This window comes from Bacillus sp. N13C7, assembly GCF_026790065.1.
Taxonomy (GTDB): Bacteria; Bacillota; Bacilli; order Bacillales; family Bacillaceae; genus Bacillus.
The window spans coordinates 388,367-444,155 of record NZ_JALAMO010000001.1 but is presented as its reverse complement, the minus strand read 5'-3'; the positions used below and the strand labels follow the sequence as shown (position 1 = coordinate 444,155).

The 55,789-nt window shown below is 44.5% G+C and carries 55 protein-coding genes, 14 tRNA genes, 1 pseudogene and 1 riboswitch (1 of these 71 only partly in view); of the genes and pseudogenes, 56 read left to right on the top strand and 14 right to left on the bottom strand.

What is annotated here, in order from left to right; all coding sequences use genetic code 11:
- Positions 1-35 precede the first annotated feature (35 nt).
- The 19 genes from MOB98_RS02295 to glgP all read left to right on the top strand — a co-directional run bounded on the left by MOB98_RS02295 (position 36) and on the right by glgP (position 9,480).
- Positions 36-112: transfer RNA gene (locus MOB98_RS02295), tRNA-Pro, on the top strand.
- Between the two features lie 5 nt (positions 113-117).
- Positions 118-190, top strand: a tRNA-Ala gene (locus MOB98_RS02290).
- A gap of 20 nt (positions 191-210) precedes the next feature.
- Positions 211-287, top strand: a tRNA-Met gene (locus MOB98_RS02285).
- Between the two features lie 2 nt (positions 288-289).
- Positions 290-366 (top strand) — tRNA-Ile (locus MOB98_RS02280).
- 6 nt (positions 367-372) lie between these two features.
- Positions 373-465, top strand: a tRNA-Ser gene (locus MOB98_RS02275).
- A 16-nt stretch (positions 466-481) separates the two neighbouring features.
- Positions 482-558: transfer RNA gene (locus MOB98_RS02270), tRNA-Met, on the top strand.
- Between the two features lie 56 nt (positions 559-614).
- Positions 615-691: transfer RNA gene (locus MOB98_RS02265), tRNA-Asp, on the top strand.
- A gap of 12 nt (positions 692-703) precedes the next feature.
- A tRNA-Phe gene (locus tag MOB98_RS02260) sits at positions 704-779 on the top strand.
- Between the two features lie 19 nt (positions 780-798).
- Positions 799-874 (top strand) — tRNA-His (locus MOB98_RS02255).
- 10 nt (positions 875-884) lie between these two features.
- Positions 885-958: transfer RNA gene (locus MOB98_RS02250), tRNA-Gly, on the top strand.
- A 15-nt stretch (positions 959-973) separates the two neighbouring features.
- Positions 974-1,050: transfer RNA gene (locus tag MOB98_RS02245), tRNA-Ile, on the top strand.
- 12 nt (positions 1,051-1,062) lie between these two features.
- Positions 1,063-1,137 (top strand) — tRNA-Asn (locus MOB98_RS02240).
- A gap of 4 nt (positions 1,138-1,141) precedes the next feature.
- Positions 1,142-1,232, top strand: a tRNA-Ser gene (locus MOB98_RS02235).
- Between the two features lie 32 nt (positions 1,233-1,264).
- Positions 1,265-1,336 (top strand) — tRNA-Glu (locus MOB98_RS02230).
- A 233-nt stretch (positions 1,337-1,569) separates the two neighbouring features.
- Entirely contained in the window at positions 1,570-3,450 is a 1,881-nt protein-coding gene (gene glgB / locus MOB98_RS02225) for a 1,4-alpha-glucan branching enzyme (RefSeq protein ID WP_268362955.1), read from the top strand.
- On the top strand, positions 3,450-4,592 hold the full coding sequence (locus MOB98_RS02220; protein ID WP_268362959.1) for a glucose-1-phosphate adenylyltransferase: 1,143 nt from the start codon (positions 3,450-3,452) through the stop codon (positions 4,590-4,592). Before glgB ends, MOB98_RS02220 begins: the two co-directional genes overlap by 1 nt.
- 22 nt (positions 4,593-4,614) lie before the next feature.
- Complete coding sequence (glgD, locus tag MOB98_RS02215; RefSeq protein ID WP_268362957.1) at positions 4,615-5,646, top strand: glucose-1-phosphate adenylyltransferase subunit GlgD; 1,032 nt, start codon at positions 4,615-4,617, stop codon at positions 5,644-5,646.
- Positions 5,643-7,097, top strand: a complete 1,455-nt coding sequence (glgA, locus tag MOB98_RS02210) for a glycogen synthase GlgA (protein ID WP_268367246.1) — start codon at positions 5,643-5,645, stop codon at positions 7,095-7,097. Before glgD ends, glgA begins: the two co-directional genes overlap by 4 nt.
- Entirely contained in the window at positions 7,084-9,480 is a 2,397-nt protein-coding gene (gene glgP, locus MOB98_RS02205) for a glycogen phosphorylase GlgP (RefSeq protein WP_268367247.1), read from the top strand. Before glgA ends, glgP begins: the two co-directional genes overlap by 14 nt.
- A 30-nt stretch (positions 9,481-9,510) precedes the next feature.
- Here glgP and MOB98_RS02200 read toward each other — a convergent pair whose 3' ends face one another.
- Together MOB98_RS02200 and MOB98_RS02195 are read right to left on the bottom strand one after the other, a co-directional pair.
- Positions 9,511-9,978, bottom strand: a complete 468-nt coding sequence (locus tag MOB98_RS02200; protein WP_268362839.1) for a TspO/MBR family protein — start codon at positions 9,976-9,978, stop codon at positions 9,511-9,513.
- A gap of 108 nt (positions 9,979-10,086) precedes the next feature.
- The gene (locus MOB98_RS02195) at positions 10,087-10,806 is read right to left on the bottom strand and encodes a yteA family sporulation protein (RefSeq protein ID WP_268362838.1); all 720 of its coding nucleotides are present in this window, start codon (positions 10,804-10,806) and stop codon (positions 10,087-10,089) included.
- A 293-nt stretch (positions 10,807-11,099) separates the two neighbouring features.
- Here MOB98_RS02195 and MOB98_RS02190 point away from each other — a divergent pair, with 293 nt between their 5' ends.
- The 10 genes and pseudogenes from MOB98_RS02190 to MOB98_RS02145 all read left to right on the top strand — a co-directional run bounded on the left by MOB98_RS02190 (position 11,100) and on the right by MOB98_RS02145 (position 22,745).
- The gene (locus MOB98_RS02190) at positions 11,100-12,515 is read left to right on the top strand and encodes an isochorismate synthase (protein WP_268367248.1); all 1,416 of its coding nucleotides are present in this window, start codon (positions 11,100-11,102) and stop codon (positions 12,513-12,515) included.
- Entirely contained in the window at positions 12,512-14,254 is a 1,743-nt protein-coding gene (gene menD, locus MOB98_RS02185) for a 2-succinyl-5-enolpyruvyl-6-hydroxy-3-cyclohexene-1-carboxylic-acid synthase (RefSeq protein WP_268360301.1), read from the top strand. The genes MOB98_RS02190 and menD overlap by 4 nt, the downstream gene beginning before the upstream one ends.
- Complete coding sequence (gene menH / locus MOB98_RS02180) at positions 14,242-15,066, top strand: 2-succinyl-6-hydroxy-2,4-cyclohexadiene-1-carboxylate synthase (RefSeq protein ID WP_268360300.1); 825 nt, start codon at positions 14,242-14,244, stop codon at positions 15,064-15,066. Before menD ends, menH begins: the two co-directional genes overlap by 13 nt.
- Before the next feature lie 34 nt (positions 15,067-15,100).
- Complete coding sequence (gene menB, locus MOB98_RS02175; protein WP_268360299.1) at positions 15,101-15,919, top strand: 1,4-dihydroxy-2-naphthoyl-CoA synthase; 819 nt, start codon at positions 15,101-15,103, stop codon at positions 15,917-15,919.
- Between the two features lie 90 nt (positions 15,920-16,009).
- Complete coding sequence (locus tag MOB98_RS02170; protein ID WP_268360298.1) at positions 16,010-17,470, top strand: o-succinylbenzoate--CoA ligase; 1,461 nt, start codon at positions 16,010-16,012, stop codon at positions 17,468-17,470.
- Entirely contained in the window at positions 17,467-18,582 is a 1,116-nt protein-coding gene (menC, locus tag MOB98_RS02165; RefSeq protein ID WP_268360297.1) for an o-succinylbenzoate synthase, read from the top strand. The genes MOB98_RS02170 and menC overlap by 4 nt, the downstream gene beginning before the upstream one ends.
- Positions 18,583-18,865: 283 nt before the next feature.
- The gene (locus MOB98_RS02160; protein WP_268360296.1) at positions 18,866-19,786 is read left to right on the top strand and encodes a metal ABC transporter solute-binding protein, Zn/Mn family; all 921 of its coding nucleotides are present in this window, start codon (positions 18,866-18,868) and stop codon (positions 19,784-19,786) included.
- A gap of 18 nt (positions 19,787-19,804) precedes the next feature.
- Positions 19,805-20,557 carry a manganese ABC transporter ATP-binding protein MntB gene (mntB, locus tag MOB98_RS02155; RefSeq protein ID WP_268360295.1) on the top strand — a complete coding sequence of 251 codons (753 nt, stop codon included), beginning with the start codon at positions 19,805-19,807 and terminating at the stop codon, positions 20,555-20,557.
- A gap of 5 nt (positions 20,558-20,562) precedes the next feature.
- Complete coding sequence (locus MOB98_RS02150; RefSeq protein WP_268360294.1) at positions 20,563-21,870, top strand: metal ABC transporter permease; 1,308 nt, start codon at positions 20,563-20,565, stop codon at positions 21,868-21,870.
- Positions 21,860-22,745 (top strand): annotated as a pseudogene (locus tag MOB98_RS02145) (metal ABC transporter permease). The gene MOB98_RS02150 and the pseudogene MOB98_RS02145 overlap by 11 nt, the downstream one beginning before the upstream one ends.
- Positions 22,746-22,763: 18 nt before the next feature.
- On the opposite strand, the gene MOB98_RS02140 reads toward MOB98_RS02145, so the two are convergent.
- From MOB98_RS02140 to MOB98_RS02130, 3 genes are read right to left on the bottom strand one after another with little or no spacing between them, the layout of a single operon-like run.
- Entirely contained in the window at positions 22,764-22,922 is a 159-nt protein-coding gene (locus MOB98_RS02140; protein ID WP_003229069.1) for a DUF1540 domain-containing protein, read from the bottom strand.
- Between the two features lie 53 nt (positions 22,923-22,975).
- A complete protein-coding gene (locus MOB98_RS02135; protein WP_268360293.1) occupies positions 22,976-24,016 on the bottom strand; it encodes a cytochrome d ubiquinol oxidase subunit II in 1,041 nt (346 codons plus the stop codon).
- Positions 24,017-24,058: 42 nt separating this feature from the next.
- Complete coding sequence (locus tag MOB98_RS02130) at positions 24,059-25,390, bottom strand: cytochrome ubiquinol oxidase subunit I (RefSeq protein WP_268360292.1); 1,332 nt, start codon at positions 25,388-25,390, stop codon at positions 24,059-24,061.
- 201 nt (positions 25,391-25,591) lie between these two features.
- Here MOB98_RS02130 and MOB98_RS02125 point away from each other — a divergent pair, with 201 nt between their 5' ends.
- Together MOB98_RS02125 and MOB98_RS02120 are read left to right on the top strand one after the other, a co-directional pair.
- Complete coding sequence (locus MOB98_RS02125; protein ID WP_003219346.1) at positions 25,592-25,840, top strand: type B 50S ribosomal protein L31; 249 nt, start codon at positions 25,592-25,594, stop codon at positions 25,838-25,840.
- A gap of 113 nt (positions 25,841-25,953) precedes the next feature.
- Complete coding sequence (locus MOB98_RS02120) at positions 25,954-26,517, top strand: beta-class carbonic anhydrase (RefSeq protein WP_268360291.1); 564 nt, start codon at positions 25,954-25,956, stop codon at positions 26,515-26,517.
- On the opposite strand, the gene yidD is transcribed toward MOB98_RS02120, so the two are convergent.
- Positions 26,514-26,741, bottom strand: coding sequence for a membrane protein insertion efficiency factor YidD (gene yidD, locus MOB98_RS02115; protein ID WP_003229076.1), 228 nt, complete (start codon positions 26,739-26,741; stop codon positions 26,514-26,516). The genes MOB98_RS02120 and yidD overlap by 4 nt on opposite strands.
- 127 nt (positions 26,742-26,868) lie before the next feature.
- On the opposite strand from yidD, the gene MOB98_RS02110 reads away from it, so the two are divergent.
- Entirely contained in the window at positions 26,869-27,342 is a 474-nt protein-coding gene (locus tag MOB98_RS02110; protein ID WP_268360290.1) for an S-ribosylhomocysteine lyase, read from the top strand.
- Between the two features lie 119 nt (positions 27,343-27,461).
- On the top strand, positions 27,462-27,899 hold the full coding sequence (locus MOB98_RS02105) for a FixH family protein (RefSeq protein WP_268360289.1): 438 nt from the start codon (positions 27,462-27,464) through the stop codon (positions 27,897-27,899).
- On the opposite strand, the gene ytzI is transcribed toward MOB98_RS02105, so the two are convergent.
- Positions 27,893-28,033, bottom strand: coding sequence for a YtzI protein (gene ytzI / locus MOB98_RS02100; protein ID WP_268360288.1), 141 nt, complete (start codon positions 28,031-28,033; stop codon positions 27,893-27,895). The two genes, MOB98_RS02105 and ytzI, sit on opposite strands and share 7 nt — an antisense overlap.
- A 130-nt stretch (positions 28,034-28,163) precedes the next feature.
- Here ytzI and MOB98_RS02095 point away from each other — a divergent pair, with 130 nt between their 5' ends.
- The 3 genes from MOB98_RS02095 to ytkD all read left to right on the top strand — a co-directional run bounded on the left by MOB98_RS02095 (position 28,164) and on the right by ytkD (position 29,858).
- Positions 28,164-28,601 carry a Dps family protein gene (locus MOB98_RS02095; RefSeq protein WP_003238042.1) on the top strand — a complete coding sequence of 146 codons (438 nt, stop codon included), beginning with the start codon at positions 28,164-28,166 and terminating at the stop codon, positions 28,599-28,601.
- A 165-nt stretch (positions 28,602-28,766) separates the two neighbouring features.
- Positions 28,767-29,171 carry a phage holin family protein gene (locus MOB98_RS02090; protein ID WP_268360286.1) on the top strand — a complete coding sequence of 135 codons (405 nt, stop codon included), beginning with the start codon at positions 28,767-28,769 and terminating at the stop codon, positions 29,169-29,171.
- Between the two features lie 210 nt (positions 29,172-29,381).
- Positions 29,382-29,858, top strand: coding sequence for an RNA deprotection pyrophosphohydrolase (gene ytkD, locus MOB98_RS02085; protein ID WP_268360285.1), 477 nt, complete (start codon positions 29,382-29,384; stop codon positions 29,856-29,858).
- Positions 29,859-29,884: 26 nt separating this feature from the next.
- On the opposite strand, the gene MOB98_RS02080 is transcribed toward ytkD, so the two are convergent.
- From MOB98_RS02080 to MOB98_RS02070, 3 genes are read right to left on the bottom strand one after another with little or no spacing between them, the layout of a single operon-like run.
- Complete coding sequence (locus MOB98_RS02080) at positions 29,885-30,697, bottom strand: ABC transporter permease (protein ID WP_268360284.1); 813 nt, start codon at positions 30,695-30,697, stop codon at positions 29,885-29,887.
- Positions 30,672-31,454 carry an ABC transporter ATP-binding protein gene (locus MOB98_RS02075; protein ID WP_268425295.1) on the bottom strand — a complete coding sequence of 261 codons (783 nt, stop codon included), beginning with the start codon at positions 31,452-31,454 and terminating at the stop codon, positions 30,672-30,674. The genes MOB98_RS02080 and MOB98_RS02075 overlap by 26 nt, the downstream gene beginning before the upstream one ends.
- Before the next feature lie 12 nt (positions 31,455-31,466).
- Positions 31,467-32,471 (bottom strand): ABC transporter substrate-binding protein, encoded by a 1,005-nt coding sequence (locus tag MOB98_RS02070; protein ID WP_268367250.1) that lies wholly within the window; start codon positions 32,469-32,471, stop codon positions 31,467-31,469.
- A 150-nt stretch (positions 32,472-32,621) separates the two neighbouring features.
- Between MOB98_RS02070 and MOB98_RS02065 the strand changes: the two genes are divergently transcribed.
- Both MOB98_RS02065 and MOB98_RS02060 read left to right on the top strand, forming a co-directional pair.
- Positions 32,622-33,395: a prolyl oligopeptidase family serine peptidase gene (locus MOB98_RS02065; RefSeq protein ID WP_268367251.1), complete on the top strand. Its 774-nt coding sequence runs from the start codon at positions 32,622-32,624 to the stop codon at positions 33,393-33,395.
- Positions 33,396-33,446: 51 nt separating this feature from the next.
- Positions 33,447-33,689 carry a DUF2584 domain-containing protein gene (locus MOB98_RS02060; RefSeq protein ID WP_268289626.1) on the top strand — a complete coding sequence of 81 codons (243 nt, stop codon included), beginning with the start codon at positions 33,447-33,449 and terminating at the stop codon, positions 33,687-33,689.
- Positions 33,690-33,727: 38 nt separating this feature from the next.
- Here MOB98_RS02060 and pckA read toward each other — a convergent pair whose 3' ends face one another.
- On the bottom strand, positions 33,728-35,311 hold the full coding sequence (gene pckA, locus MOB98_RS02055; protein WP_268289625.1) for a phosphoenolpyruvate carboxykinase (ATP): 1,584 nt from the start codon (positions 35,309-35,311) through the stop codon (positions 33,728-33,730).
- A 197-nt stretch (positions 35,312-35,508) separates the two neighbouring features.
- A riboswitch (SAM riboswitch) is annotated at positions 35,509-35,647 on the top strand.
- A gap of 167 nt (positions 35,648-35,814) precedes the next feature.
- Here pckA and metK point away from each other — a divergent pair.
- From metK to alaP, 3 genes are all read left to right on the top strand, one after another.
- A complete protein-coding gene (gene metK / locus MOB98_RS02050) occupies positions 35,815-37,017 on the top strand; it encodes a methionine adenosyltransferase (protein ID WP_003229102.1) in 1,203 nt (400 codons plus the stop codon).
- 148 nt (positions 37,018-37,165) lie between these two features.
- On the top strand, positions 37,166-39,064 hold the full coding sequence (asnB, locus tag MOB98_RS02045; RefSeq protein ID WP_268359903.1) for an asparagine synthase (glutamine-hydrolyzing): 1,899 nt from the start codon (positions 37,166-37,168) through the stop codon (positions 39,062-39,064).
- A gap of 132 nt (positions 39,065-39,196) precedes the next feature.
- Complete coding sequence (alaP, locus tag MOB98_RS02040; protein ID WP_268359904.1) at positions 39,197-40,588, top strand: alanine permease AlaP; 1,392 nt, start codon at positions 39,197-39,199, stop codon at positions 40,586-40,588.
- A gap of 260 nt (positions 40,589-40,848) precedes the next feature.
- Here alaP and MOB98_RS02035 read toward each other — a convergent pair whose 3' ends face one another.
- Positions 40,849-41,364, bottom strand: coding sequence for a gamma carbonic anhydrase family protein (locus tag MOB98_RS02035; protein ID WP_268359906.1), 516 nt, complete (start codon positions 41,362-41,364; stop codon positions 40,849-40,851).
- Positions 41,365-41,415: 51 nt separating this feature from the next.
- Between MOB98_RS02035 and ytpA the strand changes: the two genes are divergently transcribed.
- Both ytpA and tbcS read left to right on the top strand, forming a co-directional pair.
- Positions 41,416-42,195 (top strand): phospholipase YtpA, encoded by a 780-nt coding sequence (ytpA, locus tag MOB98_RS02030; RefSeq protein WP_268359908.1) that lies wholly within the window; start codon positions 41,416-41,418, stop codon positions 42,193-42,195.
- 20 nt (positions 42,196-42,215) lie between these two features.
- On the top strand, positions 42,216-43,319 hold the full coding sequence (gene tbcS, locus MOB98_RS02025) for a tetraprenyl-beta-curcumene synthase (protein ID WP_268359910.1): 1,104 nt from the start codon (positions 42,216-42,218) through the stop codon (positions 43,317-43,319).
- On the opposite strand, the gene MOB98_RS02020 is transcribed toward tbcS, so the two are convergent.
- Positions 43,309-43,893 (bottom strand): tRNA (mnm(5)s(2)U34)-methyltransferase, encoded by a 585-nt coding sequence (locus MOB98_RS02020; RefSeq protein ID WP_268359912.1) that lies wholly within the window; start codon positions 43,891-43,893, stop codon positions 43,309-43,311. The genes tbcS and MOB98_RS02020 overlap by 11 nt on opposite strands.
- A complete protein-coding gene (locus tag MOB98_RS02015; protein WP_268359914.1) occupies positions 43,890-44,858 on the bottom strand; it encodes a TIGR01212 family radical SAM protein in 969 nt (322 codons plus the stop codon). Before MOB98_RS02015 ends, MOB98_RS02020 begins: the two co-directional genes overlap by 4 nt.
- Positions 44,859-45,019: 161 nt before the next feature.
- Between MOB98_RS02015 and MOB98_RS02010 the strand changes: the two genes are divergently transcribed.
- The 13 genes from MOB98_RS02010 to MOB98_RS01950 all read left to right on the top strand — a co-directional run.
- The gene (locus MOB98_RS02010) at positions 45,020-45,292 is read left to right on the top strand and encodes a YtzC family protein (protein ID WP_268359915.1); all 273 of its coding nucleotides are present in this window, start codon (positions 45,020-45,022) and stop codon (positions 45,290-45,292) included.
- 158 nt (positions 45,293-45,450) lie between these two features.
- Positions 45,451-45,588, top strand: a complete 138-nt coding sequence (locus tag MOB98_RS02005) for a hypothetical protein (protein WP_268359917.1) — start codon at positions 45,451-45,453, stop codon at positions 45,586-45,588.
- A 33-nt stretch (positions 45,589-45,621) separates the two neighbouring features.
- A complete protein-coding gene (gene ytrA, locus MOB98_RS02000; RefSeq protein ID WP_003229121.1) occupies positions 45,622-46,014 on the top strand; it encodes a GntR family transcriptional regulator YtrA in 393 nt (130 codons plus the stop codon).
- Positions 46,007-46,885, top strand: coding sequence for an ABC transporter ATP-binding protein YtrB (ytrB, locus tag MOB98_RS01995; protein ID WP_268359918.1), 879 nt, complete (start codon positions 46,007-46,009; stop codon positions 46,883-46,885). The genes ytrA and ytrB overlap by 8 nt, the downstream gene beginning before the upstream one ends.
- Complete coding sequence (gene ytrC, locus MOB98_RS01990; protein ID WP_268359919.1) at positions 46,879-47,865, top strand: ABC transporter permease YtrC; 987 nt, start codon at positions 46,879-46,881, stop codon at positions 47,863-47,865. Before ytrB ends, ytrC begins: the two co-directional genes overlap by 7 nt.
- A 29-nt stretch (positions 47,866-47,894) precedes the next feature.
- Positions 47,895-48,872: an ABC transporter permease YtrD gene (ytrD, locus tag MOB98_RS01985; RefSeq protein ID WP_268359921.1), complete on the top strand. Its 978-nt coding sequence runs from the start codon at positions 47,895-47,897 to the stop codon at positions 48,870-48,872.
- A 14-nt stretch (positions 48,873-48,886) separates the two neighbouring features.
- Complete coding sequence (ytrE, locus tag MOB98_RS01980) at positions 48,887-49,582, top strand: ABC transporter ATP-binding protein YtrE (RefSeq protein ID WP_268359923.1); 696 nt, start codon at positions 48,887-48,889, stop codon at positions 49,580-49,582.
- Positions 49,572-50,882 carry an ABC transporter permease YtrF gene (gene ytrF, locus MOB98_RS01975; protein WP_268359925.1) on the top strand — a complete coding sequence of 437 codons (1,311 nt, stop codon included), beginning with the start codon at positions 49,572-49,574 and terminating at the stop codon, positions 50,880-50,882. Before ytrE ends, ytrF begins: the two co-directional genes overlap by 11 nt.
- 96 nt (positions 50,883-50,978) lie before the next feature.
- Positions 50,979-51,674 carry a two-component response regulator BceR gene (gene bceR, locus MOB98_RS01970; RefSeq protein ID WP_268359926.1) on the top strand — a complete coding sequence of 232 codons (696 nt, stop codon included), beginning with the start codon at positions 50,979-50,981 and terminating at the stop codon, positions 51,672-51,674.
- Entirely contained in the window at positions 51,667-52,671 is a 1,005-nt protein-coding gene (locus tag MOB98_RS01965) for a HAMP domain-containing histidine kinase (protein WP_268367252.1), read from the top strand. Before bceR ends, MOB98_RS01965 begins: the two co-directional genes overlap by 8 nt.
- A 101-nt stretch (positions 52,672-52,772) precedes the next feature.
- Complete coding sequence (bceA, locus tag MOB98_RS01960) at positions 52,773-53,534, top strand: bacitracin ABC transporter ATP-binding protein BceA (RefSeq protein WP_268359522.1); 762 nt, start codon at positions 52,773-52,775, stop codon at positions 53,532-53,534.
- Positions 53,524-55,464, top strand: coding sequence for an ABC transporter permease (locus tag MOB98_RS01955; RefSeq protein WP_268359519.1), 1,941 nt, complete (start codon positions 53,524-53,526; stop codon positions 55,462-55,464). The genes bceA and MOB98_RS01955 overlap by 11 nt, the downstream gene beginning before the upstream one ends.
- 111 nt (positions 55,465-55,575) lie before the next feature.
- Positions 55,576-55,789: the 5' portion of a PadR family transcriptional regulator gene (locus MOB98_RS01950; RefSeq protein ID WP_268359517.1), read on the top strand. The gene runs 128 nt beyond the window's last position; 214 of the gene's 342 nt are visible here — the first part of the coding sequence; it begins with the start codon at positions 55,576-55,578; the stop codon falls past the right edge of the window.

Here is a 55,789-nt window from a genome sequence, read left to right as displayed (position 1 = left end):
GACTCCTCTCGGGCGCGCCATGATCTACATGAAATCGGGAAGTAGCTCAGCTTGGTAGAGCACATGGTTTGGGACCATGGGGTCGCAGGTTCGAATCCTGTCTTCCCGACCATTCTTGGGGCCTTAGCTCAGCTGGGAGAGCGCCTGCTTTGCACGCAGGAGGTCAGCGGTTCGATCCCGCTAGGCTCCACTTGGTTTCAATAAATATTTGGCGGTGTAGCTCAGCTGGCTAGAGCGTACGGTTCATACCCGTGAGGTCGGGGGTTCGATCCCCTCCGCCGCTACCAATGGACCTTTAGCTCAGTTGGTTAGAGCAGACGGCTCATAACCGTCCGGTCGTAGGTTCGAGTCCTACAAGGTCCACCACTATACGGAGGAATACCCAAGTCTGGCTGAAGGGATCGGTCTTGAAAACCGACAGGGGTGTCAAAGCCCGCGGGGGTTCGAATCCCTCTTCCTCCGCCATATACAACTTAATCATCGCGGGGTGGAGCAGTTCGGTAGCTCGTCGGGCTCATAACCCGAAGGTCGCAGGTTCAAATCCTGCCCCCGCAACCAAATTTTATGAATGAAATAAGGAGTGCCTGAAGGGTACAACCAAAATAATTCAATATGGTCCGGTAGTTCAGTTGGTTAGAATGCCTGCCTGTCACGCAGGAGGTCGCGGGTTCGAGTCCCGTCCGGACCGCCATTTAAATACTTAGGCTCGGTAGCTCAGTTGGTAGAGCAACGGACTGAAAATCCGTGTGTCGGCGGTTCGATTCCGTCCCGAGCCACCATTTATCAATATATATTTTGGCGGTTGTGGCGAAGTGGTTAACGCACCAGATTGTGGCTCTGGCATTCGTGGGTTCGATTCCCATCAATCGCCCCAAATAAACATTGCGGGTGTAGTTTAGTGGTAAAACCTCAGCCTTCCAAGCTGATGTCGTGGGTTCGATTCCCATCACCCGCTCCATTTCCATATTGTCGTGGGCCTGTAGCTCAGCTGGTTAGAGCGCACGCCTGATAAGCGTGAGGTCGGTGGTTCGAGTCCACTCAGGCCCACCATGACTTTTACATTCCACAGTAGCTCAGTGGTAGAGCTATCGGCTGTTAACCGATCGGTCGCAGGTTCGAATCCTGCCTGTGGAGCCATATTGGAGAAGTACTCAAGTGGCTGAAGAGGCGCCCCTGCTAAGGGTGTAGGTCGTGTAAGCGGCGCGAGGGTTCAAATCCCTCCTTCTCCGCCATATGATTACAGATAGATAAGCTCTCAACTATCGGCCCGTTGGTCAAGCGGTTAAGACACCGCCCTTTCACGGCGGTAACACGGGTTCGAATCCCGTACGGGTCATCCAGAAACCTTGCAGAAAATGCAGGGTTTTTTTATTTTTTATAAATTATCATATGTCTTAGATTTCATCCATTATTCTATAAATAGACAACAAAAATCCCCATATATTTCGTTTTTCTTCGGAAAATGAAGGTAAATGTCAATAAGTATAAGCGCTTTCATGAAAGGGCTTTTTTTTATTTCTTCGAATAAATACTATAAATGAAAACTATGATGTCAGAAAGGATGATTACATGGCCGCTGCCAGCCCGACAGCACATGATGTTTATCTTTTTCACGAAGGCAGTCTGTTTAAAAGCTATCAGCTGTTTGGCTCGCATTTTCGCGAGCTGAATGGCCAAAGCGGATATGAATTTTGTGTGTGGGCGCCTCATGCGTCAGAAGTACGAGTGGCAGGGGATTTTAACAGCTGGGCAGGAGAACAGCATGTGATGCACAGAGTAAGCGATAGCGGCATCTGGACGTTATTTATTCCAGGTTTGGGAGAAAAGGAACGATATAAGTATGAAATCGTGACGAATAGCGGCGAGATCAGGCTGAAGGCAGATCCTTATGCTATTTATTCAGAAGTCAGGCCCAATACAGCGTCACTTACTTACGATCTGGGTGAGTACAGCTGGAAAGATCAATTATGGCAAAAGAAACAAAAGGCTAAGACGGTATATGAGAAGCCTGTTTTTATTTATGAGCTTCATCTCGGTTCGTGGAAGAAACATGCTGATGGCAGGCATTACTCCTATCAAGAATTAAGTCAGTCGCTTATCCCTTATATTAAAAAGCATGGGTTTACCCATGTTGAACTTCTTCCGATATATGAGCATCCTTATGACCGTTCTTGGGGGTACCAAGGTACGGGATATTACAGCCCCACAAGCAGGTTTGGCACGCCGCATGATTTGATGCAGTTTGTGGATGAATGCCATCAAGAAAACATCGGAGTCATTCTGGATTGGGTTCCCGGACATTTTTGTAAAGATGCACATGGCCTTTATATGTTTGATGGAGAGCCCCTTTATGAATATCAAGAAGAACGTGATCGGGAGAACTGGCTATGGGGCACAGCAAACTTTGACCTGGGAAAACCGGAAGTTCATAGTTTTTTAATTTCTAATGCGTTGTACTGGGCCGAAATCTATCATATAGATGGATTTAGGGTTGATGCAGTGGCTAATATCCTGTATTGGCCAAATCAGGATGAACGCCATACGAATCCATATGCTGTTGAATTTTTAAGAAAACTCAATCAAACCATGAGAGAGACTTTTCCGCATGTCATGATGATTGCGGAAGATTCTACAGAATGGCCTCAAGTGACGGGTGCCGTTGAGGAAGGGGGGCTCGGTTTTCATTTTAAATGGAATATGGGCTGGATGAATGACGTGCTGACATACATGGAGACGCCGCCGGAAGAAAGGCGTTATCGTCACGAGCTTATTTCTTTTTCATTGCTGTATGCGTTTAGCGAACATTTTGTATTGCCATTTTCTCATGATGAAGTTGTATACGGAAAAAAATCACTTCTTCATAAAATGCCTGGCGACTACTGGCAGAAATTTGCCCAGTATCGGCTTTTGCTCGGATATATGACAGCTCATCCCGGAAAGAAATTGATTTTTATGGGATCAGAATTTGCCCAATTTGATGAATGGAAAGACACAGAGCAGCTAGATTGGTTTTTGGACTCCTTCCCCATGCATCAGAAAGCCAGCGTTTTTACGCAAGATCTTCTCCGCTTTTATCAAAAAAGCAAAATCCTTTATGAACATGATCATCATGCCCAGTCGTTTGAATGGATTGATGTCCATAATGATGAACAATCGATCTTTTCTTTTATTCGTTATGGCAAAAGGCACGGTGAGGCACTGATCATCATTTGTAATTTTACACCCTCGGTCTATCATCAATATGATGTTGGTGTTCCTTTTCTAACCCAATACATCGAAGTGCTGAACAGCGATAGTGAAACATATGGAGGCTCAGGACAAATCAATAAGAAGCCGTTAACGGCTGAAAAGGGAGCGCTTCATCATAAACCGTTTTATATCACGATGACCATCCCCCCTTACGGCATTTCGATTTTACGGGCGGTTAAAAAAAGAGGAGAGATAAAATGATCAAAAAACAATGTGTAGCCATGCTCCTTGCCGGCGGAAAGGGCAGCCGTCTCAGCGGATTAACAAAACATATGGCCAAACCGGCTGTATCTTTCGGGGGAAAATACAGGATTATAGATTTTACGCTCAGCAACTGCTCCAACTCAGGTATAGATACAGTCGGGATTTTAACGCAATATCAGCCGCTTGAGCTGAATTCCTATATTGGAATCGGCAGTGCATGGGACCTTGACAGATATAATGGCGGCGTGACGGTGTTACCCCCTTATGCCGAGTCATCAGAAGTCAAATGGTATAAAGGGACGGCAAGCGCCATTTATGAAAATCTTAATTATTTGAATCAGTACGATCCTGAGTATGTGCTGATTTTATCAGGAGATCACATATACAAAATGGACTACGGCAAAATGCTTGATTTTCATATTGAAAAGAAAGCGGATGTAACGATCTCTGTCATCGAGGTGGGCTGGGAGGAAGCAAGCCGCTTTGGCATCATGAAGGCCGATGCAGATGGGACGATTACACATTTTGATGAAAAGCCCAAATTCCCTAAGAGCAATCTTGCCTCAATGGGCATTTATATGTTCAATTGGCCGCTTTTGAAACAGTACCTTGAGATAGATGACCGGAACCCTTATTCAAGCCACGACTTCGGCAAAGATATTATTCCTCTGCTTTTGGAGGAGAAAAAGAAGCTTTCCGCTTATCCGTTTAAAGGATATTGGAAGGATGTCGGAACTGTTCAGAGCTTATGGGAGGCCAATATGGATTTGTTAAAGGAAGACTCGGAGCTCAAGCTGTTTGAACGCAAATGGAAAATTTACTCCGTCAATCCAAATCAGCCACCGCAATTTATTTCATCTGACGCACAGGTTCATGATTCGCTTGTGAACGAAGGGTGTGTTGTGTATGGAAATGTGTCTCACTCTGTTCTTTTTCAAGGTGTGACTGTCGGTAAGCATGCGTCTGTCACATCATCGGTCATTATGCCGGATGTGACGATCGGCGAGCATGTAGTGATTGAAAATGCCATCGTTCCTAAGGGTCTTGTGCTTCCGGATGGCACAGTGATTCGATCCGAAAAAGACATTCAGGAGGTGCTGCTCGTTTCAGAGGATTTTGTAGAAAAAGAATTGATTTAATACTGAAGAGGGGGCAAAGCCATTGTTCAATAATCAAATGTTAGGTGTTATAGATGAAACCACATATAAGCATTCTCTTCAGGATTTAACGGCACAGCGGTCGCTTGGTGCCATCCCTTTTGCCGGAAGGTACCGTCTGATTGATTTTATGCTTTCCAACATGGTGAACGCAGATATTAGAAGTGTTGCCATTTTTCCGAAGTATCGCTATCGTTCGCTTATGGATCATCTTGGAGCGGGTAAGGAGTGGGATTTGCATCGAAAAAAAGACGGCCTCTTTTTTTTCCCGTCTCCGCATCTTCATCACGAATACGATGAATTCGGTTCCTTTCGCCAGTTTTCGGACCATCTAGACTACTTCCACAGAAGCACACAGCAATATGCTGTTATCACCAACAGCCATACCGTGTGCAACATCCAATTTCAATTTGTGCTGAAACGCCATCAAGAGGTTGGCTGTGACATTACCGAGGTATTTCAGGACGGCCAGTCGCTGCAAATCTATATCATGTCTACAGCGCTTTTGAAGGACCTGATCTACGGACATAGTGAGAAAGGCTATAAAACCATTCAGGAGGCTGTTGAAAAGGAATCAGCTTCCTTGACCATTTGTCCTTATGAATATACAGGTTATGCTGCTGTCATTGATTCGGTGGAAAAGTATTATACCCACAGTATGGAGCTTATTCAGCCTCGTTTTTGGCAGCAGGTGTTTTTGCCGCAGCAGCCGATCTATACAAAAGTAAAGGATGAGCCGCCGACGAAATACGGAAAACATAGCACTGTCAAAAATTCCTTGGTGGCAAACGGCTGTGTGCTTGAAGGAGAGGTTGAAAACTGCATTTTGTTCAGGGCGGTCCATGTCGGAAAGGGGACGAAGCTGAAAAACTGCATTGTTATGCAGAAAACGCAGATTGGCGAGGATTGTCTGCTTGAGCAGGTCATTTCTGATAAGGATGTTAAAATCGGAAATGCGACTGAGGCTGCGGGAACAGCTGACCATCCGCTTGTATTAAGAAAAGGTTTGGTGCAAGGAGAGCTGATGAATTCTTGAAGATATTATTTGCTGTGTCTGAATGCACCCCATTTGTTAAATCAGGAGGTCTTGCTGATGTAGCCGGCGCTCTGCCAAAGGCACTTGCGGAATTAGGCAATGAAGTTGCTGTGATGCTGCCGAAGTACAGCCAAATACCTGAGCTGTGGAAAAAGCGCATGAAAAAAAAGGCAGAGTGTACGGTTGCCGTCGGCTGGCGTCAGCAATATTGCGGAATTGAACATATGGCTGAAGATGATGTGAATTATTACTTCATTGACAATGAGTATTATTTCAGCAGGGATTCATTGTACGGGCATTATGATGACGGTGAGCGGTTTGCCTTTTTTTCAAGAGCTGTACTGGAGGCCGCCAAAGCTGTGAATGTTCAAGCCGATATTGTTCATACTCACGATTGGCATACAGCGATGGTCAACTATTTACTGAAAGAGGAGTACAGAAAACATCCTTTTTATGAACAGATGAAAAGCGTGCTCACGATCCACAACCTGCAGTTTCAAGGCATATTTCCTCCTGATGTCACCCATGACTTGCTTGGTCTTAAGATGGATCATTTTCATTATGAAAGGTTAGAATGCAACGGATTTGTTAATTTTATGAAGGCGGGCATCATTGCGGCAGATCATGTGACAACTGTAAGCCCTACTTACAGAAATGAAATATTGACGCCTTATTATGGTGAACAGCTGGAGCAGGTTCTGCGATATAGAGAAAATGACTTAACCGGCATTTTAAATGGCATTGATGATTCTTTCTACCAGCCGAAGAGCGATCCTTATATAGAGGCGCATTACGATTCGGATCATCTCACATGCAAGGAAGAAAATAAAACCAAGCTTCAGCAGAGGATGGGGCTTCCAGAGCGAAGCGATATTCCGCTGATCAGTATGGTGACAAGGCTCACTAAACAAAAGGGACTTGATCTTGTCCGCAGAATTATGCACGAACTTCTTGATGAGCAGGACATACAGCTGATTGTGCTGGGCACAGGGGAACGTGAATTTGAAGATTATTTCCGGTATGCAGAATTTGCTTTTCATGACAAATGCCGGGCGTATATTGGGTTTGATGAGCCGCTTGCCCATCAAATTTATGCGGGCTCTGATATGTTTCTGATGCCGTCAAAATTTGAGCCGTGCGGCTTAGGCCAGCTGATTGCTCTCCAATATGGCGCCATTCCGATTGTCAGAGAGACGGGCGGGCTTTATGACACTGTCCGTTCTTATCAGGAGAAGGAGGGAACGGGGAATGGATTTACGTTCTCTGCCTTCAATGCGCATGATCTGAAATTTACGATTGAGAGAGCGCTGTCGTTTTATCGCCAAAAGGATGTATGGAAGAGCATCATGAAGACCGCAATGAATGGAGATTACAGCTGGGAGCAGTCAGCGAAAGAGTATCAGCGCATTTTCGAGCATGTGACAAGGAGTGGACGGGATGTTCTCGAGTAAAGAACGCTTTGCAGCCTTATTTTTAAAGCGTCTGGAAATGACGTGCGGAAAAAGCTTTAAAGACTCTGCCAAGCTTGATCAATATAAAACGTTGGGCAATATGGTCAGAGAGTATATCAGCGCTGATTGGATCCAGACGAATGAAAAGAGCAGGTCCAATTCCGGGAAGCAGACGTATTATTTGTCGATCGAATTTCTTCTCGGTCAGCTCCTTGAACAAAATTTAATGAATCTTGGCGTTCGTGAGGTTGTAGAAGCAGGCTTGAAGGAAATTGGCATCAATTTAGAAGAGATCCTTCAGGTGGAGAGCGATGCAGGCCTTGGCAACGGCGGGCTTGGGCGCTTGGCTGCTTGCTTTTTAGATTCTTTGGCTTCGTTGAATTTGCCGGGGCACGGAATGGGGATTCGTTATAAGCATGGCTTATTTGAGCAAAAAATCGTTGACGGGCATCAAGTGGAGCTGCCTGAGCAATGGCTTAAAAACGGGAATGTGTGGGAAGTGAGAAATGCTGATCAGGCGGTTGACGTTCCGTTTTGGGGCGAGGTGCATATGACTGAAAAAAACGGGCATCTGCATTTTCGACACGAACAAGCAACAATCGTTACCGCCGTTCCTTATGACATTCCGATCATCGGCTATGAAACGGGCACCGTCAATACGTTGCGGCTTTGGAATGCCGAGCCTTATGCGCATTATCATGGCGGCAATATTTTGGCTTATAAGCGGGAAACAGAAGCTGTTTCTGAGTTTTTATACCCTGATGACACCCATGATGAGGGGAAAATTTTGCGGCTGAAGCAGCAGTATTTCTTAGTATGCGCAAGCTTAAAAAGCATTGTAAACAATTACCGAAAAACGAATAAATCTTTATCCGGCCTGCATAAAAAAATAAGCATTCATATTAATGACACCCATCCTGCGCTTGCGGTGCCTGAGCTGATGCGGATTTTGCTCGATGAAGAGAACATGAGCTGGGAAGAGGCCTGGCACATTACCGTACATACGATTTCTTATACAAATCATACGACATTGTCAGAAGCGCTTGAGAAATGGCCGATTCATTTGTTTAAGCCGCTGCTCCCGCGAATGTATATGATTATTGAAGAGATCAATGAAAGATTTTGCCGAGCGGTTTGGGAAAAATATCCTGGAGATTGGAAAAGAATAGAGGACATGGCGATTACGGCGCATGGTGTTGTCAAAATGGCTCATCTTGCCATCGTAGGCAGCTACAGTGTAAACGGCGTTGCCAAAATTCATTCTGATATTTTAAAGGAAAGGGAGATGCGCAACTTTCACTTACTGTTCCCGAATCGTTTTAACAATAAGACGAATGGAATTGCCCACAGGCGCTGGCTGTTAAAAGCGAATCCCGGCTTGTCTGCCATCATTACAGAGGCGATCGGCAATGAATGGGTGAAACAGCCGGAATCACTGATCAAATTAGAACCGTTTGCCTCTGATCCCGCTTTTATCGAGCAGTTTCAATACAACAAAAGCAGGAAAAAACAAGAGCTTGCCGATTTGATTTTTTGCACGGCTGGGGTGGTTGTGAATCCTGACAGCATATTCGACGTTCAGGTGAAACGGCTTCATGCATACAAACGGCAGCTGCTGAATGTTCTTCATATTATGTATTTGTATAACCGCCTCAAAGAGGACTCGGGATTTTCAATTTATCCGCAAACCTTTATTTTTGGGGCAAAGGCTTCACCAAGCTATCATTATGCCAAGAAAATCATTAAGCTGATCCATTCGGTCGCAGAAAAGGTCAACTATGATCCGGCAGTCAAACAGCTGATTAAGATTGTTTTTTTGGAAAACTACAGAGTTTCTATGGCTGAGCGGATTTTTCCGGCGTCCGATGTGAGTGAACAAATTTCAACCGCAAGCAAGGAAGCATCTGGTACAGGAAATATGAAGTTTATGATGAATGGCGCTTTGACGATCGGCACGCATGACGGTGCAAATATTGAAATTCTTGAGCGGGTGGGGCCTGATTGTATTTATACATTCGGTTTAAAGGCGGATGACGTATTATCGTATCAGGAAAACGGCGGTTATAGATCGAGGGAGTATTTTCAGCATGACCGCAGGATCAGACAGGTGGTGGAACAGCTGATCAACGGTTTTTTTGAAGGAGAAGCTGATGAATTTGAATCGATCTATGACTCGCTGCTTCCGCATAATGATGAGTATTTTGTACTGAAGGATTTCAGTTCGTATGCAGATGCCCATGAACGTATTCAAGCTGATTATCGTGATCGGCCGAAATGGTCTGAGCGCTCGATTTTAAACATTGCCCATTCGGGGTATTTTTCCAGCGACCGCACAATCCGGGAATATGCAAAAGACATTTGGGGAATCAAACCGATGATGTGAAAAAGCCGCTTTTACAGCGGCTTTTTGGTTTTACACATTCATTGAATAGATTGTAAAGGATAAGAACGTTGCAAATGAACTCCATAAGAAATAAGGCAACAGAAGATAGCTTGCGGCTCTGCTGTATTTGTTCGCTGCGATCATTAATAGGAGTGCAGTCATGGCGACAAGCAGGCAGTCAATCGAGGCAGCGAGCAAATTCTTTTGTGTAAACTGAAAAAAGCTGAATGCCTGATTAAGCACATAATTAATCAAAAGCGTAATCCAAAAGCTTTTCGCTTCTTTTACTGAAAACGCAGCAAACACAATGGCAGCTGAAAGAGAGATCAAGGCAAACAGGATGGCCCAAATAATGCCAATCACAGATCCGCTTGGCGTCCAGTCCGGTTTTTTCAATGAATTGTACCATTCTTGGTCAATCGGAAATAGGTAGTTTGCGGCTGAGAAAAGCGCGTATGTAATGATAAAAACCGCTATGGTGCCGACAATCTTCTTCATGTTTGAACCCTCCGTATGTATTTATTTTACAATTATACTTACCCTTTATCTTAAAAAAGATCAAACCCTCATATGCAGCAAACGTTAAAGAACCCCCAATACGGGGGTTCAATCAGCGTGGAGATCGCCGAATGTTGTCATGATTCCTTCTTCATCTAGTTCTTCCTCATAACGCTCATGAGCCCTGCTTTGATAGACAGTAATTTCTTTGCCTGTGATATCTGTAGCGATGAAATTTTCGTATGACTCTGTATTGCCGATATTTTCTTCGGCATTCATCGTCATATCATCATAGCTGAGCGGCGGGTTTTCCATATCCTGCGGAGTTTGCGAGTTTCCGTATTTTTCGACGTCCTGGTAGGAATCTTCACTGTCATAAGGGGCCCTGATTTCTTCATCATCGTCAAATTCAAATTGCCCGAAAGGTGTTTCTTCTTCGATCGGACGGTCTTTGGAAACGACATCCTGTGATGAATACTCTGCGAGCGTTGTAGCAGTCGGAAGCGCTTCAAGACGTTCGTAAGGGATTTCCTTTCCGCTGACCTCACAAATACCGTACGTACCGTTTTCTATCGCCTTCAATGAATGCTCAATGTCGCGGAGATGCTCACGCTCATGCAAGTCTAGAGCGATGTCTTTCTCACGCTCGTAAAGTTCTGTCGCCTGATCGCCGGGATGGTTGTCGTATGCCGAAAGCTCACCCCACGAATCATAAGGAAAGGCTGAGTTAAGCTGAAAATGGTCATTGTCTTTGAAACGGTTTAAGATATCTTTTTTCGTTTGTTCCAATTCATTTTTTAAATGCTGCAGCTGGTCTTTGGTAAGCAATGTGATCGCCTCGTTTCTCTGTAATGCATACCTTTAGTATGAACAGATCGCCTGAGAACTTTCATAAATAACGGATGGAGGAATATAGGATATTTCCCTTAAATGGTAAGCGGATACAACCTTTGCTATCAGTGGAGAAAGAAATTTAAGGTTTGTTTCTTTTTCATTTCTGAAATTAGGTTTATAATAGGTAGGGCAGGCCATTTGGACTGCATGATCTGTGTGTGTTTGACACAAAGGAGACACAGGTGTATGGTATTAAAAGCATTTTAAGGATTATGGAGGAATGTCTCATGGTGACAACGGTGCAGCGTATGTTCCGAAAGGAAGTTCTACATGCATTACATAAAGCCAAAGAAGTCAACCATGCTGTCTTAATAAGCTATTCGAGACAAATCGAGTCTCTTGACCCTCTATCATTTTTCAATTACGGAGCAAAAAAATATACAGGCAATCGATTTTTTTGGTCAGATCCTGAAAGTGAATTGACAATAGTCGGTCTTGGCAAAGAAGCGGTTTTCCAGACAAATCAAAAAAGCAGCGAGCGGTATCGCGAGGTTTTTGAACAATGGGAGCGCTTTAAAAAGACGGCTTTTCATATTTATGAAGAAGAAAAGCTGCAGCATTCTGCAGTGGGACCTGTGTTATTCGGAGGATTTTCTTTTGACCCTTGCGAAGAAAGAGGTACACAATGGGACCATTTCTCGGAAGGGGATTTCTTTGTGCCTTCGCTTATGCTGACAATGACTGCTGAAGGCCCATTCTTAACAGTCAACAGATGGGTAAGCGGAGAAGAAGATGCAGAGGCTGTTTTGGAAGGCTTAAAAGCTCTTGCAGTCGAATTCATTGTTCCTGATTTAGATCTGGGAAATCAGGCTGTGATCGAAGCATCTCAAGAGCTGGATAAGGATGATTGGCTGAAGGCAATTGAAACGGCAACAAGCCAAATAAAAGAGAAACAATATGATAAAGTTGTTCTTGCACGAGAGCTGCTGCTTACATTTGAAGGCCCGGTTAAAATTGAACCGGTGCTTAAAACGCTTTTGACTGATCAGCAGACAAGCTATGTTTTTGCAATCGAACAGGAAGGCAAAACTTTTGTCGGCGCGTCTCCGGAAAGACTGATCAAAAGAGACGGCAACACTGTCATGTCTACTTGTCTGGCGGGCTCCATAAAGCGCGGCGCCGATGAAGAAGAAGACCGCCGTATCGGCCTTGAATTGTTAAACGATGAGAAAAATTTGCTGGAGCATGATATTGTTGTAGGCATGATCCATAACGCTTTTGTATCAAGCTGTTCTGACGTTGAAAAGCCTGACGAACCTGTATTGTACAAAACAAAAAGCGTTCAGCACTTATATACGCCGATTGTCGGGCAGCTTCGTGAGTCTGCTTCACTTTTTGACTTAATTGAGAAACTGCATCCTACGCCGGCGCTTGGGGGAGCACCTCAGAAAAAAGCTGTCGAAGTGATCAGAGAGATCGAACCGATGTCCCGCGGCTGGTATGCAGCCCCTATCGGCTGGATTGACAGCCATGATAACGGGGAATTCGCGGTGGCCATCCGTTCAGGACTGATCGAGGGGAGCACAGCAAGGCTGTTTGCCGGGTGCGGTATTGTGGAAGACTCAGACCCGAAATCGGAATATGAAGAAACGCAGATTAAATTAAAGCCGATGGTCTCTGCATTAGGAGGTGAGGGGCGATGACAGCCAACCCGATTACACATTACATCGGAAGTTTTATTGATGAATTCGCCCTTTCTGGAATCACGGACGCTGTCGTTTGCCCGGGCTCAAGATCTACACCGCTGGCTATTCTTGCAGCGGCTCATCCCGATATCAGTGTCCACGTGCAAATTGATGAAAGATCTGCCGGATTTTTTGCTTTAGGGCTGGCAAAAGCGAAGCAGCGTCCCGTGCTTTTGATCTGTACATCGGGTACAGCAGCGGCCAACTTTTATCCGGCTGTGATTGAAGCCCATTATTCAAGAGTGCCAATTATTGTGTTAACTGCTGATCGGCCTCACGAGCTGCGCGAAGTAGGCGCACCGCAGGCTATTAATCAGCACTTCTTATTCGGTAACTTTGTTAAGTTTTTCACAGACTCTGCTCTTCCAGAAGAGTCTCCTCATATGCTGAGATATATTCGGACGCTGGCCGGCCGCGCCGCCGGAGAAGCGCAAAAGCGCCCAATGGGGCCTGTGCATGTGAATGTGCCGCTCCGTGAGCCGCTGATGCCGGATCTATCAGCTGAGCCGTTTGGACGAATGAGAACAGGCCGTCACGTGTCTGTCAAAACGGGTACGCAGTCCGTTGACCGCGAATCTCTTTCTGATGTTGCTGAGCTTTTGGCAGAGGCTGAAAAAGGAATGATCGTCTGCGGAGAGCTTCACAGTGAAACGGATAAGGAAAACATTATTGCGCTGTCAAAGACGCTTCAGTATCCGATTTTAGCGGACCCGCTGTCTAATCTGCGGAACGGCGTTCATGATAAAAGCACTGTCATTGATGCGTACGATTCATTTTTGAAAGATGATGAGCTGAAGGCGAGGCTGCGTCCCGATGTTGTCATCCGTTTTGGGCCGATGCCTGTTTCAAAACCGGTTTTTTTATGGCTAAAGGATGATACTGCGATTCAGCAGATAGTGATTGACGAGGATGGAGGGTGGAGAGACCCGACACAGGCAAGTGCGCACATGATTCATTGCAATGCGTCTGCTTTTTCTGAAGCAATTATGGCTGGCCTTGCAGGCATTGCCAGATCATCAGAATGGCTGGAAAAGTGGCAGTTTGTCAATGAACGGTTCCGAGAGCATCTGCAAACAATCAGCAGTGAAGAGGTTTCGTTTGAAGGCAATCTCTATCGCATTCTTCAGCACCTTGTGCCTGAAAACAGCTCTCTCTTTGTCGGCAACAGCATGCCAATTAGGGATGTTGATACGTTTTTTGAAAAGCAGGACCGCCCTTTCCGGATTTATTCAAACCGGGGCGCAAATGGGATAGACGGTGTCGTCTCCTCTGCCATGGGGGTGTGTGAAGGAACAAAAGCGCCTGTCACCCTCGTGATTGGAGATTTATCTTTTTATCACGATTTAAACGGATTGCTGGCGGCCAAAAAGCTGGGCATTCCACTTACTGTGATTCTCGTGAATAATGACGGCGGAGGCATTTTCTCATTTTTGCCTCAGGCGGCTGAAAAAGCACACTTTGAAGATTTGTTCGGCACGCCGACAGGGCTGGATTTCAAGCACGCGTCCGCACTTTACGGCGGAACGTATTCATGCCCGGCATCATGGGATGAATTCAAAGCAGCTTACGCGCCGCAGGCAGACAAGCCCGGACTGCATTTGATAGAAATTAAAACGGATCGCCAATCAAGAGTACAGCTTCATCGTGATATGCTGAATGAGGCTGTGCAGGAAGTGAAAAAACAATGGGAACTGTAAACATAACAGTTTCAGATGGTGTCCGATATGCTGTGACAGACGAGGGGCCGAATGCTTCCGTAGCCGTCGTCTGTCTGCACGGGTTTACCGGCAGCAAACAATCATGGAGTTTTCTTGCTGGATTGCTGCCTGATTCCCGTTTGATCAAAATCGATTGTTTAGGGCATGGTGAAACCGATGCCCCGCTGAATGGAAGAAGATACAGCACAAGCAGGCAAGTTTCTGACCTTGCCGAGATTTTTGATCAGTTAAAACTTCACAAAGTGAAATTGATTGGGTATTCTATGGGAGGGAGGCTTGCTTATTCTTTTGCGGCAGCATATCCAGAACGGGTATCGGCACTTGTGCTTGAAAGCACAACGCCGGGGCTCAAAACGCTTGAGGAACGGCGGGAACGGATCATGAGAGACCGGAAGCTTGCTGATTTTATTTTGCGTGACGGAATCGAAGCATTTGTGCAGTATTGGGAGAGCATCCCTCTGTTTTCATCCCAGCAGCAGCTGGCTGATGATATTCGGCACAGAATACGGTCAGGCCGTCTGCGAAACAATAAGATTGGTCTTGCAAACAGCTTAACCGGAATGGGCACCGGCTCGCAGCCTTCCTTGTGGAGCCGTGTGGAAAAAATATCCGTGCCTGCACTGCTGATCTGCGGGGAGTGGGACGAAAAATTTTGCACCATTAATCAAGAGGTGCATAAGAAGCTTCCATCTAGTAGAATAGAGATTGTTCCAAAAGCCGGCCATACGGTCCATGTGGAACAGCCGCGAATTTTTGGTAAAATAGTGAGTGAGTTTTTGACAAGCATCTGACTCATTCGCATAGAGAATTAAAGGAGGTCATCATATGGCTGCAGAATGGAAAACAAAACGGACATACGATGAAATATTGTATGAAACGTATAATGGTATTGCAAAAATAACAATCAACCGCCCTGAGGTACATAACGCGTTTACGCCTAAAACGGTTGCTGAAATGATTGACGCGTTTGCTGACGCAAGAGATGATCAAAATATCGGGGTTATCGTGCTTGCCGGAGCCGGAGACAAAGCATTTTGTTCTGGCGGAGACCAAAAAGTGCGCGGCCACGGCGGTTATGTAGGAGATGACCAAATTCCTCGTCTTAACGTTCTGGATCTTCAGCGTTTAATTCGCGTCATTCCGAAACCGGTTGTCGCGATGGTGTCCGGATATGCCATCGGAGGAGGCCATGTGCTTCACATCGTATGTGACTTGACAATCGCTGCTGACAACGCCATTTTTGGACAAACAGGCCCTAAAGTGGGAAGCTTTGACGCTGGTTACGGTTCTGGCTACCTGGCTCGAATCGTAGGACATAAAAAAGCCCGTGAAATCTGGTATCTGTGCCGTCAGTACAACGCACAGGAAGCGCTTGACATGGGTCTTGTGAATACTGTGGTTCCTTTGGAACAACTTGAAGAAGAAACGATTAAATGGTGTGAAGAAATGCTTGAAAAAAGCCCAACCGCACTTCGTTTTCTTAAAGCTGCGTTTAACGCGGATACAGACGGACTTGCTGGGATTCAGCAGTTTGCAGGGGATGCTACCCTTCTTTACTACACAACTGATGAAGCAAAAGAAGGCCGTGATTCCTTTAAGGAAAAACGCAAACCTGATTTCGGACAGTTCCCTCGTTTCCCGTGATCAGCAATACTTAGTAAACCAACAGCTTGAGACTTTGCGGTCCAAGCTGTTTTCTTTTCAATACAGACATTTTACCTCGGAGATGATGACATGCTGACAGAACAGCCCAACTGGCTCATGCAGCGGGCACAGCTGACACCTGAGAGAATCGCTCTCATCTATGGAGACCAAACTGTGACATTTGCAGAATTGTTGGCTGCGTCTAAGCGGATGGCATCGCAGCTTGCTGCCCATTCGGTCCGGAAAGGGGACACTGCCGCTATTTTGCTCCAAAACCGTGCAGAAATGGTATACGCCGTTCACGCTTGTTTTTTGCTCGGTGTTAAAGCAGTGCTTCTGAATACAAAACTGTCAACACATGAAAGACTGTTTCAGCTGGAGGATTCAGGCGCCCGCTTTTTACTGACAGATTCAAGCTTTAAAAGACAAGATTATGAGCACATCGTTCAAACCATTGATGTCGATGAACTGATGAAAGAAGCCGCAGGGGAAATTGAGATCCAGCCTTATATGCATATGGATGCAACGGCAACGCTGATGTATACGTCGGGTACCACAGGAAAGCCCAAGGGGGTTCAGCAAACGTTCGGAAACCATTATTTCAGTGCGGTGTCGTCCGCGCTCAATTTGGGTATAACAGAACAAGACCGCTGGCTTATTGCATTGCCGCTCTTTCATATCAGCGGTTTGTCCGCGTTATTTAAATCTGTGATCTACGGAATGGCTGTCGTGCTTCACCAGCGTTTTTCCGTAAGCGATGTACTGGATTCTATCAACAGACATCAAGTGACAATGATATCTGCGGTGCAGACAATGCTGGCCAGTCTTTTGGAAGAAACGAGCCGCTGTCCTGAATCGATCAGATGCATTCTGCTCGGCGGAGGCCCTGCACCGTTGCCATTGCTTGAGGAATGCCGTGCGAAAGGATTCCCCGTCTTTCAGTCATATGGAATGACAGAGACATGCTCACAAATTGTTACCCTGTCGCCGGAATTCAGTATGGAAAAGCTCGGATCTGCGGGGAAACCGCTGTTTTCATGCGAGATCAAAATAGAGCGTGACGGTCAGGCGTGTAAGCCGTTTGAACACGGTGAAATCATGGTCAAAGGCCCGAATGTCATGAAAAGCTATTTTAAGCGGGAGAGCGCAAACGAAGCATCCTTTGAAAAGGGCTGGCTTAAAACAGGTGATCTTGGGTATTTGGACAGCGACGGCTTTTTATATGTATTAGACAGACGTTCAGATCTGATCATATCTGGAGGAGAAAACATTTACCCTGCTGAAGTGGAGTCAGTGCTGCTCTCGCACCCCGCTGTAGCCGAAGCAGGTGTTTCAGGTGCTGAGGACAAGAAATGGGGGAAAGTCCCCCACGCTTATCTTGTTCTTCACAAGCCTGTGAGTGCAGAAGAGTTGACCGCCTACTGCAAAGACCGCTTGGCGAAGTATAAAATTCCGGCAAAATTCTTTGTCCTTGACCGCCTGCCGCGCAATGCGTCTAATAAGCTCTTGCGAAATCAGCTGAAGGATGCGCGTAAAGGAGAACTGCTATGATCGAAATAGAGAAAATTACGCTTTACCATTTGAGCATGAATTTAAAGAAACCGTTCAAAAACAGTATTGAAACGCTTCAAGAACGAAAATTTCTAATCGTGGAAGCCATTGATACATCCGGTATCACTGGCTGGGGAGAAGTATCTGCGTTCTCTTCGCCTTGGTACACCGAGGAAACCATTGGAACATGTTTGCATATGTTAAAGGATTTTTTTATTCCCAATATTGTCGGACGTGAATTTAAGCATCCTTCCGAAGTGCCGGACAGTCTGGCGCGCTTCAAAGGAAACCGGATGGCAAAAGCAGGACTTGAATCGGCAGTCTGGGATATCTATGCGAAAAAGAAGGGCATACCTCTTGCCGAGGCATTGGGCGGGACAAGAGATAAAGTCCCTGCCGGGGTGGTTGTCGGCCTGGCGCCTCTTGATGATATGCTGAAGGAAATTGAGAGCTATCAAAAAGAAGGATATCAAAGAATAAAAATTAAAATTCAGCCCGGGCAGGACGTGGAGTTGGTCAAGGCCATCCGCAGCCGATTCCCAAACATCCCGCTCATGGCTGATGCCAATTCCTCCTATGAGCTCAAGGATATCAGCCGTTTAAAGGAGCTCGATGAGTATCAGTTAATGATGATTGAGCAGCCGCTCCAAGCTGACGACATTGTGGACCACCGCCACTTGCAAAAACATTTGAAAACCGCCATTTGCCTTGATGAAAGCATTTGTTCAGCTGAAGATGCGAGACGGGCGATTGAGCTCGGAAGCTGCAAAATCATTAATATTAAGCCCTCCCGTGTCGGCGGCTTAACAGAAGCCTTAAAAATTCATGATTTATGCAGAGAGCATCATATGCAGGTTTGGGTCGGCGGCATGCTGGAAACAGGCATTTCCAGAGCCCAGAACGTAGCGCTTGCTTCACTGCCGCAATTCACAATACCCGGAGACATCTCCTCATCCTCCCGCTATTGGGATGAGGATATTGTGACTCCTGATATCCATATTGATAATGGATTTATTTCTGTGTCAAACCAGCCTGGTTTAGGGGTTGAAGTGAACCAGGACATTATGCGAAAATACGTGACCAAAATGGATGTTTTCACGCAGCATGGGTAAGAAAAAAGCATTTTGCCTGTTTGAGAGAACGCCAGTGCGCTGTTATAGTAAAAGCGTTCGTTGAATACATCCCTTCTCGTTTGGACCGGCTGCTGCCAGCAGCCGGTTTTTTTTAGTGCAATTAGAGCTTGACAAAAGTGGATAAACGCGATAATTTTGCACTAAAGAAACTTTTTGTCTCGTCTAAATAAAATGTGCTTTTGTCTAATTAAATGTCACATGTCTAAGAAATGAAAACATAAAATAATACAATCGGACATTGATGGCAATGAGGAGGGAAAATATGAAACAGGGACTGATGGCGGCATTGCTTTTTGCTTGCATGGCTTTAACGGGATGCGGAACCGATTCAGCCGGAAAAAGGGCTGATCAGCGGTTGCAGGTAACGGCAACAACATCCCAAATTGCCGATGCAGCTGAAAATATCGGAGGAAATCATGTAAAAGTCACCTCTTTAATGGGACCGGGAGTCGATCCGCACCTTTACAAAGCTTCACAAGGTGACACACAAAAATTAATGTCAGCCGATGTTGTTTTATACAGCGGATTGCATTTAGAAGGGAAAATGGAGGGCGTTCTCCAAAAAATCGGTGAACAAAAACAAGCAGCGGCAGTCGGCGAGGCTATTCCGAAAAGCAAGCTTATTTCTGCCGGAGAAGGCAAGACGTACGATCCCCACGTTTGGTTCAGCATTCCGTTATGGATCTATGCGGTGGATGAAATCGAAGCTCAATTCAGCAAAGCGATGCCTGAGCATGAGGAAGATTTTCAGAAAAATGCCAAGGAGTACAAAGAGAATTTGGAATATTTAGATAAATGGGCGCGTCAGGAGATCGCCCGCATTCCGGAGAAAAGCCGTGTGCTTGTGACGGCTCACGATGCCTTTGCGTACTTTGGGAAAGAGTATGGATTTCAGGTGGAAGGCCTGCAGGGACTCAGCACAGATTCAGATTACGGATTAAAGGATGTTCAGGAACTGGTCAATCTCCTGACGGATAAACAAATAAAAGCTGTTTTTGTAGAAAGCAGTGTATCTGAAAAATCGATAAATGCAGTAGCAGAAGGGGCTAAAGAAAAAGGCCATACCGTCACAATCGGCGGACAGCTCTATTCGGATGCCATGGGTGAAAAAGGCACAAAAGAAGGCACATACGAAGGAATGTTCCGCCACAATATCAACACAATTACCAAAGCGCTTAAATAAAGAAAAGAGGTGAAGGATATGTTCCCTGTTGAGCTCGATAATGTTACGGTTGCTTATCATAAAAAGCCTGTTCTCCAAGACATTTCACTGCAGGTGCCGGAAGGGAAACTGATTGGCATTATCGGTCCAAACGGCGCGGGAAAATCAACCTTGATCAAAACCATTCTCGGTCTTGTGCCAAGGGCTTCAGGAGACATCTCTATTTACGGCAAAGACTATAAGGATCAGCGGACAAGAATCGGGTATGTTCCGCAGCGCGGCTCGGTTGACTGGGATTTTCCCACAAGCGCGCTCGATGTCGTGCTGATGGGGAGATACGGCCGAATCGGCTTATTGAAAAAGCCCAAAAAAGCCGATGTGGAAATAGCGAAGGCTGCTTTAGCAAAAGTCGGGATGCTCGATTATGCGAAAAGGCAGATCAGCCAGCTGTCAGGCGGCCAACAGCAGCGGGTGTTTCTTGCCCGGGCGCTCTGCCAGGACGCCGACATTTATTTTATGGATGAACCGTTTGCCGGCGTTGATGCAGCGACAGAGCGGGCGATTATGACGCTTTTGGCAGAACTCAAAGAAAAAGGGAAAACAGTGCTTGTCGTCCACCACGACCTGCAGACCGCAGAGGATTATTTCGATTGGATTTTACTGCTTCATCTAAGAAAAATCGCTTTCGGACCGGCAGAAAACGTTTTTACGATTGATAACCTCCAAAAAACGTATGGAGGAAGGCTGACGTTCCTAAAAGATAAAGTGCTGGCAGAAGGACAGAAGGGGTGAGCACATTGTTTGATAGTTTGTGGCTGCAGCTCCAGCATCCAAATACACAGTGGGTGCTGGCGGGTACGCTTTTGCTCGGGGCGGCAAGCGGTGTTTTGGGCAGCTTTGTTTTGCTTAGAAAGCAAAGTTTAATTGGGGATGCGATGGCTCATTCAGCTCTGCCGGGAGTATGTCTCGCTTTTTTGTTCACCGGGCAAAAATCACTGCCATTCTTTTTGCTGGGAGCAGCGCTTGCCGGTCTGCTCGGGACATGGTTTATTCAGCTGATTCCGCGGCTTTCAAAAACAAAAGAGGATTCGGCGATCGGGATTGTTCTCTCTGTGTTTTTTGGTGTAGGAATCATACTGCTGACATATATCCAGCAGCAGGGATCGGGAAGCCAAAGCGGGCTTGATTCTTTTCTATTCGGCCAGGCGGCTTCATTGGTCAGACAGGATATCATGCTGATTGGAGGCATATCCGCTGTATTGCTGTTCCTTTGCATTGTATTCTTTAAGGAGTTCACGTTGATTACGTTCGATCCTGCGTTTGGAAAGGGATTGGGCCTGCCAGTGCGCTTTTTAAACGGGCTTTTGGCTTTCCTTATTGTCTGTGCTGTCGTTATTGGGCTTCAGACAGTTGGTGTGATTTTAATGGCGGCTATGCTAATTACGCCAGCCATAGCTGCAAGGTATTGGACCGAGCGATTAGCCGGAATGGTGGTAATTGCCGGAATCGTAGGCGGTATAAGCGGCGTGGCCGGAACCTTGCTGAGCACGACGATGAATGGCATGGCGACGGGGCCATTAATGATTTTATCAGCAACAATGATGTTTCTCTTTTCCATGATTTGTGCCCCTAAGCGTGGATTGGCGGCAAAAGCGATAAGGCTGATAAGGCTGCGGCGCAGAACAAGCCGGGAGCAGGTGCTGCTAACAATTTATGAGCAATATGAAAACAATGATCTTTATGTAACGGCTGAAGGCATAAGAAAGAAAAGGCAGTTATCCCCTTCATTGTGCCGTAAGGTATTGAATGAAATGGAAAAAGAGAGCTTCATCGTGCGTATCGAAAACGGGATTTGGCAAGTGACTCGCACGGGGATAGAAAAAGGCTATTCCATTGCTTTGAAGCAGCGGATGTATGAAGTGTACCTCATGCATGAAATGGAGCTTGCGGATACAGAATTCGATCAGGAGGATTTTGTCCTGGAGCGTTTGCCTATGGAAACGAGAGAGCGGCTTTTTTCACTCTTAAAGCTGTATGGACGGATGCCTGAGATTCGAAGGGCGTCTCCTGATGCTGAGAAGGGACAGATCGCAAATGAGTTTTGAAGCATGGATTATCGCTACTGGTGTATTAGTCGGCGTAAGCTGCGCATTGATCGGCACATTTCTCGTGTTGAGACGAATGGCGATGCTGGCCGACGCAATCAGCCATACCGTGTTGCTTGGCATCGTCGGTGCTTTTCTTGTGACAGGAAGTCTTGACGGAATTCCTATGTTTATCGGCGCTGCCGTATCTGGTCTGTTAACGGCATTTTTGGTTCAGCTTCTTCACAGCAAGGGGGTTCAATCAGATGCCGCAATAGGAGTTGTATTTACATCCTTATTTGCAGTCGGCGTCATTCTGCTTTCTGTGTATGGAGCGAATGTCCATCTCGATATTGAGCACTCGTTAATGGGAGAAATCGCTTTTGTGCCGTGGAATACGGTCACGGTATTCGGAGTGGACATCGGGCCGCAAGCGTTTTGGATGCTGGCATCTGTTTTGGTTTTAAATGTAGTGTTGATAAGTGTGTGCTATAAGGAGTTCAAGATCGCTTCGTTTGATCCGCAAATGGCTTTGGCACTGGGTATACCGGTTATGCTGATTCATTATGTGCAAATGGGGATGCTGTCGCTGACGACTGTGGCTTCCTTTGATTCGGTTGGTGCTGTATTGGTTGTGGCAATGCTGATTGTCCCGCCTGCTGCGGCTCATTTGCTGACTGACAGGCTGCTTTCTATGCTGATCCTCAGTGCGGTGATTGGAGGGCTATCGGCAATCATGGGCTATTTCGCTGCAACGTGGCTTAATGTTTCAATTTCCGGAGCGATGGCAGCCATGACAGGTGCATGTTATGCAGGTGCCTTTTTGTTTTCACCTTCAAACGGGGTCATGGTAAAAAAGATGAACACTGAACATGCGAAAAGAAAGAGCTGGCTGATGCAGCTCTTTCTTTTGATTACAAATCATGCGGCTTAAACGTTTTGCAGTCCGTTTCCCGGCTGTTTTCAGCCGTTTCACCCGTATGGCTGACAACATAAATGGCATCAGCGGTACATTTGTTCCCTTTGCCCCAATAAGAACAGTTGTTGACTTCACATAGAATTTTCTGCTCCATGCCATCCCCTCCTTATAAAGGTTCTGGCTTAGTATAGCCGGCGGGCTGGTCCTCTATTCCTCCTGGCGGATATACCGTTTATCTCGCATAAACATCTTCCAGAAGAAATAGAACCCCGGAAAGAGAATGATAAATGCAACGATATACGTCGCAAACAGTGCCCTGAACGTTGCCGGCTCTGTGAAGCCCGACATGACTGTTACATCAGGGTAAATCATATAAGGGAGATGCGCCCGACCGTACGCATAGCTTGCCAGAAAGTACTGTACCGCAATCGCGACTAGTGCAAGCCGCGGCTTTCCGATGTTTTGGCCAAAGCTCTTGTTAGGCAGAAAAAGAGCAATCCCCGCAATGACAAATGTAATAAACGATGCAATAATCCAAGAGAAATCATTCATCATTCCGGTATAAAGCCAGTTCGCTTCATTTCGCATTGTCAGCATAATGCATACAGCAAACAGGAGTGAAATCGGGCCGGTAATCATGGCGCTCTTTCTGTAAGCGCGGTACGCATCCTGTTCCTCCGCCACATTTGAAAAATCAGCAAGCAGCAGCGAGGACAAAAATAAAGTGCTTAAAATCGCAAACCCGATAAATGAATAGGCGTTGGGGCTTGAAAAAATGTTAGACATGTTCAAGTTATAGATTCCGTCCGTTTTTTCTATAAATCCCCCGTGTGTTACCGGAAGCACCAAAATTAAAATAGCAGGGATGATAAAGCCGGAGATGCCGGAAATATATCTTAGCAATTTTCGTTCTTTCGCTGTGTTTGAAAAAACGAGAAACCCGCTTCGGATCGCTAACAGCAGTAAAATCATGCTGCCGGGAATTAATAAAACGGTTCCGAGCACGAATGTCGCGCCAGGGAAAAAGCTGAAAAGCGCCACGACGATGGCCACAATAAAGACGTTTGTGACCTCCCAAGTCGGGGACAGAAATCGGTTCGCAATATCGGTGGCTTTCATGTGCTCCTTGTTTAAATAGATCATAGACCAAAATCCCGCTCCAAAATCCATTGTCGCCATGACGGCGTAGATAAACACAAAGCCCCAGATAATTGAGATGGCGATCAGAGCGTCAGTTGAGATGTCCATTTGTCGATCTTCCTTCCATTTGGTTTCCTGTTTGCGGAGCCATTACGACTCCGCTGTATTTAAATCTTCGTCAACCGGGTGCTTGCGGAAATAGTACAGCAGCACGTAGACAACAGCAGCGCCTAACACGGCGTAAACAAATGTGAAAAATAAGAAGAGCACCCCGATGGAGCCGGTCGTTGTCACGACATCCGACGTTTTCAGGAGATGATAGATGACCCAAGGCTGCCGCCCGGTACAGGCGAAAATCCAGCCAAATTCAATGCCGATGATGCTAAAAGGTCCTGCTGTCATAAAAATGACCAATAGCCACGTCGGGAAACGGTCTTTCTTTAGCACCTTTCTCCAGACGACACCGATAATGGAATAAAGGATCAGCAGCATTCCTACTCCGACCATTGCATTAAACAGCGTGTGAATGAACAGCGGCGGCCATTCGTCTCTTGGAAATGCATTTAACCCTTTTACAACAGTGTCAAAGCGGTTCGCTGCCAAAAAGCTCAACGCCCATGGAATCTCGATGGCCCATTTGACTTTTTCTTCATTCGGGTCGGTAAAACCGCCGATAGCAAGAGGGGCATGAGATCTTGTTTCAAACAACCCTTCCGCGCCGGCTAGTTTTTCGGGCTGATATTCGTATAGCATCTGAGCTGATTCGTGCCCGTTCAGTGCTGTCACCAATGAAAAGATTCCGCCAATTGTCAGTGCAAGCAAAAGGGCTTTTCGGTGAAAGCGATAGACGTTTTCCTTTTTTCTCGACCGGATCATTTTATATGCGGCAACAGAAGCAACGATAAAGGCCCCCGTCATAAATGCAGACAGTACGACATGGCCGGCAGTAACAAAAAAGCTCGGGTTAAAAAACGCGGCCCAAGGATCAACATCTGTAATTTTTCCGTTTACAATTTTAAAGCCGGCCGGCGTACCTTCAAAGGCGTGAACATTTGTGATCAGAACAGCCGACGCAGCGGCACCGACTAACACAAAGAAAACAGCAACAATCCTCATCGCCGGTGACAAGCGGTCAGCGGCGTATACATAAATCGACATGAATAGAGCTTCAACAAAAAAAGCATAGATTTCAATTTGGAACGGCAGGGACATGACCCGTCCGATGACTTCCATAAATCCCGGCCATAAAAGTGCGAGCTGAGTGCCCGCTATCGTCCCGGTCGGTATGGCGACCCCCAGCAAAACGGCTTGTGCTTTCGTCCATCTCTTCGCCATAATCGCATAATGGTCATCTTTCGTTTTTTGATAGATCAATTCAGCCACTAAAATCATGAGCGGCAGACCGACGCCAAGCGTTGCGAAAATGATATGAAAGCCCATTGTTGTGCCAAAAAGGCTTCTGGCCAAAACTAAATCATCCACAATCGTAAACCACCTTTCGAAAGACGTTCTGTATGTATTTTGGGTTTATTATTTGCTTCCACGGTTAGATTATTCTTCCTATTCTTAAATGCCGTGAGGTTTACGATGTGAAAACGCAGGGAAGGATGTAAGGAGATTGACAAATCGTTTGTCAGGATATAAAATAAAACGTAATTATTACGATTTAGAAAGGGGATACACATGAAAGAAGGAATTCATCCAAAGAACCACAAAGTCATTTTTCAGGATGTCAACAGCGGATACCGTTTTCTCAGCACCTCTACTAAAACATCTAATGAAACAGCAGAGTGGGAAGATGGCAACACATATCCGGTCATAAAAGTAGAGGTCAGCTCTGACACGCATCCGTTCTATACAGGCCGCCAGAAATTCAATGAAAAAGGCGGACGAGTGGAGCAGTTCAAAAAACGCTATAATATGGGGAAATGAGGCAGACCTGAGGGTTTGTCTTTTTTTATGCCGAGTTTCATTTCGGTAAGGTGACGTACAGTCAGGCACTGTGATATATTTAAGAGTAAAAAGACAGAAAGGGTCAACTAGATATGAGCCTACTAAATGATATTCTTGAATTTAACAAGACATTTACTGAACAAAGGGAGTACGAAAAGTATCAGACGTCAAAATTTCCAGATAAAAAAATGGCGATTCTTTCTTGCATGGATACTCGTTTAGTTGAACTGCTGCCGCATGCGATGAATATGCGAAACGGTGATGTGAAAATCATTAAAAGTGCCGGTGCGCTAGTGACACACCCATTTGGGAGCATCATGAGAAGCTTGCTTGTCGCAGTGTACGAGCTGAACGCTGATGAGGTATGCGTGATCGGGCATCATGATTGCGGCATGAGCAAAATCAGCAGCAAAAGCATGCTTGAAAAAATCAAAGAAAGAGGAATTCCCGAAGAGCGCATCAAAACATTAATGTACTCCGGTGTGGACTTTGATCAATGGTTTAAAAGCTTTGATTCGGTGGAAGCGAGTGTGAAGGACAGCGTAAACGTTATTAAACATCATCCGCTGTTCCCGGAAAACGTTCCGGTCCATGGCTTAGTCATTGACCCTGAAACCGGCAAACTGGATCTTGTCGTAAACGGCTATAACAATTAATGTTTTTGTTTCTTTTCAGGTACGGGATCGACTCCTCCCGGATGAAACGGGTGGCATTTTAAAATTCGTTTGATGGTCAGCCATCCGCCTTTTAAGGCGCCATGTGTTTTAATCGCTTCAATTCCATATTGGGAACAAGTCGGATAGAAGCGGCATGTTGGCGGTGTCAGGGGAGAGATGAATTTTTGATATCCCCTGATCAGAGCGATAAATAGGGTTTTCATATGTCTTCAGCAACCTTTCTGATGCAAGTATAAGAAAAAAAACGCAGATTGAAAAGTTATTCGATAATTCTTATCGGAAAGGTATGTTATAATGGATTTACATTTTTAAAAAAGGGAGAGTGCCATTATGCCTTCAGTAGAAAGTTTTGAGCTTGACCATAATGCGGTTGTTGCTCCATACGTAAGACACTGCGGTGTGCACAAAGTAGGAACAGACGGCGTTGTTAATAAATTTGATATTCGTTTTTGCCAGCCGAATAAACAGGCGATGAAGCCTGATACCATTCATACACTTGAGCATTTGCTCGCGTTTACGATTCGCACTCACGCTGAGAAATATGATCATTTTGATATCATTGATATTTCTCCAATGGGCTGCCAAACCGGCTATTATCTTGTTGTGAGCGGAGAGCCGACACCAGCGGAAATCGTTGATCTGCTTGAAGATACAATGAAGGAAGCGGTAGACATTACGGAAATTCCGGCTGCAAATGAAAAGCAGTGCGGCCAGGCAAAGCTTCATGATCTGGAAGGCGCTAAACGTTTAATGCGTTTCTGGCTGTCACAGGATAAAGAAGAATTGTTAAAAGTATTTGGCTAAACAGAAAGTGACCTTTTTGCGGATAAGCAAAAAGGTCTTTTTTGTGACGTCTCCTATTTTCTGTACCATTTGCTGTAAGCGTTTGCTACTATTTAGGTAAACGATGAAAGGGTGATGGCATGAAAAAAATGTTGCTTGTTCTGCTTTTTTCTGCTTTTTTGCTTAGCGGGTGCGGATCTGGCGAAAACAAAGCAAACACAGCTGAGGCGCCAGAAGTATTGGATGTTAAACTGACCGGTCCTGAAAAAGTAAATCCCGGAGAAAGTGCCGTTTATGAAGCAGCGGTATCTTATGGTGACGAAGCGGTGACGGATGCCGATGAAGTGGAGTTTGAAGTGTGGAAAGAAGGAGAAAAAGAAGATAGCCACATGTATAAAGCGAAACAAGAAAAAGGTGTATATCAATTGAAAACAACGTTTAAGGAAGATGGTGTATACACTGTCCAATCCCATGTCACAGCAAAAAAACAGCATAGCATGCCGACGTTAAAAGTCCAAGTCGGAGACGCCGATGCTGCCAGTGCCCAGTCTGAAGACGAGCATTCACACAATCATTGACGTTTTGTATCAGAGCGAGTTTCTTGCGGTGGATCAATGGTGTGCTTTACATTGTAGGCTTTCACAGTCGTCCAAATGGTTACAAGCAATACAGCCAGCACAATCAAAATACTTACTGTAATGAGAAGCGTCATGACATTCCACCTCCCGTTTTTTAACAATTGTAGCATAATAAAAGAAATCGTGACAGATAAGGGTAAAAAAGAGGTTTTAACGAACGATATAAGGGGTATACATAGTCATATAACAAGGAGGAAGATAAACATGTCAGAACAATTGATTCAAGCGGTAAACAAACAAGTAGCGAACTGGACAGTCATGTATGTGAAATTACATAACTATCACTGGTATGTGAAAGGGAAAGATTTTTTCACTCTTCATGAAAAGTTTGAGGAACTGTATAACGAAACGGCAACTTATATTGATGACTTAGCAGAACGTCTTTTGGCGCTGAATGGAAAACCGATTGCGACAATGAAGGAATCCTTGGAAACGGCTTCTGTCAAAGAAGCGGAAGGAAATGAAACGGCTGAGCAAATGGTTCAGAGCGTATATGATGATTTCACAGTCATCGCGGAAGAGCTCAAAAACGGCATGGATTTAGCTGACGAAGTCGGAGACGAAACAACAGGGGACATGCTTCTTGCGATCCATCAAAATATTGAAAAACACAATTGGATGCTGAAAGCTTACCTCGGATAAATCCAAAAAAGATAAGCCGGATGTCTTATAAAAGACATCCGGCTTTTGATTTTGTAACGAAAAAAATAGGCGACAACTAGTCCATTTTTCTGAAAAATCCAATCCGTTCGGCTTGTTTTCCATAGAATAATGTAAGGCCGTTTCTGTGAAAGGATGTTGGTATAAATGGATAGAGACTTTGGCATCTTTTCGTTTTTCGCAGTCAGCGTTTCAGCAGCGGGGTTTTTCTTCGGAGGTTTTCAGTATTCATTCCTGATTTTGCTCTCTCTTATGGCCATTGAATTTATCAGTACGACCTTGAAGGAAACGATTATTCACAAGCTGGCATTTAAAAAGGTATTTACCCGGCTTGTCAAAAAATTAGTCACGCTGGCTCTGATCTCTGTATGCCACTTTTTTGATCAGCTGCTGAATACACAGGGGTCAATGCGTGACTTGGCAATTATGTTTTATATTCTTTATGAATCTGTGCAAATTGTAGTGACAGCCAGCTCTCTTGGCATACCGGTTCCTCAGATGCTCGTCGATCTTTTAGAAACGTTAAAAAATAAATTCAAGCGCAAACCGTAACTTTTACCTGTTCGCGGGTCATAATAAAGCCCAGGCGCCAGTCGCACATTCTGGCAAAAGGCACGGCAAAAAACTGTACGAGCTGGTCTTGTATGCTTTGACCCTGATGGCGTGCTGGGTTTCCCTTATTTTTTGATAAAAGGCTTCCGAAGAAACATAACTGTGGTATGATGTATGGAAGATAGCTAGGAACGGATTTGAGGGATAAACATGTACGAGTTTAAAGATTATTATCAGAATACTGTTCAGCTTTCCTTTGACGATCAGCCCTTCTCGGACAGCCCGAAGCATGTCTGGGTGATTTGCCGTTTTGGCGACAAATGGCTTTTAACAGAACATGAGGACAGAGGCTATGAGTTTCCAGGCGGAAAAGTAGAGCCGATGGAGTGCGCAGAAGAGGCAGCGCTCCGGGAAGTAAAGGAAGAGACGGGTGCGAGAGTGAAAAGCCTTAAGTACCTCGGACAGTATAAAGTTCTCGGGAAAGAAAAAGTGATTGTAAAAAATATATATTTTGCAGATATAGAAAAGCTCGAAAAGCAAGCGGATTACTTTGAAACGAAAGGCCCGGTTCTGTTTCAAGAGCTTCCGGAAAACCTTTCCCGCAATAAAAAATTCAGCTTTATTATGAAGGATTCCGTTCTTCCGATCAGTTTGAAAAAACTGAAAGAAGCTGGATGGATCGAATAAAAAACCCGGCATTTATGCCGGGTTTTTTATGTCCTGCCCTTCGTCCATTTCTTTTCCAGGAGCTCTACGCCCTGATACATGAGAGTGGCGAATATGGCGATGATCAGCAGGCTTAAGAAGACGAGCGTAAAATTGAAGACTTGGAAACCATAAATAATCATATATCCTAATCCGACTTTAGAGACAAGGAATTCCCCTACAATGACGCCAACCCATGATAACCCGACATTTACTTTCAGTGTTGATATAATAGCGGGAGAGGAGGCCGGCAGAATCACTTCTTTAAAAATGACCCATTTCTTGGCGCCGAATGTTTTCATGACTTTTATATAATTTTCGTCAACCTCTTGGAAGGCGGTGTAGACGACGATGGTTGTGATAATGACGCTGATGATGGCTCCCATTGCAATAATGCTGATAAAACTCGGACCGAGCGCAACAATCAGGATTGGGCCCAGCGCCACTTTCGGCATTGCATTCAAAATAACGAGATACGGATCTAAAATTCTGGCAAGCCGGTTAGACCACCATAACAAAGCAGCGAGGCACGTGCCCACAAACGTTCCAAGCAAAAAGCCAAGCACCGTTTCGAATAAAGTGACGCCGATATGTGACAGTAAAGACCCGTCACCGAGTTTCTCCAGCAATAAATGCCATACAGCTGACGGAGAGCTGAAGATCAGCGGATCAATCCAGCCGAGCCTGCTGGAGATTTCCCAACCCGAGAAGAAAAGAATGAATATGGCTAGCTGAAAAGAATGGACGTTCCATTTTTCCTTTTTCTGTTTTAATTGATATTGCTCGTGAAGCAGATCAATGGTTTCTTTGCTGTTTCTCAAGAGAATTCAGCTCCTTCCATATCGTCTGAAACAGCGTCTGGAAGGATGGCTCCTGGCGGGCATCAAAAGGCATCATCGCGGCCAATTCCTTAGGAATGGTAAAAATCTGATGGATGGTGCCCGGCTGATTTGAAAATAAATAGATTGTATCGCTCATCGCTATCGCTTCCCCTATATCATGTGTGACTAGCACTGCTGTTTTTTGATACTCCTTTAATGTGCGGAATACCAGGTTTTCCAATGCCAGCTTTGTCTGAAAATCAAGCGCGGAAAATGGCTCATCCAGCAAAAGCAGACTTGGATCTGGCGCAAGTGTTCTTGCAAGTGCGGCCCGCTGGCGCATTCCGCCTGACAGCTCTTTCGGATATTTTTTCTCCACATCTATGAGGCCGAACTCTGGCAATAGACCGAGTGCAGCTGCCTTGCTTTCTTCCGTTAATGTGCCGGCGATTTTTAAACCGAGAAGCACATTTTCCTCGATAGATTTCCAGGGAAATAAGTAATCCTGCTGAAGCATGTAGCCAATGTTATGTTCTTTTTGATTCGGCTCACGGCCTTCAATCAGAACTCTGCCCTCCGATGGCTCAATCAGGCCGGCGATAATGGAAAGCAGTGTCGTTTTTCCGCAGCCGCTCGGGCCGAGAAATGAGATGAAATCACCTTTTGCTGCATCAAAATGAATATCCCGCACGGCCGTCGTTTTTTCTTTAAAAGAAAAATAAGTATGGGTTACATGGTCGACATGTAAGAAAGACATAGATGGCGCCTCCTATTTTTCCGAGGTGACTTTTTCGGCAATATGTTTATTTACAAGCTGATTATATGGAATGTGCTTCGGCAGTTCTCCCGATTGATCCATAATGGTTTGGAGCAGCTCCCATTCTTTTTCGTTTAGCAGGGGATCTGGCGAATACGATTGCTGCTTTTTATAACGTTCGATGGATGTTTCGATCACTTCTGGGTCAGTATCATCAAATTCATCTTTAATGGCGTCTGTGATGTCCTTTGCCGAATGATTTTCCACCCACTGCTGCGCCTTATAAATGGCTTTTGTAAACTTGACGGCTGTATCTTCATGTTTCTTCAGATAGCTTTGTTTCGCCATAAAAGTCGTATAAGGAACCTGGCCGGATTCTTCTCCAAAAGAAGCTACGATATGTCCGATCCCTTTTTTCTCAAAGAGGGAAGCTTGCGGTTCAAAGAGCTGTACATACTCGCCGGTTCCAGATGCAAATGCATTGGCGATATTGGCGAAGTCTATGTTCTGGATCAGGTCAATATCCTTATGCGGATCAATTTTATGTTTGTTCAGCACATACTCGCCGACCATTTGCGGCATGCCGCCTTTTCTCTGGCCGAGAAACGTTTTCCCTTTCAGCTGATCCCAATCAAAGTGTTCAACATCTTCCCTTGCGACTAGAAATGTTCCGTCTGTCTGAGTCAGCTGAGCGAAGTTAATGACGGGGTCTTTGGCCCCTTGTGCTTCGACATAAATAGATGTTTCTGACCCGACAAGTGCGATGTCTGAGCCGTTTGAAAGAAGCGATGTCATCGTTTTGTCGCCGCCCCAGGTCGTATTTACATCCACATCAAGCCCTTCTTCCTTGAAAAATCCTTTAGACTCAGCAACATATAAAGGCGCGTAAAAAATCGAATGGGTCACTTCAGCTACTTTGACTTTGGTGAGCGTTTCTTCCTTCTTGCAACCTGTCAGGGCGATGATCAGAAATATACTGCAGACACAGGCGCAGCCCAGCCTTAACCATTTGTTCACATAGACAACCTCCTTATTTAGCATCAAGTTAATATCCTTTTTTGCTTTACATATCGTATGATGGGTATAAAAATGTGTGAATGCCTAATCAGGTTTCTCCGGATGCCATTTTGGAGAAAGGAAAACATATAGAGAAAGGAGGCGGCTGCTTTGATTGTTGAGAAAAGAAGATTTCCGTCGCCAAGTCAGCATGTGCGACTGTATACGATCTGCTATCTTTCAAATGGTTTACGGGTAAAGGGCCTTCTGGCTGAGCCGACGGCACCGGGACAATATGACGGATTTTTATATTTGCGCGGCGGAATTAAAAGCGTGGGCATGGTTCGGCCGGGCCGGATTATCCAGTTTGCATCCCAAGGATTTGTTGTGTTTGCTCCTTTTTACAGGGGGAATCAAGGGGGAGAGGGCAACGAGGATTTTGCGGGAGAAGACAGGGAGGATGCCTTTTCTGCATTTCGCCTGCTTCAGCAGCATCCAAATGTCAAGAAGGACAGAATCCATATTTTCGGGTTTTCCCGCGGCGGAATTATGGGAATGCTCACTGCGATTGAAATGGGGCAGCAGGCGGCTTCATTTGTTTCCTGGGGAGGCGTCAGTGATATGATCCTTACATATAAGGAGCGGGAGGATTTACGGCGAATGATGAAAAGAGTCATCGGCGGAACACCGAAAAAGGTGCCTGAGGAATACAAATGGAGAACACCATTTGACCAAATAAACAAAATTCAGGCCCCCGTGCTATTAATCCATGGAGAAAAAGACCAAAACGTTTCGATTCAGCATTCCTATTTATTTGAGGAGAAACTAAAACAGCTGCATAAGCCGGTAGAGACGTGGTACTACAGTAAATTCACACATTATTTTCCCCCGAAAGAAAACCGGCGTATCGTGCGGCAGCTCACACAATGGATGAGAAACCGCTGAAGGTGAAATATGTTATCATAAAGAAAAAAGAGAACGAAAGGGGATTTCACTTTGGGAATGCCTGTTGAATTTAATACACTGATTGTGACAAAAGGAAAAGAAGTTCGCATAGATGAAAATATATTCACGTTAGAAAAAGACGGATACCGAGTATATCCGATGGAGATCCCAATGGATGTGCGCAAAACAAAGTTCGGCGAAAAGTCGGGCACAGCTGAGGTGCAGAAGCTTCAATGGGAAGGCGGCCGGACCATCATTACGTACAAGCTGACTTCTTTGCATTCTGTCAATTAAAACAAGCCAAGAGCGTAATTGCTCTTGGCTTTTGCTTTTTAAACGAGAGGGCCGCCTGCCTGTGCAATGGCATCTGTATGTGCGAACTTTTTGAAATTCTCTTTGAATTCATTTGCGAGGTAGAGAGCCTTTTCTCTGTATTCTTCCTTGTTGGTCCACGTGTTTTCAGGCTGAAGAATATGATCAGGAACGCCAGGAACGTGAAGTGGAATGTGAAGGCCGAAAATATCGTCAGTCATCATTTCTGCATCCTCTAATTTGCCTTCAATCGCTGCTTTGACCATCGCTCTAGTGTAAGAAAGCTTCATCCGTTCGCCTGTGCCGTAGCCGCCGCCGGTCCATCCGGTATTGACCAGGAAAACGTCTGCGCCGTGTTCATCGATCTTTTTGCCGAGCATTTCAGCATAGACGTGAGCTGGAAGCGGCAGGAATGGTGAGCCGAAGCATGTGGAGAACGTCGTTTCAGGAGATGTCACACCGCGTTCGGTTCCGGCAAGCTTGCTCGTATAGCCGCTCAAGAAATGGTACATCGCCTGCTCCTTCGTCAGTTTGCTGATCGGCGGCAGGACTCCGAAAGCGTCGGCCGTTAAAAAGACAATTGCTGAAGGATGGCCAGCCATGCTTGGGGTCACGATGTTGTCAATCATATGGATCGGGTAAGCTGCACGCGTGTTTTCAGTATAGAAAGAATCATCATAATTGGCTTCGCGTGTATCTTCATCAACCACAACATTTTCGAGAACCGACCCGAAGCGGATCGCGTTAAAAATCTGAGGCTCCTTTTCTTCGCTTAAATGAATGCACTTGGCGTAGCATCCGCCTTCGATATTAAAGACACCTGTGTCAGACCAGCCGTGTTCATCGTCACCGATCAGTTTGCGGTCAGCGTCTGCTGACAGGGTGGTCTTGCCTGTTCCGGACAACCCGAAGAAAAGAGCGACATCGCCTTCTTCACCGACATTGGCGGAGCAATGCATAGATAAAATATCTCTTTCAGGGAGCAGGAAATTCATAATGGAGAAAATGGATTTCTTCATTTCGCCGGCATACTCTGTTCCGCCGATTAAAATCGTCCGCTTTTCAAAAGAGACAATAATAAAGGTTTCGGTATGTGTGCCATCTGTTTTTGGATCTGCTTTGAAATGCGGAGCAGAAAGAATGGTAAATGGCTGTTCAACAGTTTTCTTATCGTTGCCTTCCGGGCGGATAAACAGCTGTCTGGCGAATAAATTGTGCCATGCGAACTCATTCACGACGGTGATTGGCAGCCTGTATTTTTCATCTGCTCCGGCAAATCCTTCGAAAACAAACAGCTCATCCCGCTGTTTCAGGTAGCTGACGACTTTGGTGTACAGCCTGTCAAACGCTTCTTCTGAAATCGGCTGGTTCACCGTTCCCCAATCGATCTTATTTTTCGTGCTTTCTTCCTCTACGATGAATTTGTCTTTAGGTGAACGCCCTGTGTAAGCACCTGTAGTCGCCCGAACGGCACCCGTAGATGTTAAAATGCCTTCGTTCCGGGAGAGTACTTTTTCTGTAAGCTGTGCTGCTGATAAATTATGACGCACATTTGGACTTGTTAATAAGGCTTGTAAATCAGCGGTCAAATCAACTGAGTTCATATGAAACCTTCCTTTATCGTTTTTTGTGTTTTGCTAATTGTGAATTAGTATAACATATATTTTCAAATAGTCTATACTATTTATCATTTTTTGTGTGTGCGTTTTCCAATGTTTTCCCTCGATATAGGTGCCTATTTCTTTTGAATCATATTGACATTGCAAACCCTTTTACGATAAGATATTTCATTGAGCGGATACTCTTATCCCGAGCTGGCGGAGGGACAGGCCCTATGAAGCCCAGCAACCGGTTTCTCTGTGATTTATTATGTTCAACTATGTGAGACAACCAAGGTGCTAACCTGTTGCAAGGTTGTATGATTCCTTGAGCGATAAGAGTGAAAGGCACAAAGACCAAACCCTTTCCTCGATGGAAAAGGTTTTTTTATTTCATAAATATGCCAATTAACATTCTCTAATATAAAGTTACATTGTATAAGAGGGAGCGAGTTCCGTATCATATATACAAGGTCTTTCGGGAGGCCTTGTGCAGGAGGAAGCAAATCATGAGTAAAAATCGTCGTTTATTTACATCAGAATCTGTTACGGAGGGGCATCCGGATAAAATCTGTGACCAGATTTCTGACAGCATTTTAGATGAAATTTTAAAGAAAGACCCTAACGCGCGTGTTGCTTGTGAAACGTCTGTGACAACAGGTTTGGTTCTTGTCAGCGGAGAGATCACAACATCTACGTATGTTGACATTCCGAAAACGGTTCGCCAAACCATTAAAGAAATCGGATACACACGTGCAAAATACGGATTTGATGCGGAAACTTGTGCAGTTTTAACATCAATTGATGAGCAGTCTGCTGATATCGCGATGGGTGTAGACCAAGCGCTTGAAGCCCGTGAAGGCACAATGAGTGACGAAGAAATAGAAGCGATTGGTGCGGGTGACCAAGGATTAATGTTCGGTTATGCGTGCAACGAAACCAAAGAGCTTATGCCTCTTCCAATTTCACTTGCCCATAAATTAGCCCGCCGCCTGAGTGAAGTCCGTAAAGAAGATATTCTTCCGTACCTTCGCCCTGACGGCAAAACACAGGTAACGGTTGAGTACGATGAAAATAACAAACCAGTCCGCATTGACGCGATTGTAATTTCAACTCAGCATCATCCTGAAATTACGCTTGAGCAAATTCAGCGCAACATTAAAGAACATGTAATCAATCCGGTTGTTCCTGAAGAGCTGATTGATGAAGAAACAAAATATTTCATCAACCCTACAGGACGTTTCGTAATCGGAGGCCCTCAAGGGGATGCGGGACTTACAGGACGCAAAATCATCGTTGATACGTACGGCGGCTATGCACGCCACGGCGGAGGCGCGTTCTCAGGTAAGGACGCGACGAAGGTAGACCGTTCTGCAGCTTATGCGGCAAGATACGTTGCGAAAAACATCGTTGCGGCTGAGCTTGCTGATTCTTGCGAAGTACAGCTTGCTTACGCGATCGGTGTTGCACAGCCTGTGTCAATCTCAATCAACACATTCGGTTCCGGAAAAGCTTCTGAGGAAAAACTGATTGAAGTTGTTCGCAATAACTTTGATTTACGACCTGCCGGCATTATCAAAATGCTTGATTTGCGCCGTCCGATCTACAAACAAACTGCTGCGTACGGTCACTTTGGACGTCACGATGTTGACCTTCCTTGGGAGCGCACAGACAAAGCGGAGCAGCTGCGTAAAGAAGCGTTAGGAGAATAATTTTATAGCCGCTTACTGGTTAAGCGGCTTTCCCTTTTTTACGTTGTATTCATGTTTATTTTTTTACATAACCGTGAAACCAAATACTATTCACAGCGTCTATAAATAGGGGTTCAATGATGACAATTTTAATTATGGAGGCAATACTATGTGTGGATTTGTCGGGGTTTTTAACAAGCATCCGTTAGCTCAAACCGCTGATCAAGAAGAACTAATCAAACAAATGAACCAAATGATCGTTCACCGCGGTCCTGACAGTGATGGATATTACCATGATGAGCACGTCGGATTCGGATTCAGACGGCTCAGCATTATTGATGTAGAAAATGGCGGACAGCCTTTATCATATGAAGATGAAGCATATTGGATTATCTTTAACGGAGAAATCTATAACTATATTGAACTGAGAGAAGAACTTGAAGCTAAGGGGTATACTTTCAACACGGATTCGGACACAGAGGTTCTTCTTGCGACTTACCGTCACTATAAAGAAGAAGCGGCGTCCAAACTGCGCGGTATGTTTGCCTTTCTGATTTGGAATAAAAACGATCATGTGCTTTATGGAGCAAGAGATCCATTTGGCATCAAACCGTTGTACTACACAACAATCAATGATCAGGTTTATTTTGCCTCAGAGAGAAAAAGTTTAATGGTTGCTCAAAATGAGATTGAAATAGATAAAGAGGCACTGCAGCAATACATGTCCTTCCAATTTGTTCCTGAACCAAGCACGCTTGATGCCAATGTGAAAAAAGTAGAGCCGGGTTCACAGTTTACAATCCGCCCGGACGGTGATATCACATTTAAAACGTATTTCAAAGCGAACTTCAAGCCTGTGCAGACTGAAGAAGATAAGCTTGTGAAAGAAGTCAGAGACGCGATTTATGACTCTGTAAACGTTCATATGAGAAGTGACGTTCCTGTCGGTTCATTCCTGTCTGGCGGAATTGATTCTTCCTTTATTGTATCCGTTGCGAAAGAATTTCATCCAAACTTAAAAACTTTCTCTGTCGGATTCGAGCAGCAGGGCTTCAGTGAAGTCGATGTAGCGAAAGAAACTGCGGCGGCACTAGGCATTGAAAATATCAGCAAAGTCATTTCGCCTGAGGAATACATGAATGAGCTTCCAAAGATTGTATGGCATTTTGATGATCCGCTTGCTGATCCGGCTGCGATTCCGTTGTATTTTGTTGCAAAAGAAGCGAAAAAACATGTAACGGTTGCTTTATCAGGTGAAGGTGCGGACGAGCTCTTCGGCGGATATAACATTTACCGTGAACCGCTTTCGCTTAAACCGTTTGAGCGCATTCCGTCCGGCCTGAAAAAGATGCTTCTGCACGTTGCGGCCGTTATGCCTGAAGGAATGAGAGGAAAGAGCCTGCTTGAGCGCGGCTGCACGCCGCTTCAGGATCGTTACATCGGTAACGCAAAAATCTTTGAAGAGCCTGTCAAAAAACAGCTGCTGAAGCATTATAATCCGAACCTTTCATATCGCGATGTGACGAAGACTTACTTCACAGAGAGCAGCTCATACAGCGATATCAACAAAATGCAGTATGTCGATATCCACACTTGGATGCGCGGCGACATTTTGTTAAAAGCGGATAAAATGACGATGGCGAATTCCTTGGAACTGCGTGTGCCGTTCTTGGATAAAGTGGTATTTGACGTTGCTTCAAAGATTCCTGATGAGCTCAAAACGAAGAACGGCACGACAAAGTACCTTCTTCGCAAAGCAGCTGAAGGAATTGTGCCTGAGCACGTATTAAACCGCAAAAAGCTTGGTTTCCCTGTACCGATCCGTCATTGGCTGAAAAACGAAATGAACGCATGGGTGCGGAACATTATTCAGGAAAGCCAAACAGATGCTTATATCCACAAGGATTATGTCCTTCAGCTTCTTGAAGACCACTGTGCAGACAAGGCCGATAACAGCCGTAAAATCTGGACAGTACTGATCTTTATGATCTGGCACAGCATCAATATTGAAAAACGGTATATGCCTGAAGAGCTGAGCCATCAGCCTAAAGAAGTCATCTTTGTATAACAGACAAGGCTTTCGATTCGTCGAAAGCCTTGTTATTATCCCTTTATTTCTCCAGCATCATTGATGACCCAATCCACACGAAAGATTCAGAAAAATGTTTTATTGATAATTTTTTCTAGGGGAGAAGAAAGCATGCAAAAACAAAAACAAGAGCTGCACCGCGGACTTGAGCAAAGGCATATTTCTTTAATGTCATTAGGAGCTGCAATAGGAGTAGGATTGTTCCTTGGTTCCGCATCAGCTATTCAATTAGCAGGGCCGGGAATTTTGGCAGCGTATGCCGCAAGCGGCCTGATCATGTTTTTTATTATGAGAGCACTTGGGGAAATGGCTATTCAAAAGCCGGTCGCTGGCTCCTTCAGCAGGTATGCGCGTGATTATTTGGGACCGCTTGCAGGCTATCTCACAGGATGGAACTACTGGTTTTTATGGGTTGTCACCTGTATGGCTGAAATCACTGCTGTCGGTATTTATATGGGGTACTGGTTTCCGGACGTGCCGAACTGGATTTGGGCATTATCCGCGCTGATCATCATGACGGGTGTTAATTTCTTGGCTGTTAAAGCTTACGGAGAGCTGGAATTCTGGTTCGCTTTGATTAAGATTGTTGCAATCTTATCTATGATTGCTGTCGGGTTGTTGATGATTATTGCAGGGGTCGGCAATGGAGGCATTGCAACCGGAATCAGCAATTTGTGGAACAACGGAGGATTTTTCCCACATGGAATAAAAGGAGTTTTATTGTCACTCCAAATGGTGATGTTCGCTTATTTAGGGATCGAAATGATCGGAGTGACGGCTGGTGAAGTGAAAAACCCGCAAAAATCATTAGCCAAAGCAATTGATACAGTTTTTTGGCGTATTTTGATTTTTTATGTCGGTGCTTTATTTGTCATTATGTCTATTTATCCATGGCAGGAAATTGGCTCAAAGGGAAGCCCGTTTGTTCTCACATTTGAAAAAGTGGGCATTCCGTCGGCTGCCGGCATCATTAATTTTGTCGTCTTGACAGCCGCGCTGTCTTCCTGTAACAGCGGCATATTCAGCACAGGGCGCATGCTGTTTAATTTAGCGGAACAGGGTGAGGCGCCAAAACCTTACGGACAGCTGACAAAAGGCGGCATCCCGGGAAAAGCTGTTCTGGCTTCAGCGGGTGCTTTATTGGTTGGCGTGCTGTTAAACTATGTTGTACCTGCAAAGGTATTTACTTGGGTCACAAGCATTGCGACGTTCGGAGCGATCTGGACGTGGGCGATCATTTTGCTTTCTCAAATTAGCTACCGGAAAAGCTTGCAGCCGGAAGAAAAGAAACACTTAAAATACAAAATGCCCTTGTTTCCGTTTACGTCTTATGTATCATTGGCATTTTTGGCATTTGTCGTTATTCTTATGGCTTACAGTCCGGATACAAGAGTAGCCGTGATTGTCGGGCCGCTATGGTTTCTGATCTTACTTGCTGTGTATTATGGAAAAGGTTTTCATAAGAAAAATGCTTCTGCTGACAGCAAACGAAATATCAGCTGACAAAAAGAGCTCCTTGGGGGCTCTTTTTGTGTATGCACATAGAAAAATAGAGAACAGGAAAGAATAGGAATGTGTTTTTTGCATTGGCTGCTTTCAGTTGCGGATCATGTTTTTATGATAAGATAAAAGTCATACGTTTGATGTCACATGTGAACGTTTTATGGAGAATTTAAAACCCGAACTTTGATTAGGTCCGGGTAAACAATGGTTATTGCTTTCAAACATAATTTGAAAAATGGTAAAGTAAGACGAAGCTGGTCTTATGTTTGTTGAAGTGATTTATAGTATTGGCCCTTTGTTACATATTCCGACCGTATTCTTTGCATATCGTTTCGGTCTTCTTCGGTCAAAGGGCGGATGACTTTTGCAGGACAGCCAAAGGCGAGGTGGCCAGGCGGGATGATTTTTCCCGGCGGGACAAGACTCCCGGCACCAATAAAGGCACCTTCGCCAACTTCGGCTCCGTCTAAAATGATTGAGCCCATGCCGATTAAGGCATTCTTTCGGATAATAGCGCTATGAAGTGTAACCTGATGCCCTATCGTGGCGTCATCTTCAATGAGAAGCGTCTGGTTCGGACTTTGATGGAGGCAGCTCAAATCTTGTATATTGACTCTGTTCCCGATTCTGGTCGGCGCGACATCTCCCCTTATGACAACAGAAAACCAAATGCTGGACTGTTCTCCGATCACGACGTCACCGGTAATTGTGGCATTATCAGCTACAAAGGCTGTTGGGTGAATATCTGGCTTATGTTCGTTATAAGGGTAGATCATAACATTCATCCTTCTTTCTCTATTTATTTAAAATGGTATGAGGTGAACAGCATGTGGACCTGGAAAGCAGACAGACCTGTTGCAGTGATTGTGATGATCCACGGAGCAAGTGAATATCACGGACGATATAAATGGCTGATTGAAATGTGGAGATCTTCGGGTTATCACGTTGTTATGGGCGATTTGCCGGGCCAGGGGACAACCACGAGGGCCAGAGGTCATATTCGCTCATTTCAAGAATACATTGATGAAGTAGAAACTTGGATAGATAAAGCGCGAACCTTTGAGCTGCCGGTATTTCTGCTCGGTCACAGCATGGGCGGCCTGGTCGCGATTGAATGGTTTAAGCAGCAAAGAAATCCCCGCATTACGGGAATTATTTTATCATCACCGTGTCTTGGACTGCAAATTAAAGTCAATAAAGCACTTGACCTTGCATCAAGAGGACTGAATGTTATTGCTCCGTCGCTTAAGGTTGATTCGGGATTATCAATTGATATGGCGACCCGCAATGAGGAAGTGATCGAGGCTGACCAAAATGACTCGTTGTATGTCAGGAAAGTATCTGTGAGATGGTACAGAGAACTGTTAAAAACAATTGAGTCAGCGATGGTGCCGACAGATGCGTTTTTGAGAGTCCCGCTTCTGGTTATGCAGGCCGGTGACGACAAGCTTGTCGACAAAACGATGGTTAAAAAGTGGTTTTCAGGTGTTGCTTCCCACAATAAAGCGTATAGAGAGTGGGAAGGGCTTTATCATGAAATATTTAATGAACCCGAAAGAGAAGATGTCTTTAAAGCAGCAAGAGCGTTTACTGATCAATATATTTGAACTAGTTGGGGGTGCATGTGTTGACAGTACCGGAACATCCTTTTGGACTGATGGCAAAAGTATATCGAGATATTTTTCCGCTCGTTCATCAAGAGCTGGACATATGGAAACAAAAATCAGAATCAATTCATAACAGTGAATTAAAAGCACAGGCAACCGCAAGCATACGAGACAAAACGTTCCACTGTGAAGGCGGCGGCATACTGGCCTTATTGTCAGGCAATCAAAAGCAGAAATGTGTCGAGTTTATCATTGCGTATCAAACGATCAGTGATTATCTGGACAATTTGTGTGACCGCAGCACCTCACTTGATCCGCAGGATTTTCGGATGCTCCACACCTCAATGCAGGACGCACTTACTGTGGGAGCAGAACCGCAAAATTACTATCAATTCAGAGAAGAACAGGATGACAGCGGATATTTGCATGAACTGGTCAAAACATGCCAGCGTGTACTTGGTTCCATTGAGCACTACGACATGATTAAACCTTATCTGCTTGAACTGTGCGGCTATTATTGTGATTTGCAGGTGCATAAGCACGTCATTGAGCATGAGCGTGTTCCGCGTCTTGAGAAGTGGTTTACTCAATATGCACCTGAACTGCCTGAGATGGAATGGTATGAATTTTCAGCCTGTGCAGGATCGACGCTGGGTATTTTCTGCCTTGTCGCGTATTCGTTCCAGCCTGATTTCACAGAAAACACCGCTAAAAAAATCCGCAATAGTTACTTTCCTTACATACAAGGTCTTCACATTCTGCTTGATTATTTGATTGATCAAGAGGAGGACTTGCTGGAAGGGGATTTGAATTTCTGCTCGTATTATCAGTCTCATGAAGAAATGATGAAGCGGCTTGAACACTTTATCCATAAAGCCGACGAACATTTGCAAGGCATTCCGCATGAAAACTTCCATCGTTTAATCAACCGCGGCTTGCTTGGCGTTTATTTGTCAGATGATAAAGTGGCGGGCCAAAAGGAAATGGGCCGGCTCGCGAAAAAGCTCATCAAAGCAAGCGGCAAAACCTCCTTTTTCTTCTATATCAACGGAAGAGCCTACCGTAAATTTCAAAAAATGACCTGGATCAAAAATTCAAAGAAAAAAGCTCAAATCATTTGCTGATTTGAGCTTTTTTTTCGATGGCGACAATAAATGGCGGGTCATTTTGCTGATTGATAAATCCATATGTTAACACACGGGCTGTTTGCTGGTCCAAGTCCCGGCAAAAGTCGAGCACATCGTTTTTTTCAGCTTTGCCTTCCGGATGGCCATGATAGACGACCAGAACAATCAGGCCCTCATCTTTCATGATGCTGAGCAGCTGTTCGATTGCTTTGATCGTTGAACGGCCGTTCGTCGTAATCGATTTGTCCCCGCCCGGGAGATAGCCAAGGTTGAACACAGCAGCTGCTACTTTTCCATGCGTTTCCGGCGGAAGGGATTCGGCGATTTTGTCATGGCTTTTGTGAAATAAGGTTGTCCGTGCTTGATATGTGTCACCGAGCCGTTCCTTCGTATTGGCCACGGCTGATTCTTGGATGTCAAATGCGTATACATGGCCGTTTTCACCGACAAGCTCTGCTAAAAACTGCGTATCGTGTCCGTTGCCCATTGTCGCATCTACAACGATATCTCCTTCTCCCGCGGCCATTTTCAGCAGCTCTTTGCTGTAAGGAAGGATTTTTTTCAACATCATAGCGCTGATTCCTCCTCAAGCCGCTGAAAGAACTTTCCTTGATAGCTGCCGCGGTTTTCAAGCTCTTTATTAATGGCGCCAAGCACTTCCCATTTGTTGACGCTCCACATCGGCCCGATCATTAATTCTATCGGTCCGTCACCTGTAATGCGGTGGACGATCATTTCGGGTGGAATGATTTCAAGCTGATCGCAGACGAGCTGCACATATTCATCTTGAGAAAGGAATTCCAGTTTTCCCTTTTCATATTGCTTGACCATCGGTGTGCCTTTCAATAGGTGCAGCAAATGGATTTTAATGCCCTGTACGTCCAAATCTGCGACGGCCTTTGCCGTTTCCATCATCATGTTCCGGTCTTCCAAAGGCAGTCCGTTGATAATATGCGAGCAGACACGTATGCCGTGTTTTCTTAATTTATTGACGCCTTCCACATAGCAGTTAAAATCATGGGCACGGTTGATCAGAAGAGCAGTTCGTTCATGAACCGTTTGAAGCCCAAGCTCCACCCACAGATATGTGCGTTCATTCAACTCTGCCAAATAGTCCACGACATCATCTGGCAGACAGTCCGGACGTGTGGCGATCGAAATGCCAACGACATCATCGAGCGCGAGGACGGATTCGAATTTCTCACGAAGCACCTCAACCGGCGCGTGCGTATTGGTGAAAGCCTGAAAGTAGGCGATGTATTTGCCGTCCTTCCATTTTTCGTGCATGCGGTTTTTGATGTCATGGAATTGCGTAATTAAATCATCGGCCCGATTTCCGGCAAAATCGCCTGAACCTGCTGCGCTGCAAAATGTACAGCCGCCGTGAGCAACGGTGCCGTCCCGGTTCGGACAGTCAAAGCCGCCGTCCAGCGCCACTTTAAACACCTTATGGCCAAAATGATCTCTCAGATGATAATTCAATGTATGATAGCGTTTTTCCGTATTTGAATAAGGAAAAGGATTGTTCTGCATCACAATTCATGTGCCTCCTTGCGTACAATTGCATCCTAAAATTGTAGCACGCATTTCACAAGAGAACAAATGAATATCGACCATAAATTACTTTATTGAACGAAGCCAGATGGGGCTACAATATGAATGATGGATTGTTTCCATTACCAAGAGGAGGGGTTACTGTGGCAACAAGACAATCAGTAGATGAACATCTCCAGCAATGTATGCAGGCGTATGATTATGCTGAAGAACAGCTGAAAGTCGCTTCTAAACAAGAGCATTATAACGATCAAGAATACAGTGATGCACAAATGCAGCTTGAAAACGCGGTAAATGCCTTGAATAAGCTGTGGCTGTCGTCAAATGATCAGCAGAGAGAACAGCTGTACAGAATGAGACTTCAGCTGCAAGCTTTACAAAATAATATGATCCTGCAGCACCCTCTTGATGTATAAGAAACGGACCCTTTTGATAAGGGTCCGTTTTTTTGTAAAAAAGGATTGACTTTGTACCTCAAAGTATTTATTGTATTAAGTGTACTAATTGGAGTAATACACTATAGACACTGATATCAAATCATTTATATATTGAACGTAAGGGAGGCAGTTATGAAATGAAACATAAAAAACGAAACAAACGTAACGTGCCAATGCTGATCGCTGCATCTGTGATCGCTTGTTCTTTTTTTCTTGTCCTTGTGATGATCGGTTTTGAATGGCAAAAATGTATAATTGATCAGTTTTATCTATAAAAGGTTCAGATCGTATAGAAAGTAGGGAAGTAAATGATTCAAATCGATCCAAGAAGCTCAACACCCATTTACGAACAAATTATTCAGCAAATGAAAGAGCTTTGTTTGAAAGGGATCATGAAGCCCGGTGATAAGCTTCCTTCTGTCAGAGAATTGGCGACGATCATTATTGCGAATCCGAACACTGTCAGCAAAGCGTACAAAGAGCTTGAGCGAGAGGGGATTATTGAAACGCTTCGGGGCAGAGGAACCTATATATCGGAGAATGCAAAAACGACACTGGTTGAAGGGAAGATGACGATGATTAAAGAGCAACTCAAACAGCTCATCATCGATGCACACTATGCAGGGGTTGAGCTGGAAAAACTGCACGAATGGATAAAGGAAATCAGCGCTGATGTGAAGGGAGGCAAAAAAAATGATTGAACTACGGCAGCTGTCAAAAGCGATTGATGGCAATCAAGTATTAAAAGATGTTTCATTAACAATCGAAAAAGGAGAAATCTTTGGATTGCTTGGACGCAATGGATCGGGCAAAACGACGATGCTTCGCTTAATCCAGCAAATCATTTTTGCCGACAGCGGGACGATCTTATTTGACGGCGTAGAAATTAAAAAGCATCCGAAGGTGAAACAGAATATCATCTACATGCCTGTCCAAAATCCTTTTTACGATAAGTATACATACAAGCAGCTTGTCGATATCCTGAGAAGAATATATCCGAAATTTGATGTTACGTACGCGAATGAACTGATGAACAGATACGAAATTCCGGAAACGAAAAAATACCGTGAGCTGTCAACGGGCTTGAAAAAACAGCTGTCACTCGTTCTGTCGTTTGCGGCGAGACCGGCGCTGATTCTCCTTGATGAGCCGACGGATGGAATAGACGCGGTGACAAGGCATGATGTGCTGCAGCTGATGGTCGATGAAGTGGCAGAGCGTGATACGAGCATTCTGATCACTTCTCACCGGCTTGAGGACATAGAGCGGATGTGCAACCGAATCGGTTTTCTCGAAGATAACAGGCTGACGAATGTGATGGATCTTGATGAGCTAAAAGAAGAATACATCAAAATTCAAATGGCGTTTGATACAGATGTCAATTTGGCCATCAGAGAGCAAAACATTCCGATGCTCGATCAGGCCGGCGTGTTCTATACGGTGCTGATTCGGAAAAGCGACGAAGAGAACAAGAGCTTTTTAAGAGAGCTGAAGCCAAAAGTGTGGAATGAGCTTCCTGTCAACTTGGAAGAAGTGTTCATTGCGAAGTTTGGAGGGAAGCGGAGATGGTAGACCGAGGCCTTCTCTATCGAGAGTGGAAGCAGAATCAAGTGATGCTTTTGTTAAGTATTGTGTTTTTAGTGCTGGCAAATCCGCTTTCTATCGTTAATACGTATTTGTCTTATCAAGGGTGCCTGGCTCATCAAGACCCGCAATATTGTGATTTTATTGTGAATTATAACGTAAGCAATCTGATAGATATCAACTGGGTGCCGGGTGTCATTTTGGCGGTCTGCTTCTTGGGAATGGAACGTTCGAAAGGCACGATGGATTTTATATTAAGCCTTCCGTATAACAGAAGTCAAATTTTCCTGACGAAATTTTGGTTAGGCGGTTTTGTGATTGTGCTGTCACAATTGATTGGCTTTTTACTTGCATGGCTGCTGATTCTTGTCTATAACCCTGAACACGTCTACTTTTTTGAGCACAGCAGCGTTGGAGTAATTGTGATTAGTTTTATGGCTTATTGTTTGTTGATGGCTGCCGGAGCGTTAACTGGAAATGCTTTTGCCCAGTTATTAACGGCATTTGCTACTGCGGCATTGCCATATTTAATTGTTGCATTGCCGGTTGGGAACTTTGAAGTTGTTTTTGGTGTGAATATATGGGAAATGTTTCCTTCCCCTGAGGCATATGTCTCCCTGGTAAGCAATTTAACTTATCTAGTACCGATTAGTTACGTTGAAAATGGATGGCTGTCTGACAGTAAATATATTTTATTGATTCCAGCTGTAATGAGCATTCTATTTTACTTGATTGGCTTAATAAGCTTCAAAAAGCATCCAAGTGAACGAAACGGACACTTTTTCTTATGGAATAAATTAGATCGTCCGGTGCAAATTCTGGTTATGGCTTTCGGCATTCTTGGGTTTGGTTTATTTGGATACTCTACCGGAAATTCCATTATTGGTTATATTATGGGAATGATCATTGGGGCAGTGGCTGGATTCTTTGTGAGCTACTTCTCTATTTATAAGAAAACAAAAGTGTAAGAAATGCCTTAGGTTTGGAGGGAAGTGAGTTGCCGGATTCCGGACTGCTTTATAAAGAATGGCGGCAGAATAAAGTCGCCTTAGCAATTACCATTTGGGTTTTTATATTGGGTAATCCTTTATCGATTTTAAATATGTATCTCATCTATCAAGGCTGTGTCACTGGAAAAGAAAATTGGGTCGGCCCCTGCGTATTCAGCGTTGATTATTTAAACAGCACATTTATCTCAGTATTTTGGATTTGGGGTGTGGTTTTGGCGGTCAGCCAGCTTGGGATTGAACGAAGCAAGGGCTACTTTGACTTTACATTAAGCCTTCCTTATACACGGGGGCAGATATTTCATGCGAAGTTTCTCACCGGCGGAATGGTGATTGTGATCCCGCAGCTCATAGGTTATGTTTTATCTGTTTTGCTAATTTTGTTTTTAAAGCCTGATCAGGCCGTTTATTTTCACAACTACAGCTTGGGAATGATCATTGTTAGCATGCTGGCTTATTCTTTGGTTATGGCCGGAGGAGCTTTGACAGGCAATAGTTTCGCACAGCTTCTAGTCTCATTTACCGTAGCCATTTCGCCGTTTTTACTCATCAGCCTGCCTGCGATAAACCTCGAGATCCTTTTGGGCGTGTCAATCGATTTTATCCATGGTCCAGTACCCAAATGGGTGCAGTATTTCATTCCGATAATTTATGTAGACTCGAAATGGGCTGAGAATTCACCATATTATTTAGTGATTCCGGCTATCATGACTATCATCTTCTACGTCATCGGCTATATAAGTTTTGTCAAGCTTTCTAATGAAAGAAACGGGTATTTCTTCTTATGGAAGCCGCTTGACCGTCCGGTGCAGATCATCGTAGTTATCATAGGAATCTTGGGCTTTGGCTACTTTGGATTTTCTGCAAGCGAGAGCTTTGCCGGCTATCTCCTTGGCATGGCTGCAGGTGCCTTGATTGGTTTCTTCATTAGTTATTTTGCGATTTATAAAAAAATAAAACAGTTGTAAGGGAGAGAGAACATATGATATATGTTCAGCATATTGACCATTCTTTCAAGATCGGGAAAAAGGGCCGTGAGAATGAAGTTCCAGTATTGAAGGATGTTTCATTACGTGTGGCGAAAGGGGAAATCGCCTGTATTGTCGGACGAAGCGGATCAGGTAAATCAACGCTTTTGAATTTAATATCAGGCTACATATCGCCGACAAAAGGGCGGATTGTCATTAATGGCACTGATGTTACGGGGTTTAATGAAAAGGAATGGGCGCAGTTTCGCCTTGACCATTTCGGCTTTATTTTCCAAAGCTTTCAGCTCATCCCGGGGTTAACGACGTATGAGAATGTTGAAATGCCGCTGGCGTTAAAAGGGATCAAACCGTCCGAGCGAAAGCAAAAGGTGCAGGATATGCTGAAACGCGTCGGTCTGGAAAATCACGCCGCTCATTATCCGAATGAACTGTCAGGCGGCCAGCAGCAGCGTGTCAGTATTGCCCGGGCCTTGATTTTAAATCCTTCGATTATCTTAGCGGATGAGCCGACGGGAAGCCTTGATTCAGAAACGGAACATGAAGTGCTGGAATTGATCCAGCAGCTGAATCGCGAGCGTGGCATTACATTTGTGATCATTACTCACGATGATGAAGTCGCTTCTATCGGGCATTCAAAATTTCAGCTTCATGATGGTGTGCTAAAAGGGGGAATTACCGTTGAGGTTTAAGGATCAGGTCCATTTTATCAGAAGAAATATGAAGAAAAACAGGCTTCGCGTCTTTATGACGATTCTGGCGACAACAATGGCGTGTGCGTTTTTGGTCGTGCTGTCATCGGTTGGATTTGGGATTCAAAAGACGATTACAGATATGACAATGAGCCAGCAGATTGTAACAAAAGTCAGTGTAATGGGCAAGGAAGGGGACAAGCCGATTAAAAAAGCTGATTTAGAGAAGTATGATCACGTAAGGTCAGTTGTAGAAAGAACGCAAGTATATGAACCAAACAAAGCTACGTTAGGCAATCGAACAAATGAAAGCTCTAATCTCATTTTTACCAATATGAATGATGAATTAAAGGCCAATATGGAATTGGAAAAGGGTAGAGTCGCAAAGTCGGAAAATGAAATCGTAGTAGGATACGACTTCGCAAAGAGATTATTGACGAAAAAAGAATCGGAAGAATATAACAAAAAAATCGAAGAAGCAAAAGGAAATCCAGAAGATATAAAAGAACCAAAGGGCTATACGAAAGATATTCTGAACAAAACAATTGAACTAAGTGTATCGAAGACAGATCCTAAAACAGGGGATGTTACAAAAACAAAAACATATGACTTTAAAATTGTCGGTATTACAAAAAAACCATCTCAAGATTGGATGGAGGACTCGAACATCTTCATCAGTGATCAATTCAAAAAAGACTTTTCGGAATTTTTGGACTTCGAAGGCGGGAATGTTGAAACAAACATTGGCGTATTTGCTGATAAATTTGAGAATGTGGAACAGCTGACAAATGATCTAACAGATGACGGTTACTATGTCACTTCAGTGACTACCGAGCTTGAGGGAGCTAACACCTTCTTCATGGTCTTCAAAATCGGACTGATCTTCGTCGGATGTATCGCGGTTATCATCTCAGCGATCGGCATTTTTAACACAATGACGATGGCGGTTACAGAAAGAACGCAAGAGATCGGCATCATGAAAGCGATTGGGGCGAGTCCGTCTATCATTCGCCGAATGTTCTTAATGGAGAGCGCGTATATCGGGATTTTAGGCTGTGTGATTGGGATTATCATTTCTTACGGCGTAAGCTACCTTGTTAACCTGGCTGTTCCGATGATTCTTGCGGCGACAAGCGGGGGCGATGCGGGCGATTTGAATTACACTTTCTCCTACATCCCGGTCAGCCTTGTCAGCATAGCCGTTGTGATTTGCGGAGGGGTTGCGGTCATTTCCGGCATGAACCCGGCTAGAAAAGCAACCAAAACCAACGTGCTGACAGCGTTGAGAAGAGAATTATAATGTGTACGAGCCGGCTGAGACAGCCGGCTTTCTCTATAGCGCATAATGGCGTTTTGCTATACACTTGATAAAAAAGGAAAAAGTGCGGTGAGTCGATTGTTTAAACTTTTGCTGATTGAAGATGATGAATCGCTGTTTCATGAAATGAAGGATCGTTTAACGGGATGGTCCTATGATGTATATGGCATTCAGGATTTCAGTCAAGTGCTACAGGAATTTGCGGCGGTTAAGCCTGATTGTGTCATTATCGATGTACAGCTGCCTAAATTTGACGGCTTTCATTGGTGCCGGCTGATCCGCTCCCGGTCAAATGTTCCGATTCTCTTTTTATCCTCCCGTGATCATCCTGCGGATATGGTGATGTCTATGCAGCTCGGAGCAGATGACTTTATTCAAAAGCCATTTCACTTTGATGTGCTGATTGCGAAAATCCAAGCGATTTTCCGGCGTGTGCATCATTATAATACGGAGCCGAGCACGATCAAAACATGGTGCGGGGCTGCCATAGACGCAGAGCAGAACCTCGTCAGCAATGACAAGGGCTCTGTTGAACTGACGAAAAATGAAATGTTCATTTTAAAACAATTGATAGAACATAAAAACAAGATTGTCAGCCGGGAAGAGCTGATTAGAAGCTTGTGGAATGATGAGCGTTTTGTGAGTGATAATACGTTGACTGTCAATGTCAATCGCCTGCGAAAAAAACTGGATGACCTGCAGCTTGGCGCATATATCGAGACAAAGGTCGGCCAAGGCTACATGGCGAAGGAAAAGGACCATTTCTATGATTAAAGCATTCCTTACCGAAAGGCGTAGCTGGATTGCCGCATTTTTGTTTCAGCAGGTTTTGATGTTGTTCATTGCTTTTGTTGATCCATCCATTTCATTTGAAAATGTTCTCTATATGGTATATTTGTGTGTTTTATTTTTTGCGATATTCCTTTGGCTTCGTTATCGGAAAGAAACGGCGTTTTATAAAAGCCTGAAAACATGGGAAAACAATCTTGATGTGACAGCGATAAATGAACCGGAAACGCCGTTTGAATCAATGGTTGAACGCAGCATTACCGGGCAAACGGAACACTTGAAGCAAACCGCAGCCCGGCATCGCTTGGCATTAGAAAATGAAAAAGATGAGCTGCTGGCATGGATTCATGAGGTCAAAACCCCATTAACAGCAATGCATTTACTCATCGACAGAATGGAAGATCAAGCGTTAAAATCCCAGCTGTCATATGAATGGCTTCGTATTCACCTGCTTCTTGATCAGCAGCTTCATCAAAAACGCATGTCATTTATTGGAAATGATCTGTCTGTAGAATGTATCAAGCTACGGACTTTGATTTTCAAGGAGATTAAAGACTTACAATCGTGGTGTATTCAAAAAGGGATCGGCTTTGATATTCAGCTGGAGGCTGAGGAAGTGCTGAGCGATGCAAAATGGCTGGCGTTTATCATCAGGCAGCTGCTGACAAACGCAGTGAAATACAGTGAAGCTTCTGAAATTGAAATCAAAAGCTTTCAAAAAGGAGAGCGGACGCACCTCGAAGTGAGAGACTTCGGCAGGGGCATTGCGCCAAAAGATATGCCGCGTATTTTTGATAAAGGATTTACATCCACAACGAACCACCATGATCAAGCGTCCACTGGCATGGGGCTGTACCTCGCGAAAAAAGCAGCGAAGCCGTTATTGATCCATATTGATGTGCAATCGGAGTTCGGTGCGGGGACAGTTTTTACTTTAACCTTCCCAAAGCGGAATCAATTCGAACGTGTCATAAGCGTGTGACGAAAATGTCACATGCTTTTCTTTTTTGTTCGCCTAATCGAAGGAAAAGCCCGGCAATCCTTTTTATAATAACATTATCCAATACAAAGGAGACTGCGGAAATGATAATTTTAGAAGCGAATAAAATTCGAAAAAGCTATGGTAACAAGCTGAATAAACAAGAAGTGCTGAAGGGCATCGATATACACATTGAAAAGGGTGAATTCGTCAGTATTATGGGTGCCTCCGGTTCTGGCAAAACCACCTTGCTTAACGTACTGTCTTCGATTGATCAGGTCAGTCACGGAACAATCAACATTAACGGAAACGAAATGACTTCTATGAAGGAAAAGCAGCTCGCTGAATTTAGAAAACAGCATTTAGGCTTTATCTTTCAAGACTACAATTTGTTAGACACATTGACCGTGAAAGAGAATATTCTTCTGCCTTTATCGATCACGAAACTATCAAAAAAAGAAGCCAATCGCAAGTTTGAGGAAGTTGCAAAGGAACTGGGAATTTATGAATTGCGGGATAAGTATCCGAATGAAATTTCCGGCGGCCAGAAGCAGAGAACATCGGCCGGGAGAGCGTTTATTCATGACCCGAGCATTATCTTCGCTGATGAACCGACCGGCGCGCTTGATTCAAAATCGGCCTCCGATCTATTAAACAAGCTGAGCCAACTCAATCAAAAACGCAACGCCACGATTATTATGGTCACCCATGATCCTGTCGCGGCCAGCTACTGCGGCAGAGTCATTTTTATTAAGGATGGGCTCATGTATACGCAGCTGAATAAAGGGGGGCAAGACAGGCAGACGTTTTTCCAGGATATCATGAAAACGCAAGGCGTGTTAGGCGGGGTGCAGCATGAACATTAATCAGCTCATCCTGCGAAATCTGAAAAAAAATCTTCGGAATTACTATCTGTATGTGTTTGCGCTCATCTTTAGCGTGGCGCTTTATTTCGCTTTTGTCACACTGCAATATGACCCTGCGATTAACGAAGTGAAGGCTTCAATCAAGGGAGCCGCGGCCATTAAAACCGCCTCGATTTTGCTTGTCGCTGTAGTGGCGATCTTCATTTTATATGCCAATACCATTTTTATTAAGAGACGGAGTAAAGAAATCGGATTGTTTCAATTAATCGGAATGACGAAGCATAAAATCTTTCGCATCTTAAGTGCAGAAAATATCATGCTGTATTTCGGTTCTTTAGCGATCGGGGTAGTAGCTGGGTTTTCGATATCGAAGCTTGTCCTGATGATTCTGTTCAAAATTGTGGATGTCGAAGCTGATGCGAAACTGCATTTTTCCGGGCAAGCCTTGATCCAAACGATCATTGTGTTCTGCGGCATTTATCTTTTGATTATGATCATGAATTATACGTTTATCAAAAACCAGAGTATTTTATCTTTGTTTAAAGTGGCGTCTTCTACTGAAGATAAAGTGAAGAGAATATCATTTTTTCAGATGCTGGTCGGCGCTTTAGGCATTGTGCTGATTTTGACAGGATACTATGTGTCTTCTGAGCTGTTCGGCGGAAAATTTAAGACCATTAATGAACTGTTTGCTGCGATGAGCTTCATCCTGGGCACCGTAATAATCGGGACGTTTCTCTTTTATAGAGGATCGGTTACGTTTATCTCGAACATCATTCGAAAAAGCAAGGGCGGCTATTTAAATATTTCCGAGGTCCTGTCACTGTCATCAATCATGTTCAGAATGAAATCGAACGCGTTGCTGCTGACGATTATTACAACCGTTTCAGCACTCGCTATCGGGCTGTTATCGCTCGCTTATATTTCGTATTACTCGGCAGAAAAAACGGCTGAACAAAATGTAGCGGCTGATTTTTCATTCATGAATGAGAATGATGCCAAACGATTTGAGAGCAGTTTGATTGATCGTAACATCCCATTTGTAAAAAAAGTGACCCCTGTCCTGCAAGCAAATGTTGACATTGCAAATATCATGGATGGAACTCCGAAAGAGATGCAGGGGGATCCTAGCAACATGCAGCTTGCTGTTGTCAGCGACAAAGAAGTAAAAGGAGTCGATGTGGAGGCTGGAGATGCCGTTTTCTCAGGATACACCGACTTGCTGCAAAAAATAATGGTTTTTAAAGACTCGGGTGTGATCAAAGTCAAAAGCAAGCATGAGACGCAACCATTACACTATAAAGGATTAAGAGAAGAGTTTCTTGTATCCTACACGTTTACAAGCGGGGGCATGCCCGCTGTCATTGTGGATGACAGCTTGTTTAAGCGGCTGAACCAAGATAAAGACCCCCGCATTCAGCTCGCGCAATCTGAATTTATTGGCATCAATGTGAAGCATGAAGACCAGCTTGAAAAAGCAAATGAGCTTTTTCAACAGGTGAACAAGAAAAACGAGCATTTATCAAGAATGGATACAAGCATTGCGCAAAAATCTCTGTTTGGTCTCGTGATGTTTATCGTCGGCTTCTTAGGACTAACGTTCTTGATTACATCAGGATGTATCCTTTATTTTAAACAAATGGGTGAAAGTGAAGATGAGAAACCGAATTATACGATTTTGAGAAAACTTGGTTTTACGCAGGGGGACCTGATAAAGGGGATACGCATCAAACAAATGTACAACTTTGGCATTCCGCTGGTTGTCGGCCTTTTCCACAGCTACTTCGCCGTCCAATCCGGCTGGTTCTTATTCGGATCAGAGGTGTGGACGCCGATGATCGTGGTGATGGTGTTATATACTGCGCTCTATTCGATTTTTGGTTTTCTGTCAGTTGTTTATTATAAGAAGGTTATTAAATCATCGTTGTAAAGTAATTATGATAAAAAACACTAGAATTTTTGTAATTTCTAGTGTTTTTTAAAAATAAATACCTTGTATTATAGAGTAATGTGAATTATAGTTGGGAAGGAGGCGTAAATTTTGGAAATTAATAAAGAGGTGCTAAAAGGCCATATTGATTTAATCATTCTATCCCTTTTGCACAGCAGGGATATGTATGGGTATGAATTAGCTAAATTAGTTCGCGACAAAAGCAATAATCAATTTGAATTAAAAGAAGGAACTCTATATTTATCATTAAAACGGCTAGAAAAAAATAAATGGATTGAATCATATTGGGGGGATGAACAGGGGC

Excerpts from the sequence above, each read along its gene's own strand:
- glgB (WP_268362955.1), top strand. The coding sequence starts at position 1,570 with ATGGCCGCTGCCAGCCCGACAGCACATGATGTTTATCTTTTTCACGAA.
- glgP (WP_268367247.1), top strand. The coding sequence starts at position 7,084 with ATGTTCTCGAGTAAAGAACGCTTTGCAGCCTTATTTTTAAAGCGTCTG.
- MOB98_RS02200 (WP_268362839.1), bottom strand. The coding sequence starts at position 9,978 with ATGAAGAAGATTGTCGGCACCATAGCGGTTTTTATCATTACATACGCG.
- MOB98_RS02190 (WP_268367248.1), top strand. The coding sequence starts at position 11,100 with ATGGTGACAACGGTGCAGCGTATGTTCCGAAAGGAAGTTCTACATGCA.
- menD (WP_268360301.1), top strand. The coding sequence starts at position 12,512 with ATGACAGCCAACCCGATTACACATTACATCGGAAGTTTTATTGATGAA.
- menH (WP_268360300.1), top strand. The coding sequence starts at position 14,242 with ATGGGAACTGTAAACATAACAGTTTCAGATGGTGTCCGATATGCTGTG.
- menB (WP_268360299.1), top strand. The coding sequence starts at position 15,101 with ATGGCTGCAGAATGGAAAACAAAACGGACATACGATGAAATATTGTAT.
- MOB98_RS02170 (WP_268360298.1), top strand. The coding sequence starts at position 16,010 with ATGCTGACAGAACAGCCCAACTGGCTCATGCAGCGGGCACAGCTGACA.
- menC (WP_268360297.1), top strand. The coding sequence starts at position 17,467 with ATGATCGAAATAGAGAAAATTACGCTTTACCATTTGAGCATGAATTTA.
- MOB98_RS02160 (WP_268360296.1), top strand. The coding sequence starts at position 18,866 with ATGAAACAGGGACTGATGGCGGCATTGCTTTTTGCTTGCATGGCTTTA.
- mntB (WP_268360295.1), top strand. The coding sequence starts at position 19,805 with ATGTTCCCTGTTGAGCTCGATAATGTTACGGTTGCTTATCATAAAAAG.
- MOB98_RS02140 (WP_003229069.1), bottom strand. The coding sequence starts at position 22,922 with ATGGAGCAGAAAATTCTATGTGAAGTCAACAACTGTTCTTATTGGGGC.
- MOB98_RS02135 (WP_268360293.1), bottom strand. The coding sequence starts at position 24,016 with ATGGACATCTCAACTGACGCTCTGATCGCCATCTCAATTATCTGGGGC.
- MOB98_RS02125 (WP_003219346.1), top strand. The coding sequence starts at position 25,592 with ATGAAAGAAGGAATTCATCCAAAGAACCACAAAGTCATTTTTCAGGAT.
- MOB98_RS02120 (WP_268360291.1), top strand. The coding sequence starts at position 25,954 with ATGAGCCTACTAAATGATATTCTTGAATTTAACAAGACATTTACTGAA.
- yidD (WP_003229076.1), bottom strand. The coding sequence starts at position 26,741 with ATGAAAACCCTATTTATCGCTCTGATCAGGGGATATCAAAAATTCATC.
- MOB98_RS02110 (WP_268360290.1), top strand. The coding sequence starts at position 26,869 with ATGCCTTCAGTAGAAAGTTTTGAGCTTGACCATAATGCGGTTGTTGCT.
- MOB98_RS02105 (WP_268360289.1), top strand. The coding sequence starts at position 27,462 with ATGAAAAAAATGTTGCTTGTTCTGCTTTTTTCTGCTTTTTTGCTTAGC.
- ytzI (WP_268360288.1), bottom strand. The coding sequence starts at position 28,033 with ATGACGCTTCTCATTACAGTAAGTATTTTGATTGTGCTGGCTGTATTG.
- MOB98_RS02095 (WP_003238042.1), top strand. The coding sequence starts at position 28,164 with ATGTCAGAACAATTGATTCAAGCGGTAAACAAACAAGTAGCGAACTGG.
- MOB98_RS02090 (WP_268360286.1), top strand. The coding sequence starts at position 28,767 with ATGGATAGAGACTTTGGCATCTTTTCGTTTTTCGCAGTCAGCGTTTCA.
- ytkD (WP_268360285.1), top strand. The coding sequence starts at position 29,382 with ATGTACGAGTTTAAAGATTATTATCAGAATACTGTTCAGCTTTCCTTT.
- MOB98_RS02075 (WP_268425295.1), bottom strand. The coding sequence starts at position 31,454 with ATGTCTTTCTTACATGTCGACCATGTAACCCATACTTATTTTTCTTTT.
- pckA (WP_268289625.1), bottom strand. The coding sequence starts at position 35,311 with ATGAACTCAGTTGATTTGACCGCTGATTTACAAGCCTTATTAACAAGT.
- metK (WP_003229102.1), top strand. The coding sequence starts at position 35,815 with ATGAGTAAAAATCGTCGTTTATTTACATCAGAATCTGTTACGGAGGGG.
- asnB (WP_268359903.1), top strand. The coding sequence starts at position 37,166 with ATGTGTGGATTTGTCGGGGTTTTTAACAAGCATCCGTTAGCTCAAACC.
- alaP (WP_268359904.1), top strand. The coding sequence starts at position 39,197 with ATGCAAAAACAAAAACAAGAGCTGCACCGCGGACTTGAGCAAAGGCAT.
- MOB98_RS02035 (WP_268359906.1), bottom strand. The coding sequence starts at position 41,364 with ATGATCTACCCTTATAACGAACATAAGCCAGATATTCACCCAACAGCC.
- ytpA (WP_268359908.1), top strand. The coding sequence starts at position 41,416 with ATGTGGACCTGGAAAGCAGACAGACCTGTTGCAGTGATTGTGATGATC.
- MOB98_RS02020 (WP_268359912.1), bottom strand. The coding sequence starts at position 43,893 with ATGATGTTGAAAAAAATCCTTCCTTACAGCAAAGAGCTGCTGAAAATG.
- MOB98_RS02005 (WP_268359917.1), top strand. The coding sequence starts at position 45,451 with ATGAAACATAAAAAACGAAACAAACGTAACGTGCCAATGCTGATCGCT.
- ytrA (WP_003229121.1), top strand. The coding sequence starts at position 45,622 with ATGATTCAAATCGATCCAAGAAGCTCAACACCCATTTACGAACAAATT.
- ytrB (WP_268359918.1), top strand. The coding sequence starts at position 46,007 with ATGATTGAACTACGGCAGCTGTCAAAAGCGATTGATGGCAATCAAGTA.
- ytrC (WP_268359919.1), top strand. The coding sequence starts at position 46,879 with ATGGTAGACCGAGGCCTTCTCTATCGAGAGTGGAAGCAGAATCAAGTG.
- ytrE (WP_268359923.1), top strand. The coding sequence starts at position 48,887 with ATGATATATGTTCAGCATATTGACCATTCTTTCAAGATCGGGAAAAAG.
- MOB98_RS01965 (WP_268367252.1), top strand. The coding sequence starts at position 51,667 with ATGATTAAAGCATTCCTTACCGAAAGGCGTAGCTGGATTGCCGCATTT.
- bceA (WP_268359522.1), top strand. The coding sequence starts at position 52,773 with ATGATAATTTTAGAAGCGAATAAAATTCGAAAAAGCTATGGTAACAAG.
- MOB98_RS01955 (WP_268359519.1), top strand. The coding sequence starts at position 53,524 with ATGAACATTAATCAGCTCATCCTGCGAAATCTGAAAAAAAATCTTCGG.